General features: G+C 74.9%; 51 protein-coding genes (2 of these 51 only partly in view). 35 read left to right on the forward strand and 16 right to left on the reverse strand.

Going from position 1 to position 56,776, the window contains the following annotated elements; genetic code table 11:
- A protein-coding gene (locus ABD160_RS04425) for a hypothetical protein (RefSeq protein WP_344018503.1) crosses the window boundary here: on the forward strand, nt 1-57 show its 3' end. 81 nt of this gene lie to the left of the window's left edge; only the last 57 of its 138 coding nucleotides appear in the window; its start codon lies off the left edge, out of view; the stop codon is at nt 55-57.
- A 6-nt stretch (nt 58-63) separates the two neighbouring features.
- On the opposite strand, the gene ABD160_RS04430 is transcribed toward ABD160_RS04425, so the two are convergent.
- A complete protein-coding gene (locus ABD160_RS04430) occupies nt 64-369 on the reverse strand; it encodes a hypothetical protein (RefSeq protein ID WP_344018506.1) in 306 nt (101 codons plus the stop codon).
- 19 nt (nt 370-388) lie between these two features.
- On the reverse strand, nt 389-2,077 hold the full coding sequence (locus ABD160_RS04435) for a sodium:solute symporter family protein (protein ID WP_344018508.1): 1,689 nt from the start codon (nt 2,075-2,077) through the stop codon (nt 389-391).
- 203 nt (nt 2,078-2,280) lie between these two features.
- On the opposite strand from ABD160_RS04435, the gene ABD160_RS04440 reads away from it, so the two are divergent.
- Together ABD160_RS04440 and galT are read left to right on the forward strand one after the other, a co-directional pair.
- Nucleotides 2,281-3,075, forward strand: coding sequence for a DeoR/GlpR family DNA-binding transcription regulator (locus ABD160_RS04440; RefSeq protein WP_344018510.1), 795 nt, complete (start codon nt 2,281-2,283; stop codon nt 3,073-3,075).
- 8 nt (nt 3,076-3,083) lie between these two features.
- Nucleotides 3,084-4,166, forward strand: coding sequence for a galactose-1-phosphate uridylyltransferase (gene galT / locus ABD160_RS04445; protein ID WP_344019322.1), 1,083 nt, complete (start codon nt 3,084-3,086; stop codon nt 4,164-4,166).
- Between the two features lie 607 nt (nt 4,167-4,773).
- Here the strand turns inward: galT and ABD160_RS04450 are convergent.
- Nucleotides 4,774-5,922, reverse strand: coding sequence for a C40 family peptidase (locus ABD160_RS04450; protein ID WP_344018512.1), 1,149 nt, complete (start codon nt 5,920-5,922; stop codon nt 4,774-4,776).
- Nucleotides 5,923-6,546: 624 nt separating this feature from the next.
- On the opposite strand from ABD160_RS04450, the gene ABD160_RS04455 reads away from it, so the two are divergent.
- The gene (locus ABD160_RS04455) at nt 6,547-7,953 is read left to right on the forward strand and encodes a glycosyltransferase family 2 protein (RefSeq protein WP_344018514.1); all 1,407 of its coding nucleotides are present in this window, start codon (nt 6,547-6,549) and stop codon (nt 7,951-7,953) included.
- Nucleotides 7,954-7,992: 39 nt separating this feature from the next.
- Here ABD160_RS04455 and ABD160_RS04460 read toward each other — a convergent pair whose 3' ends face one another.
- Nucleotides 7,993-9,159 (reverse strand): CaiB/BaiF CoA transferase family protein, encoded by a 1,167-nt coding sequence (locus ABD160_RS04460; RefSeq protein ID WP_344018516.1) that lies wholly within the window; start codon nt 9,157-9,159, stop codon nt 7,993-7,995.
- An 83-nt stretch (nt 9,160-9,242) separates the two neighbouring features.
- Here ABD160_RS04460 and ABD160_RS04465 point away from each other — a divergent pair, with 83 nt between their 5' ends.
- Entirely contained in the window at nt 9,243-9,980 is a 738-nt protein-coding gene (locus ABD160_RS04465; RefSeq protein ID WP_344018518.1) for a GntR family transcriptional regulator, read from the forward strand.
- A gap of 11 nt (nt 9,981-9,991) precedes the next feature.
- Here ABD160_RS04465 and ABD160_RS04470 read toward each other — a convergent pair whose 3' ends face one another.
- Together ABD160_RS04470 and ABD160_RS04475 are read right to left on the reverse strand one after the other, a co-directional pair.
- On the reverse strand, nt 9,992-10,729 hold the full coding sequence (locus tag ABD160_RS04470; protein WP_344018520.1) for an IclR family transcriptional regulator: 738 nt from the start codon (nt 10,727-10,729) through the stop codon (nt 9,992-9,994).
- Complete coding sequence (locus ABD160_RS04475; protein ID WP_344018523.1) at nt 10,729-12,282, reverse strand: SLC13 family permease; 1,554 nt, start codon at nt 12,280-12,282, stop codon at nt 10,729-10,731. Before ABD160_RS04475 ends, ABD160_RS04470 begins: the two co-directional genes overlap by 1 nt.
- A gap of 153 nt (nt 12,283-12,435) precedes the next feature.
- On the opposite strand from ABD160_RS04475, the gene ABD160_RS04480 reads away from it, so the two are divergent.
- The 3 genes from ABD160_RS04480 to ABD160_RS04490 are packed head-to-tail and all read left to right on the forward strand — an operon-like array spanning nt 12,436 to nt 17,385.
- Nucleotides 12,436-13,602 carry a pyridoxal-phosphate-dependent aminotransferase family protein gene (locus ABD160_RS04480; RefSeq protein WP_344018525.1) on the forward strand — a complete coding sequence of 389 codons (1,167 nt, stop codon included), beginning with the start codon at nt 12,436-12,438 and terminating at the stop codon, nt 13,600-13,602.
- Between the two features lie 50 nt (nt 13,603-13,652).
- Nucleotides 13,653-16,607, forward strand: a complete 2,955-nt coding sequence (locus ABD160_RS04485) for an FAD-binding and (Fe-S)-binding domain-containing protein (RefSeq protein ID WP_344018528.1) — start codon at nt 13,653-13,655, stop codon at nt 16,605-16,607.
- A 4-nt stretch (nt 16,608-16,611) separates the two neighbouring features.
- Nucleotides 16,612-17,385, forward strand: a complete 774-nt coding sequence (locus ABD160_RS04490) for a fumarylacetoacetate hydrolase family protein (RefSeq protein WP_344018531.1) — start codon at nt 16,612-16,614, stop codon at nt 17,383-17,385.
- A gap of 15 nt (nt 17,386-17,400) precedes the next feature.
- Here the strand turns inward: ABD160_RS04490 and ABD160_RS04495 are convergent, their stop codons facing one another.
- Nucleotides 17,401-18,570: a glycosyltransferase family 4 protein gene (locus ABD160_RS04495; protein WP_344018533.1), complete on the reverse strand. Its 1,170-nt coding sequence runs from the start codon at nt 18,568-18,570 to the stop codon at nt 17,401-17,403.
- A gap of 147 nt (nt 18,571-18,717) precedes the next feature.
- Here ABD160_RS04495 and cobF point away from each other — a divergent pair, with 147 nt between their 5' ends.
- The 4 genes from cobF (at nt 18,718) to ABD160_RS04515 (ending at nt 23,734) form a co-directional block, all read left to right on the forward strand.
- A complete protein-coding gene (gene cobF / locus ABD160_RS04500) occupies nt 18,718-19,515 on the forward strand; it encodes a precorrin-6A synthase (deacetylating) (RefSeq protein ID WP_344018536.1) in 798 nt (265 codons plus the stop codon).
- 11 nt (nt 19,516-19,526) lie between these two features.
- The gene (mptB, locus tag ABD160_RS04505; RefSeq protein ID WP_344018539.1) at nt 19,527-20,969 is read left to right on the forward strand and encodes a polyprenol phosphomannose-dependent alpha 1,6 mannosyltransferase MptB; all 1,443 of its coding nucleotides are present in this window, start codon (nt 19,527-19,529) and stop codon (nt 20,967-20,969) included.
- Nucleotides 20,970-21,164: 195 nt separating this feature from the next.
- The gene (lnt, locus tag ABD160_RS04510; RefSeq protein WP_344018541.1) at nt 21,165-22,700 is read left to right on the forward strand and encodes an apolipoprotein N-acyltransferase; all 1,536 of its coding nucleotides are present in this window, start codon (nt 21,165-21,167) and stop codon (nt 22,698-22,700) included.
- A 53-nt stretch (nt 22,701-22,753) separates the two neighbouring features.
- A complete protein-coding gene (locus tag ABD160_RS04515; RefSeq protein ID WP_344018543.1) occupies nt 22,754-23,734 on the forward strand; it encodes an SDR family NAD(P)-dependent oxidoreductase in 981 nt (326 codons plus the stop codon).
- Here ABD160_RS04515 and ABD160_RS04520 read toward each other — a convergent pair.
- A complete protein-coding gene (locus ABD160_RS04520) occupies nt 23,724-24,314 on the reverse strand; it encodes a TetR/AcrR family transcriptional regulator (RefSeq protein ID WP_344018545.1) in 591 nt (196 codons plus the stop codon). The genes ABD160_RS04515 and ABD160_RS04520 overlap by 11 nt on opposite strands.
- A 151-nt stretch (nt 24,315-24,465) precedes the next feature.
- Between ABD160_RS04520 and ABD160_RS04525 the strand changes: the two genes are divergently transcribed.
- Nucleotides 24,466-24,996 (forward strand): DUF5709 domain-containing protein, encoded by a 531-nt coding sequence (locus ABD160_RS04525; RefSeq protein WP_344018547.1) that lies wholly within the window; start codon nt 24,466-24,468, stop codon nt 24,994-24,996.
- 49 nt (nt 24,997-25,045) lie between these two features.
- Here ABD160_RS04525 and ABD160_RS04530 read toward each other — a convergent pair whose 3' ends face one another.
- Nucleotides 25,046-25,456: an SsgA family sporulation/cell division regulator gene (locus ABD160_RS04530; protein WP_344018549.1), complete on the reverse strand. Its 411-nt coding sequence runs from the start codon at nt 25,454-25,456 to the stop codon at nt 25,046-25,048.
- Between the two features lie 259 nt (nt 25,457-25,715).
- Nucleotides 25,716-26,426 (reverse strand): hypothetical protein, encoded by a 711-nt coding sequence (locus tag ABD160_RS04535; RefSeq protein ID WP_344018551.1) that lies wholly within the window; start codon nt 26,424-26,426, stop codon nt 25,716-25,718.
- Between the two features lie 179 nt (nt 26,427-26,605).
- On the opposite strand from ABD160_RS04535, the gene ABD160_RS04540 reads away from it, so the two are divergent.
- Nucleotides 26,606-28,303, forward strand: a complete 1,698-nt coding sequence (locus tag ABD160_RS04540; protein ID WP_344018553.1) for an AMP-binding protein — start codon at nt 26,606-26,608, stop codon at nt 28,301-28,303.
- 26 nt (nt 28,304-28,329) lie between these two features.
- Here ABD160_RS04540 and ABD160_RS04545 read toward each other — a convergent pair whose 3' ends face one another.
- Nucleotides 28,330-28,971 carry a flavin reductase family protein gene (locus ABD160_RS04545; protein WP_344018555.1) on the reverse strand — a complete coding sequence of 214 codons (642 nt, stop codon included), beginning with the start codon at nt 28,969-28,971 and terminating at the stop codon, nt 28,330-28,332.
- 51 nt (nt 28,972-29,022) lie between these two features.
- Between ABD160_RS04545 and ABD160_RS04550 the strand changes: the two genes are divergently transcribed.
- Nucleotides 29,023-29,970: a cobalamin biosynthesis protein gene (locus ABD160_RS04550; RefSeq protein WP_344018558.1), complete on the forward strand. Its 948-nt coding sequence runs from the start codon at nt 29,023-29,025 to the stop codon at nt 29,968-29,970.
- A gap of 144 nt (nt 29,971-30,114) precedes the next feature.
- Here ABD160_RS04550 and ABD160_RS04555 read toward each other — a convergent pair whose 3' ends face one another.
- Both ABD160_RS04555 and ABD160_RS04560 read right to left on the reverse strand, forming a co-directional pair.
- On the reverse strand, nt 30,115-30,513 hold the full coding sequence (locus tag ABD160_RS04555) for a hypothetical protein (RefSeq protein ID WP_344018560.1): 399 nt from the start codon (nt 30,511-30,513) through the stop codon (nt 30,115-30,117).
- A 53-nt stretch (nt 30,514-30,566) separates the two neighbouring features.
- The gene (locus ABD160_RS04560; RefSeq protein WP_344018563.1) at nt 30,567-31,475 is read right to left on the reverse strand and encodes an SURF1 family cytochrome oxidase biogenesis protein; all 909 of its coding nucleotides are present in this window, start codon (nt 31,473-31,475) and stop codon (nt 30,567-30,569) included.
- 41 nt (nt 31,476-31,516) lie between these two features.
- Between ABD160_RS04560 and ABD160_RS04565 the strand changes: the two genes are divergently transcribed.
- From ABD160_RS04565 to ABD160_RS04620, 12 genes are all read left to right on the forward strand, one after another.
- Complete coding sequence (locus ABD160_RS04565) at nt 31,517-33,055, forward strand: cobyric acid synthase (protein WP_344018565.1); 1,539 nt, start codon at nt 31,517-31,519, stop codon at nt 33,053-33,055.
- On the forward strand, nt 33,052-35,310 hold the full coding sequence (locus tag ABD160_RS04570) for a magnesium chelatase subunit D family protein (RefSeq protein ID WP_344018567.1): 2,259 nt from the start codon (nt 33,052-33,054) through the stop codon (nt 35,308-35,310). The genes ABD160_RS04565 and ABD160_RS04570 overlap by 4 nt, the downstream gene beginning before the upstream one ends.
- Before the next feature lie 14 nt (nt 35,311-35,324).
- A complete protein-coding gene (cobO, locus tag ABD160_RS04575; RefSeq protein ID WP_344018569.1) occupies nt 35,325-35,939 on the forward strand; it encodes a cob(I)yrinic acid a,c-diamide adenosyltransferase in 615 nt (204 codons plus the stop codon).
- A complete protein-coding gene (locus ABD160_RS04580) occupies nt 35,933-37,426 on the forward strand; it encodes a cobyrinic acid a,c-diamide synthase CobB (protein WP_425563578.1) in 1,494 nt (497 codons plus the stop codon). Before cobO ends, ABD160_RS04580 begins: the two co-directional genes overlap by 7 nt.
- Nucleotides 37,423-37,848 carry a cobalamin biosynthesis protein gene (locus tag ABD160_RS04585; protein WP_344018573.1) on the forward strand — a complete coding sequence of 142 codons (426 nt, stop codon included), beginning with the start codon at nt 37,423-37,425 and terminating at the stop codon, nt 37,846-37,848. Before ABD160_RS04580 ends, ABD160_RS04585 begins: the two co-directional genes overlap by 4 nt.
- A 238-nt stretch (nt 37,849-38,086) precedes the next feature.
- Entirely contained in the window at nt 38,087-39,307 is a 1,221-nt protein-coding gene (cobA, locus tag ABD160_RS04590; protein ID WP_344018575.1) for a uroporphyrinogen-III C-methyltransferase, read from the forward strand.
- A gap of 57 nt (nt 39,308-39,364) precedes the next feature.
- On the forward strand, nt 39,365-39,967 hold the full coding sequence (locus tag ABD160_RS04595; RefSeq protein ID WP_344018578.1) for a TetR family transcriptional regulator: 603 nt from the start codon (nt 39,365-39,367) through the stop codon (nt 39,965-39,967).
- Nucleotides 39,968-39,981: 14 nt separating this feature from the next.
- Nucleotides 39,982-41,526, forward strand: a complete 1,545-nt coding sequence (locus tag ABD160_RS04600) for an MDR family MFS transporter (protein ID WP_344018580.1) — start codon at nt 39,982-39,984, stop codon at nt 41,524-41,526.
- Between the two features lie 22 nt (nt 41,527-41,548).
- Entirely contained in the window at nt 41,549-42,814 is a 1,266-nt protein-coding gene (locus tag ABD160_RS04605) for a macrolide family glycosyltransferase (RefSeq protein WP_344018582.1), read from the forward strand.
- A 163-nt stretch (nt 42,815-42,977) separates the two neighbouring features.
- Entirely contained in the window at nt 42,978-43,898 is a 921-nt protein-coding gene (locus ABD160_RS04610; protein ID WP_344018585.1) for a fumarylacetoacetate hydrolase family protein, read from the forward strand.
- Nucleotides 43,898-44,797, forward strand: a complete 900-nt coding sequence (locus tag ABD160_RS04615) for a VOC family protein (protein ID WP_344018587.1) — start codon at nt 43,898-43,900, stop codon at nt 44,795-44,797. Before ABD160_RS04610 ends, ABD160_RS04615 begins: the two co-directional genes overlap by 1 nt.
- Nucleotides 44,794-45,702 carry an NAD-dependent epimerase/dehydratase family protein gene (locus ABD160_RS04620; protein ID WP_344018589.1) on the forward strand — a complete coding sequence of 303 codons (909 nt, stop codon included), beginning with the start codon at nt 44,794-44,796 and terminating at the stop codon, nt 45,700-45,702. The genes ABD160_RS04615 and ABD160_RS04620 overlap by 4 nt, the downstream gene beginning before the upstream one ends.
- Nucleotides 45,703-45,748: 46 nt before the next feature.
- On the opposite strand, the gene ABD160_RS04625 is transcribed toward ABD160_RS04620, so the two are convergent.
- Entirely contained in the window at nt 45,749-46,432 is a 684-nt protein-coding gene (locus ABD160_RS04625) for an NAD(P)-dependent oxidoreductase (RefSeq protein ID WP_344018591.1), read from the reverse strand.
- 375 nt (nt 46,433-46,807) lie between these two features.
- Between ABD160_RS04625 and ABD160_RS04630 the strand changes: the two genes are divergently transcribed.
- Nucleotides 46,808-47,683, forward strand: a complete 876-nt coding sequence (locus ABD160_RS04630) for an alpha/beta fold hydrolase (protein ID WP_344018593.1) — start codon at nt 46,808-46,810, stop codon at nt 47,681-47,683.
- Nucleotides 47,684-47,764: 81 nt separating this feature from the next.
- On the opposite strand, the gene ABD160_RS04635 is transcribed toward ABD160_RS04630, so the two are convergent.
- A complete protein-coding gene (locus tag ABD160_RS04635) occupies nt 47,765-49,216 on the reverse strand; it encodes an MFS transporter (protein WP_344018596.1) in 1,452 nt (483 codons plus the stop codon).
- Entirely contained in the window at nt 49,213-49,806 is a 594-nt protein-coding gene (locus tag ABD160_RS04640) for a TetR/AcrR family transcriptional regulator (protein WP_344018599.1), read from the reverse strand. Before ABD160_RS04640 ends, ABD160_RS04635 begins: the two co-directional genes overlap by 4 nt.
- Nucleotides 49,807-49,943: 137 nt before the next feature.
- On the opposite strand from ABD160_RS04640, the gene ABD160_RS04645 reads away from it, so the two are divergent.
- The 7 genes in view from ABD160_RS04645 to ABD160_RS04675 are tightly spaced (at most 45 nt apart) and all read left to right on the forward strand, a layout consistent with a single transcriptional unit that may run on beyond the window.
- Nucleotides 49,944-51,134, forward strand: coding sequence for an FAD-dependent monooxygenase (locus ABD160_RS04645; protein WP_344018601.1), 1,191 nt, complete (start codon nt 49,944-49,946; stop codon nt 51,132-51,134).
- A gap of 24 nt (nt 51,135-51,158) precedes the next feature.
- Nucleotides 51,159-52,136 carry a dihydrodipicolinate synthase family protein gene (locus ABD160_RS04650; RefSeq protein ID WP_344018603.1) on the forward strand — a complete coding sequence of 326 codons (978 nt, stop codon included), beginning with the start codon at nt 51,159-51,161 and terminating at the stop codon, nt 52,134-52,136.
- On the forward strand, nt 52,133-53,590 hold the full coding sequence (locus ABD160_RS04655) for an aldehyde dehydrogenase family protein (RefSeq protein WP_344018605.1): 1,458 nt from the start codon (nt 52,133-52,135) through the stop codon (nt 53,588-53,590). The genes ABD160_RS04650 and ABD160_RS04655 overlap by 4 nt, the downstream gene beginning before the upstream one ends.
- A 15-nt stretch (nt 53,591-53,605) precedes the next feature.
- Nucleotides 53,606-54,115, forward strand: a complete 510-nt coding sequence (locus ABD160_RS04660; RefSeq protein ID WP_344018607.1) for a cupin domain-containing protein — start codon at nt 53,606-53,608, stop codon at nt 54,113-54,115.
- Between the two features lie 45 nt (nt 54,116-54,160).
- Entirely contained in the window at nt 54,161-55,069 is a 909-nt protein-coding gene (locus ABD160_RS04665; protein WP_344019324.1) for a DODA-type extradiol aromatic ring-opening family dioxygenase, read from the forward strand.
- Nucleotides 55,066-55,596, forward strand: a complete 531-nt coding sequence (locus ABD160_RS04670) for a 3-phenylpropionate/cinnamic acid dioxygenase subunit beta (protein ID WP_344018610.1) — start codon at nt 55,066-55,068, stop codon at nt 55,594-55,596. The genes ABD160_RS04665 and ABD160_RS04670 overlap by 4 nt, the downstream gene beginning before the upstream one ends.
- 19 nt (nt 55,597-55,615) lie before the next feature.
- Nucleotides 55,616-56,776: the 5' portion of an aromatic ring-hydroxylating oxygenase subunit alpha gene (locus ABD160_RS04675; protein WP_344018612.1), read on the forward strand. 240 nt of this gene lie beyond the right edge of the window; the window shows 1,161 of its 1,401 coding nt (coding positions 1-1,161); its start codon is at nt 55,616-55,618; its stop codon lies beyond the right edge, outside the window.

The following is a 56,776-nucleotide window of genomic DNA, read 5'->3' on the forward strand; positions in this document are numbered from 1 at the left end:
TACACGCTGCAGGCGTTCAACCCGGTCTACCCGACGCCCGACGCGCGCCGCCGCTGACCCCCGTCACGGCGGCGGCGGGTCGCCGTCCGCGGGTGCGGCCGGGATGCGCAGCGGGCGCAGCCACACCCACAGCACGAACAGCGCACCGATGACCAGCATGGCGATCCCGGTGTCCAGGTTCAGGTTCGTCCCACCGGTCTTGGCCAGGTTCTCCGGGTCGTCGCCGGAGACCAGGCCCATGATCACGAGCACCACGCCGTAGACGCCGAACAGCAGCGCGATCACCGAGCGCAGGTCGAACAGGTTGGTGGCGGTCGTCGAGACGGGTGCGTCGGCGCCCGCCCGGGCGCCTGCCGGATCGTCGGTCATCTCTGGGCTCCTGTTCCGGTCAGCCGGTCACGACGTAGAGGACCACGGTCAGGGCGAGCACCGCGGAGGCGAGCACGGCGGGCGAGCGGTACCAGCCCGCGTCGTCACCGTCGGTGGAGTGCACCCTGGCCTCCTTCGGGGTCAGGTTCCAGACCAGGCCGACCAGCTCGGCGTCCGGCCGGGGAGCGGTCACCAGCGACACCCCGGCCGCCACCCCGACCCCGACGACGAACGCGGCGATCGCGCCGAGGAAGCTGCCCGCCTGGTTGGAGATCTCGAGCACCCCGGTGCGGACCAGGACGTCCACGGTGACCGCGGCGGTGGTGCCCGACAGCAGCCCGATCCAGGCGGACGGGCCGGTCATCCGCTTCCAGAACAGGCCCAGGATGAAGATCGCGAACAGCGGGGCGTTGAAGAAGCTGAACAGCGACTGGATGTAGTCCATCAGGTTGGCCGAGCCGGACGCGATGAACGCGGTGCCGATCGCCAGCACGCAGCCGATGATCGTGACCAGCCGGCCGATCTGCAGGTAGTAGCGGTCGTCCCGGTCCGGGCGGACCCAGTCCTGCCAGATGTCGTAGGTGAAGACGGTGTTGAACGAGCTGATGTTCGCCGCCATGCCGGCCATGAACGCGGCGAGCAGCCCGGCGATCGCGACGCCGAGGATGCCGTTGGGCAGCAGCTCCTTCATCAGCAGCGACAGCGCGTTGTTGTAGGTGATGCCGTCGACGGCCCCGCCGCCGCCGCCCTCCTTCACCGCGCTGATCTGCGGGACCAGGATCGCGGCGATCATGCCCGGGGTCACGATGACCAGCACGACCAGCGCCTTCGGGAAGGCGCCGATGATCGGGGTGCGGCGGGCGGCGGACATGCTCTTGGCCGACAGCGCCCGCTGCACCTCGGCGAAGTTCGTCGTCCAGTACCCGAAGGAGAGCACGAAGCCGAGCCCGAACACGATGCCGAGCACGGACAGGAACGGGTTCTCGATCTCGGTCAGCGGGGTGCCGGGCCAGGCGTTGAGGTCGGCGCCGCCGCTGGGACCCTCGGTGACGGCGCGGGTGAGGCCGTCCCAGCCGCCGACCCGGTTCAGCCCGGCGACGGTCAGCGGGATGAGCAGCGCCAGGATCACGAAGAACTGCAGGACCTCGGTGTAGATCGCGGCGGACAGCCCGCCGAGCGAGATGTAGCCGAGCACGACGACCGCGGCGACCGGGATGGCCAGGTACAGCGACCAGCCGAGCAGCGCCTCCAGGACGAGGCCGAGCGAGAACAGGTTGACGCCGGCGATCAGGATCGAGGCGACGGCGAAGATCACCGCCTGCACCCGCTGGGTGGTCCGGTTGAACCGCTTGAGCAGGAACTCCGGCACGCTGCGGGCCTGCGAGCCGTAGTAGAACGGCATCATCACGATGCCGAGGAACACCATCGCCGGGATCGCGCCGAGCCAGTAGTAGTGCACGGTCGGGACGCCGTACTGGGCCCCGTTGGCGACCATGCCGATCAGCTCGATCGCGCCCAGGTTCGCCGAGATGAACGCCAGGCCGGTGATCCAGGCCGGCATCGACCGGCCGGACAGCAGGAAGTCCAGGCTGGACGAGACCGAGCGGCGGGCGGCGAAGCCGATGCCCAGCACCAGCACGAAGTAGAAGGCGACGAGCAGGTAGTCGACGAGGTTCGGATCGAGCCGGAGGATCTCTTCGGTCGTCATGCCACGCCCTTCCGCAGGGCGGTCTCGCACTGGTCCATCCGGACGCTCCTCGTCGTCGAGTGGGGTGCGCGCAGGGTTGCGTTGCGCAAATCAACGCACAAGATAGACCGCAGCCGGACAGAAGTGAACACGGGATGTGTGGTTGTACTGCGTTCGGTTTTGTTGCAACCTGTGCGGGTGATGCCCGTCCCGGATCCGCCGCCGTGAGCCTCCTCGCCGAGCAGCGCCGCGAGATGATCGTGGAGCGGGTGCGCGCCCGCGGCGCGGTCCGGGTGTCCGAGCTGGCCGGGGACCTGGGCGTGTCCGAGATGACGGTGCGCCGCGATCTCGACGTGCTGGCCCGCCGCCGGCTGGTCGACAAGGTGCACGGCGGCGCGACGGCGGTCGGCGACCAGACCACCACCGAGCCCGGCTTCTCGGCGAAGGCGGTCCGCGAGCCCGCCGAGAAGGAGGCGATCGCGGCCGCCGCGGCGGCGCTCGTCGAGCCCGGTGCCGCGGTCGGCCTGTCCGCCGGCACGACGACGTGGCGGCTCGCGCACCGGCTGGCCCGGATCCCGCGGCTCACCGTCGTCACCAACTCGCTCGCCGTCGCCGAGGTGCTGCACACCGGTGGCGCGGAGGCCCGCGGCAGCACGGTGATCCTCACCGGCGGGGTGCGCACGCCGTCCGAGGCGCTGGTCGGGCCGGTCGCGATCGCCGCGCTCCGCTCGCTGAACCTGGAGATCGTGTTCCTCGGTGTGCACGGGATGAGCGCGGCGGCCGGGTTCTCCACGCCGAACCTCACCGAGCGCGACACCAACCGGGCACTCGTCGACGCCGGCCGGCAGCTCGTCGTCGTCGCCGACCACACGAAGTGGGGCACCGTCGGGATCTCGACGATCGCCGAGCTGGGCGAGGCGGACGTGCTGGTCACCGACTCCGGTCTGGCCGGGGCCGACCTGGCGGTGCTCGAGGGCGAGATCGACCGCGTGATCGTCGCCCGGACGGAGGAGCAGTGATGGGCAACGTGCGCCGCTCGGCGACCCGGTTGGCCGACGGCCGGGAGATCCTCTGGTTCGACGAGCCCGGCTCGCCGCCGCGCGATCCGGCCGCCCTGGTGGACCGGCGCGACCTGCCCCGGGTGACACCGGCCTCGCAGCTGCGCCTCGATCCGCTCGCCGGGGAGTGGATCGCGATCGCCGCGCACCGCCAGGACCGCACCTACCAGCCGCCGGACGACGAGTGCCCGCTGTGCCCCAGCCGGGACGGCAGGCTCACCGAGGTGCCGTCACCGGAGTACCAGGTGGTCGCGTTCGAGAACCGGTTCCCGGCGTTCGGGTCGGCGCCGGGTGCGCCGGTCGCCGAGCCGGCAGGGGACACACCGGTCGCGGAGTCCGGGCGCTGCGAGGTCGTCTGCTTCACCGACGACCACGACACCCCGTTCGCCCGGCTCTCCGTCCGCCGGGTCCGGCTGGTGCTGGAGGCGTGGGCCGACCGCACCGCCGAGCTGGGCGCCCGCCCGGGGGTGCGGTACGTGTTCCCGTTCGAGAACCGGGGCGCCGAGATCGGCGTGACGCTCTCGCATCCGCACGGCCAGATCTACGCCTACCCGTACCTGCCGCCGTTCCCGCAGCGGATGCTCGCGCAGGTGGCCGCGCACCGGGAGGCGACCGGGGAGAACCTGTTCGACGTCCGGCTGGCCGCCGAGCGGGCCGGGGAGCGGGTCGTCGTCGCGGGGGAGCACTGGACGGCCTTCGTGCCCGAGGCGGCCCGCTGGCCGGTCGAGGTGCACCTCTACCCGCACCGCCCGACGCCGGACCTCCCGGCGCTCGACGAGTCGCAGCGCGCCGAGTTCGGGCACGTCTACCTGGACGTGCTGCGCCGGCTCGACGCCCTCCACGACGACGAGCTGCCCTACGTCGCCGCCTGGAACCAGGCCCCCGTCCGGGCGGCCGACGGGCGCGGTGACGCCCGGCTGCACCTGCGGCTGCACTCGATCCGGCGGGCGCCCGGGAAGATCAAGTACCTGGCCGGGTCGGAGTCCGGGGCCGGGGCGTTCATCTCCGACGTGCTCCCCGAGGCCGTCGCGGAGCGGTTGCGGGGGCTGTAGCCGGCGCCCGGAACGGGTGGCCGGGCGCGACGCCGCACCCCGGCCGCGGCGCCGTACCCCGGCCGCGGCGCCGTACCCCGGCCGCGGCGCCGTACCCCGGCCGCGGCGCCGTACCCCGGCCGCGATGCCGCACCCCGGCCGCGACGCCGCACCTGCTCGAGCCGGTGCGACGACGTGCGGGAGGTGCGACGTAGGAGCCGGGGTGCGGGGTCCGCGGGCCGGTGTGGGGGTCCGCCGGCTGGGGTGCGAGGTCTGCCGTGGGATCCGCCGTGGACTCGTGGACTCGTGGACTCGTGCAGGCGGGTGTGGGGTGTCTGGGGTCGTGTCGCACCCCGGGGTCGTTCGCGCACCGTCTCCACCCGGTGCGGGCCCGGAGTCGGGGTGCGGGGTGCGCGTGTAGGGGTGCGGGACCGGAGCCGGGGTGCGGGGTGCGCGAGGAAGGGTGCGGGGTGCGCGTGTAGGGGTGCGGGGTGCGCGTGGAGGGGTGCGAGGTCAGCGGGCCGCGGCACCGGACCCAGGGCACCGACCCGCTGACCCGACCCGGACATGCGTCGAGGCCGGGCCCCTCCCCAGGGACCCGGCCTCGGCCGTCGTGCGGTGTTCCGGGTCAGACCCGGATCGCGTTGTGGAACGGCATCGCGTCGATGTCGGAGTACTTGACCGGTTCCCCGCTGGTCGACGCGTGCAGGATCTGGCCGTTGCCGGCGTAGATGCCGACGTGGCTGACCGGCGAGTAGAAGAACACCATGTCGCCGGGCTTCAGCTCGCTCTTGGAGACCGACTGGCCGCCCATCTGCGACTGCGCGCTCGACGTCCGCGGCAGGTCGATGCCGGCCTGCTCGAAGGCCCAGACCATCAGCCCGGAGCAGTCGAAGGCGCTCGGCCCGGTGGCGCCCCACTTGTAGGGCGACCCGAGGGCGGTCTTCGCGGTGGCGAGCGCCTGGATGCCGGCCGAGGACCCGGTCAGGTCACCGACGATGTCGCCGGCACCCGATCCGGCGCCGCGGCCCGCGTTGTTCGCGGCGCGCTCACCGGCGCGGGCGCGCTCCTGCTCGGCGCGCTCCTGCGCCTCCTGCTGGGCGACCGCGGCGATCCGCGCCGCGTCGGCCTGCTCGAAGGCCTGCGGTACCGCGGCGGTGGCCTGCTCCAGCCCGCTGCCGAGCGTGGTCGCGGCCTCGCTGGTGCCCGCGCCACCCTGCTCGGAGCCTGCGGCGGGCAGCGACAGCGTCATCGTCGCCTCGTTGTTGACACCCGCCAGGTCGACCCCGGCCGCCTGCTCCTCGGCGGCCTGCTCGCCGGGGGTGCTGATGGCCGTCACGACGCCCATCACCGCGGTGGCGCCGACCAGCGTCGCGGACATCGTCGCGGCGACCGCTCGCGGGTTGCGGCCGAACGGCCCGGTGTCGGAGGTGCCGCGCACCAGGCCGATCGCGGACCGGGAGGTGACGCCGGCCGGGAGGTCCCGGGAGACGATCGAGTCGTCGGTGCCGGGGAGGCCGGTGCCGGGGAGGCCGGGGAACCCGGTGGCCGGGGTGTCGATCTGCTCGATCGCCGGGCCGAACGCTCCGGTACCGGCGGCCCGGGCGGCGCGACGGCCGCCGGACGCGGGGGTGTCGAAGCCTGCCTCGGCGTAGCGGGAGAGCAGTTCGGCGGCCGAGATGCCGGCGCCGGAGTCGCGATCACGGCGGCGCCGGGGGGCGCCGATGTCGGGGAGCTCGGTCGCGGGGGAGTCGACCGGATTCAGTGCAGTGGTCATACGTGGTTCCTCGCCGCCACGGGGCCCACCCCGGCCCTCGGCCGGTCGCGAACCCGTCCCCGCCGCGTGCTGGTGGGCGCCAGGGGGAGTGTCGGCAGGCGGGGCTCGGACGGCCGACCAGGCGCACCAGCCGACGTTTCGTCGGCCAGCACGAAGGACCGTAACCGCTCCGTGACTCACATGCTTGTCAGCCCCGCCGCGTGTGCGACGAGCGGCGCTTTCCGCGCGATTCACGCACAGAACGGCCGCCGAACGGTGGATGCACTGCGCCGTTCGAGGTTGCCGAAGCGAATTCTGCGACGAACGGTCGGTACGAGTGGGTGACGGTCCGGGTGCCGGATCGGCCGGTGGGCCGGACGGCGCAGGGATGCCGTTCGCACGGCCGCTCCGGCCGCCGGTGCCGGTGCGACGGTGTCGGAAACCGGGTGCTCTGCCACGATCGTGTGGCCGCACCGACCCGTGCGGTGCCGAAACGCGCACCACGGCGGCCGCGACCTGAACCACGACCGACGCGCCGTCCCGCACCCGCCCGTCCGGGCGGGCCGCCGGGACCGAACCGGACCGGGCATCCGGTACGAATCCACCACCACCACATGTCGACGACACACACCGGAGGTCCCCGCAGTGCCGGACCGACCACCCGGCCCGATCTGGGTCGGGGAGACCGCCCACCGGCGCGGCCCGGGCGGGCCGCCCGGGGCGGGCCTGCACGTCCCCCCGCGGTTCACCACCGCCCGTCTCCTGGTCACCGACGCGGGCCTGCCCGTCGGCCAGGTCGACGTCCCGCTGATCGGCGGCCGCGCCTCCGCCGGGGAGATCGGCCGGGCGACCGCCGCGGTGGTCGCGGCCACCCCGCCGGAGCCGCCCCCGACCTCGGACGAGCCGATGACCGTCGTCGTCGCGACCCGCGGCCGCCCGGAGAGCGTGCGCCGCTGCCTCGCGGCGATCCTGGCCGGCGACCACGCGGCGGTGACCGTGCTGGTCGTCGACAACGACCCGCCGGACGGCAGCACCCGCGACGTGGTCGCCGCGTTCGGCGACGAGCGGGTGCGCTACGTCCACGAGCTGCGGCGCGGCGTGTCGGTCGGCCGCAACCGGGGGCTGGCCGAGGCGCGGACCGAGGTCGTCGCCTTCACCGACGACGACACCGAGCCGGACCGGCGCTGGGCGTCCCGGATCGCGGGCGCGTTCGCCGCCGATCCCGGGCTCACCGGGCTCAGCGGGCCGGTGCTGGCCGCCCGGCTGGACACCCCGCAGGAGCGGGCCGCCGACGTCGCCCTGGCCTGGAACAAGGGGTTCGCCCCGCGCCGGTTCCGGCTGGACGACCCGCCGTCGGACTCGCCGGTGTTCCCGTTCTCCCCGGGCCTGTTCGGGATCGGCGCGAACCTCGCGGTGCGCGCCCGGCGGGTCCGGGAGCTGGGCGGCTTCGACGAGGCGCTCGGCCCGGGCCGGCCGACCCGCGGCGGCGAGGACATCGAGCTGCTGGTCCGGATCGTGCTCGACGGCGGCACCCTCGGCTACCTGCCCGCCGCCTACGTCTGGCACCACCACCGGCCCTCGGACGGCGAGCTGCGCGACCAGCTCGGCGGCTACGCGCTCGGGCTGGGAGCGTTCCTGGGCAAGGTCGCGCTGGACGGGCGGGCCCGCCGGCTCGCGCTGCGCCGGTTCCCGGCCGGGATCGCCCGGCTGCGCGAGATCGTGCGCCGCGAGTCCGCGGGCGCCGGGGATGCTCCCGAGCCGGAACCCGCCGCCGGTGCGGTCGTCCCGGGGCCGGCCCCGGCGGGTGGCGACGCCGGGGCGGCCGACGCCGCCCCGGGCGCCGGGCCCTCGGCGGTCGCGGTGGCCGAGGTGGCCGAGGTGCCGGCGGACCCGGAGGAGCGGCGGCACGAGACGGTCGCGCTGCCCGACGGCGCGGCGGCCCGGAAGCTGCGCGGCCTGGCCGGTGGCCCGGTGCTGTACCTGCGCACCCGGCGGCAGGTGCTGGCCGAGGGCGGTAGCTGCCCGCCGCTGACCGCGCCGGACCGGAACTGATCCGGTGACCCGGCGGCCGCACCCGGCCGCCGGGTCGGCTCAGTCCCCCGGCCGCTGCGACGGGCCGGCCGGCTCGCCGAGCACGGCCGCGGTGTCCGAGCCGAGCGGCGGACCGGCGTCGCCGCGCCGGGCCGGGGTCCGGGAGAAGCGCATCGGCGAGCCGAGCTGGCGCACCGGCCCGAGGCGGGGGTGCGGCGCCTCCCAGAAGAACCCGCGCTCGCGCAGCACCGGATCGTCGAACACCTCGTCGTAGCCGGCGATCGGCGCGCACGGGACACCGGCGGCGTCCAGCCGGGCCGCCACGTCGGCCGTCGTCATCGTCGTGGTGGTCTCCTCGATCAGCCCGACCAGCTCCGCGCGGGCGGCCATCCGGGCGGTGTTGCCGGCGAACCGCGGGTCGTCGCGCAGCGCCGGCGCGAGCGCCCCGCACAGCGACACCCACAACCGCTCGGTGTTCGCGCCGACCGTCACGTACCCGTCGGCGGTGCGGACGGCCTGGTAGGGCGCGTAGCGCTGGTGCGCCGACCCGTGCCGGACGGGCACCTCGCCGTCGCCGAGGTACATCCCGGCCTCCCACACGGCCAGTGACACCCCGGACTCCAGCAGCGACACGTCGATCTGCTGGCCGGTCCCGGACCGGTCCCGCTCGCGCAGCGCCGCGGTCACCGCGAGCGCCAGGTACAGCCCGGTGACCAGGTCGCACACCGGGACGCCGACCTTGACCGGATCGCCGCCGGGCTCCCCGGTGACGCTCATCAGCCCGCTCGCCGCCTGCGCCATGATGTCCAGCCCGGCGCGCCCGGCGGCCGGACCGTCCTGCCCCCAGCCCGACGCCGAGGCGTAGACCAGCTCCGGCCGTCGCCCGCGCAGCGTCCCGGCGCCCAGCCCGAGCCGGTCCATCGCGCCCGGCCGCAGGTTCTCCACGACGACGTCGGCCCGGTCGGCGAGGTCGAGGAACGCGTCCCGGCCGCGCTCGTCCTTCAGGTCCAGGACGACCGACTCCTTGTTCCGGTTCAGCCGCAGGAACGGCGAGCTCTCGCCGTCCAGGAACGGCCCGGCGGACCGGGTCGGGTCGCCGGTGCCGGGCGGCTCGATCTTGACCACCCGGGCACCGAGATCCGCCAGCTGCATGGTGGCGAACGGCGCCGCCATGAAGGCGCCGACCTCGAGCACGAGTACCCCGGTCAGGGGAGGGTCCGTCGTCATGCTGGGTACTCCTGGATCCTGCGGGCCGCCGCGACGACCTGCTATACGGTATACGGATAACTGTCCGATTCGAGGTGGTGACCATGACCGCGGTGCAGTCCGGGCTGTCGGGGCGGATCGTCGCGCCGCCGAGCATGGCCGACCTGGCGACCGACGCGATCCGGGCGATGATCTTCTCCGGCGAGCTCGCCCTCGGTGAGCGGCTGGTCGAGGCCCGGCTCACCGAGCGGCTCGGCGTCTCCCGGCCGCCGCTGCGCGAGGCACTGCAGCGGCTCGGCCACGAGGGGCTCGTCGTGTCGCACCCGCGGCGCGGCGCCTCCGTCCGCACGCTGAGCAGGCACGACGTCTACGAGATCGTGACGCTGCGCGAGGAGCTGGAGTCGATCGCCGTCCGGCTCGGGATCCCGGTGCGCTCGCCGGCCCGGCTGGCCCGCTGCCACGACGCGCTGCGCGCCTTCGACGGGACCGCCCGCGAGGCCGACGAGAGCCGGTTCCTGCAGCGCAAGTTCGACTTCCATCTCGCCGTCGTCGATCTCGCCGGGCACTCCCGGCTGACCGACGCCTACCGCGCGCTGTCCTCGCAGCTGCAGCTCTGCATGGCACTGAACCGGACCGCCCGCCGGGACCGGGAGAGCCTGCTGGAGAACGTCGAGCGGCACCGCGAGCTGCTGGCCGTGATCGAGGACGGCGACCCGCAGGCCGTGCAGCGGGCGCTCACCGAGCACGGTCACGGGTCGTTCCTGCTCGACGTCGTCGACCAGCTCGACGGCGGCAGCCCGGAGTCCGAGGAGTGGCTCGCCCGGCGCCGCGGCACCGGCTGACCCGGCCGGGCTCACCGGAACCGCCCGGCCAGCCGGGCCGCCGCCGCGCGCAGCAGCACGGCGGCCTCGTCGGTGCGGTCGGCGGAGAACCGGCTGGTCGGCCCGGACACCGAGAGCGCGGACGGGCTCGGCGCGCCCGGCACCGGCACCGCGACGCAGAACACACCGTCCTCCTGCTCCTCGGCGTCCACCGCGTGCCCGATCAGCCGGACCACGTCCAGTTCGTCGAGCAGCGTCCCGACGTCGACCACGGTGTGCCCGGTCTGCCCCGGCATCCCGGCCGTCTCCAGCAGCCGCCGGGCCTGCACGACGGGCAGCTGCGCGAGCAGCGCCTTGCCCACCCCGGTGCTGTGCAGGAACACCCGCCGCCCCACCTCGGTGAACGTCCGCATCGAGTGCGGGGACGGCACCTGCGCGGTGTAGACGGCCCGCTCGCCGTCGAGCACCGCCATGTTCGCCGTCTCGCCGATCCGCTCGGCGAGCGACCGCAGATCGGTCCCCACCCGCGCGCCCAGCACCTCCGACGCCCGGTCGCCGAGCCCGATCAGCCGCGGGCCGAGGGTGTAGCGGCGGTCGGACAGCTGATGGACGTGGCCGAGATCGACCAGCGTCCGGACGAGCCGGTGGATGGTCGGCAGCGGCAGCCCGGACGTCTGGGCCAGCTCGCTGACCGAGAGCCCGCCGCCCGCCCCGGCCAGCAGCTCCAGGATGCCGAACGCGCGGGCGACGGACTGGACCCCGCCCGCCATCAGCCCCAGCCGGGCACGACGAAGATCAGCCAGCTGAGCAGCGGCGCGACGGCGCACATGCTGAAGCCCCAGATCATCAGGCCGCGGAACACCCGGTCGGTCTGCTCGGCCGGCGCGTTCGCGACGACCAGCGCGCCGCTGGTGGAGAACGGCGACGAGTCCACCACCGAGGACGAGATCGACAGCGCGATGATCAGCCCGATCGGGCCGATCTCGCCGGCCAGCAGGAACGGCACGGCCAGCGGGATGAGCGCACCCAGGATGCCGGTGGTCGAGGCGAACGCGGAGACCACCGCGCCGATCAGGCAGATCAGGATCGCCGCGAACAGCGGCGCCCCGATCTGGGTCACCAGGTTGCCGAGCCAGTCGATCGTGCCGACCCGTTCCATCAGGGCCACGAACGTGACGATCCCGCAGATCAGCAGCACCGTCGGCCACGCGACCTGGCCGACCGCCGCCTTCGCCGAGGCCGGCGAGATCAGGGACAGCACCACCGCGACGGTCAGCGCGGTGAACCCGACGTCCAGGCCGAAGGCCAGCGCGCCGACGGCCAGGAACACCAGGCCGAGCACGGTCAGCACGTGGTCGCGCTCCAGCGGGAGGTGCTCCGGCTCGGCAGTGCCGACAGTGCCGGCAGTGCCGACAGTGCCGACGGAGCCGACGGAGCCGGCAGTGTCGACCGAGCCGGCAGTGCCCCCAGAGCCGGCAGTGCCCCCAGAGCCGACCGAGCCGACCGAGCCGGCAGTGCCGCCGGAGCCCGCGGTGCCGCCGCTGCCCGCCGTCCCGCCGGTGCCGCTGCTGCCGCTCGTGCGGCTGCTGCCGCCGGTGGCGGTGGTGGACGTCCGCGGGTGCCCGACGGCCCCGCCGCCGAGCGCCACCGAGGTCCCGGGCTCCGCCGCGACCGCGATCCGGCCGGAGCCGCCGAGCGCGGCGTTCTCCGCCGAGCGGCGCAGCAGTTCGCGCCCGCCGAACAGGAAGAACACCACGATGCTCAGCGCCAGGTTGAACACGAACGACGACACGAACAGCAGGCCCGGGTTGCTCGGCAGCCCGTTCCGGCTGACCACCCCGTTGACGATGCTGCCGAAGATGCTGATCGGCGAGAACCCGCCCGCGCTCGCCCCGTTGATGATCAGCAGGCCCATCAGCATCGGGTTGATCCGGTAGCGCAGGGCGAAGCCCATCCCGATCGGCGCGATGATCGCGACGGCCGCCGGGACCACCGCACCCGCCGCCGTCAGCACCGCGGTGACGCCGAACATCACCCACGGGATCAGCGCGATCCGGCCGCCGACGGCGCGCACCGCGAGCTGGACGAGCCGGTCGACGGTGCCGTTCCCCTTCGCGATCGCGAACAGGAACGTCACCCCGACCAGGATGACGAACAGGTCCCCGGGGAAGCCGCCGACGATGTCGTCGGTGTCCTCGCCGACGAACGCCGTGCCGACCACGAAGGCCGCGACGAAGGCCAGCGCCCCCATGTGCACCGGCAGGACCGTCGCTATCAGGAACACCAGGCCGAGGGCCACGACGGTGATGAGTTCGATGGACATCTTGATCCTCTGTGGTCGGCGTTGACGCAGTCAGGGTTCAGGGATGTTCGGGACGATCCGTATCGACGGCAGACTGTAGACGGTATACCGTCGATTGCGCGAGACCCGGTTTCCGTGATGCGGAACCGCGGGCACCGAGCGTGGAGGGGAACCATGACGTACGCAGCCGGCAGGCACTTCCTGCAGATCCCGGGGCCGACGAACGTGCCGGACTCGGTGCTCCGCGCGATGTCGGCGGCCACGATCGACCACCGCGGCCCGGAGTTCGGCGAGCTCGGGGCCCAGCTGCTGCGCGACGTCCGGCCGGTCTTCGGCACCACCGGCCCGGTCGTGATCTACCCGGCCACCGGCACCGGCGCCTGGGAGGCCGCGCTGGTCAACACGCTCAGCCCCGGCGACGCCGTGCTCACCTTCGAGACCGGGCACTTCGCCACGCTCTGGCAGGACATGGCCCGCGGCCTCGGGCTGGAGGTCGACTTCGTCCCCGGCGACTGGCGGCACGGCGCCGATCCGGCGGTCGTCGCCGAGCGGCTCGCCGCCGACACCGCGCACCGGATCCGGGCGGTCTGCGTGGTGCACAACGAGACCTCCACCGGCGTGACCAGCCGGATCCCGGAGATCCGGGCCGCCATCGACGCCGCCGGCCATCCGGCGCTGCTGCTCGTCGACACCATCTCCTCGCTCGGCTCGATCGACTACCGGCACGACGAGTGGGGCGTCGACGTCACCGTCGCGGGCTCGCAGAAGGGCCTGATGCTGCCGCCCGGGATGAGCTTCAACGCGATCAGCGCCAAGGCGCTCGACGCCTCGCGCACCGCCCGGCTGCCCCGGACGTTCTGGGACTGGGGCCCGATGCTCGCCGCGAACGAGCGCGGCTACTTCCCCTACACGCCGAACACCAACCTGCTCTACGGCCTGCGCGAGGCGCTGCGGCTGCTCGACGACGAGGGCCTGGAGAACGTCTTCGCCCGGCACCTGCGGCACGCCGAGGCCACCCGCGCCGCCGTGCGCGGCTGGGGACTGGAGGTGCTCGCCCTCGACGAGCGCGAGTACTCCGCCGCGCTCACCGCGGTGCTGGTCCCGGACGGCGTCGACGCCGACAAGGTGCGCGCGGTGATCCTGGACCGGTTCGACATGTCGCTGGGCGCCGGGCTGGGCCGGCTCGCCGGGCGGGTCTTCCGGATCGGGCATCTCGGCGCGTTCAACGACCTGACGCTCGCCGGGACCCTCGCCGGCGTCCAGATGGGGCTCGGCCTGGCCGGCGTCGAGGTGGACGGGCGCGGGCTGGACGCCGCGCTGGAGGTCCTGCAGCAGTCCTGAACCCGGGCCGGCCCGCCCGCACACGCACCGTCGCGAGAGGAACGCCCCGCATGACCGCCGAGCTGACCGGCACCACCACCCGGCCCGCCACCGCCGTCCCCGGCCTGGAACAGACGCTGCGCTCCCGGCTCGCCGGGGAGGTCGCGTTCGACGACTACAGCCGCCACCTGTTCTCCCGGGACGCCAGCATGTACGCGATCACGCCGCTCGGCGTGGTCTTCCCGCGCACCCACGACGATGTCGCCGAGGCCGTCCGGATCGCCGGCGAGTTCGGCGTGCCGGTCGTCCCGCGCGGCGCCGGGACCAGCCTGGCCGGGCAGACCGTCGGCCCCGGCATCGTGCTGGACACCTCCCGGCACCTGAACCGGATCGTCGAGATCGACCCGGCGGCCCGCACCGCCGTCGTCGAGGTCGGGGTGGTGCAGGACCAGCTCAACCGGGCCGCCGCCGAGCACGGGCTGATGTTCGGGCCGGACACCTCCACCAGCAACCGGGCCACCATCGGCGGGATGGTCGGCAACAACTCCGCCGGCAGCGGCTCGCTGACCTTCGGGATGACGATCGACCACGTCCGGGCGCTCGACGTGGTGCTCGCCGACGGGTCCACCGCCCGCCTCGAACCGGTCGACGAGGCCGAGCGGCTGCGCCGGGCCGCGGCCGACACCCTGGAGGGCCGGATCCACCGCGAGCTGCCCGCCCTGGTCGCGGCGAACGAGCAGGCGATCGCCGACGGCATGCCGCTGTTCTGGCGGCGGGCCTGCGGCTACCGGCTGGACCGGCTGGCCGGCCACGGCGGGGCGAACCCGTTCGACCTGGCGAAGTTCGTCGTGGGCGCGGAGGGGACGCTGGTGGTGGCCACCCGCGCCGTGGTCGATCTGGTGCCGAAGCCGAGGCGGACGGTGTACGCGGTCGGGCACTTCGCGACCGTGCACGGCGCGATCTCGGCGACCCTGGACGCGCTGAGCTGCGCGCCGCACCAGGTCGAGATGATGGACAGGACGATCCTCGACCTGTCCCGGCAGAAGATCGAGTACGCCGACCTGGGCAACCACCTGGTCGGGGACCCGGCGGCGCTGCTGTTCGTGTCGTTCTCCGGCGACGACGAGCCGGAGCTGGTCGCGAAGCTGGACGCGCTGACCGCGCTGTGGGAACGGCACGGGCACGGCTACCACACGCTGCGGCTGGTCACCCCGGCCGAGCAGGCCGCGCTGCTGAAGGTCCGCAAGTCCTCGCTCGGCCTGCTGATGGCGGCCGGCGAGGGCACCCGGCGCCCGCTGGCGTTCGTCGAGGACACCGCCGTCGCGCCCGAGCACCTGGCCGGGTACACGGAGCGGTTCGCCGCGATCCTGGACGAGCACGGCCTGGAGGCCGGGTTCTACGGCCACTGCTCGGTCGGCTGCCTGCACATCCGCCCGTTCGTCGATCTCACCGATCCCGAGCAGGTCGCGACGATGCGGGTGGTCGCCGAGAAGATCAAGGACCTGGTCGCCGAGTACGGCGGCGTGAACTCCTCCGAGCACGGCGACGGCCTGGCCCGCTCCGAGTTCAACCGGGAGATCTTCGGCGACCGGCTCTACGAGGCGATGCGGCAGGTCAAGGCGCTGTTCGACCCGGCGGGCGTGCTGAACCCCGGCAAGATCGTGGACGCCCCGCCGATGACCGACAACCTGCGCGACCGGGACGCGCTGCCGCCCGCCCCGCCGCTGACCACGGCGCTGTCGTTCGAGGTGATCGGCTCCGGCTCCGCGTCGGGGATGCGCGACGCCGCCGACCGCTGCATGAACATCGGGCTCTGCCGCAAGACCGCGGCCGGGGTGATGTGCCCGTCGTACCAGGTCACGCTGCAGGAGGAGCACTCCACCCGGGGCCGGGCGAACGCGCTGGTCAAGGCGCTGTCCGAGCCGGACCCGGCGGCCGCGCTGGGCGATGAGCGGCTGCACGAGATCCTCGATCTCTGCCTGATGTGCAAGGCGTGCAAGAGCGAGTGCCCGATGGGCGTCGACATGGCGTCGCTGAAGTCCGAGGCGCTGCACCAGCAGCACGCCCGGCACGGCACCCCGCTGCGGTCGCGGTTGTTCGGGGCGATCCGGACGCTGAACCGGCTGGGCGCGGCGACCGCCCCGCTGTCCAACCTGCCCGGCCGGATCGGGTTCCTGCGCCGGATCATGGAGCGCACCGTCGGGATCGCCGCGGCCCGGCCGCTGCCCCGGTTCGTCCGCGACGACCTGGTCCGCTGGCAGCGCGGGCGGCGCCCGGCGCCGGGCAGCGCCGGCACCGTCACCTGGCTCGCCGACTCCTTCACCACCTACACCGAACCGCACATCGGCAAGGCCGCGATCGAGCTCCTGGAGGCGGCGGGCTGGGCCGTGCAGCTCGCCTCCGGTGGCTGCTGCGGCCGGTCCAGCCTGTCCAAGGGCCTGCTCGACGACGCCCGCCGCAAGGCGTCCGGGCTGGTCACCGCGCTCGCCCGGGACACCCCGCCGGGCTCGCCGATCGTCGGCTGCGAGCCGTCCTGCGTGTTCACCCTGCGGGACGAGACGATCGCGCTGCTCGGCGACTCGGCCGAGGCCGCGCAGGTCGGGAAGCGGGTCCGGCAGGTCGAGGAGCTGCTGGTCGAGGCGATCGACGACGGCCGGCTGGTGCTGCCGGAACGGTCCGGGCTGAGCGGGCGGCGGGTCGTCTACCACGGCCACTGCCACCAGAAGGCCGAGGTCGGCACCGCCGCGACGCTGGCGCTGCTGCGCCGGATCCCCGGGCTGGACGTCGCCGAGATCGACTCGGGCTGCTGCGGGATGGCCGGCTCGTTCGGCTTCGAGGCCGAGCACTACGCGACGTCGATGGAGGTCGGCCGGGACCGGCTGTTCCCGGCGATCGAGGCCGAGTCCGCCGACACCCTGGTCGCCGCCACCGGGGTGTCCTGCCGGCAGCAGATCTTCCACGGCGTCGGGCGGACCGCGTGGCATCCGCTGGAGCTGGTGCGCGACGCGCTGCGCGGGCAGGGCTGACGGGGTGCGGATCGTCCGGTTCGACGGCGACGGCGGGCCGGTGCGCACCGGCTGCGTCGAACCCGGTCCGGCGGGCCCGGCTGGTCCGGCGGGCGGGATCGTGCGGGAGCTCGGCCGGTCCGGCCCGGGAGCGGTCGCCGGGCGGCTCGACGAGCTGCGGCTGACCGCGCCCTGCGAGCCGCGCACCATCGTCTGCGTCGGCAGCAACTACCCGTGCCAGGTCGAGGAGAAGCGGCGGCCCTGGCCGGACCGGCCGGCGCTGTTCCTGAAGGCGCCGAACGCGGTCGTCGGGCCGGGGGAGCCGGTGCGGCACCCGCGCGAGGTGACCCGGCTGGAGTACGAGGGCGAGCTGGCGGTGGTGATCGGCACCCTCGCCCGGGACGTCCACGAGTCCGACGCGATGCGCCACGTCCTCGGCCTGACCTGCGCCAACGACGTCACCGCCGACGACTGGCGGGCCGACGGGCAGTGGACCAGGGCGAAGAGCGCCGACACCTTCTGCCCGCTCGGGCCGTGGATCGAGACCGACCCGGGCCCCGGGCCGCTGACCCTGACCACCCGGCTCGGCGAGCGGACCGTGCAGCGCTCCGACACCGGCGCGATGATCTTCGACGTGCCCCGGATCCTGGCCTGGGTGACCCGCTGGATCACGCTGTCGCCCGGCGACGTCGTGCTCACCGGCAGCCCGGCCGGGGTCGGGCCGATGGCGCCCGGGGACCGGGTCACCGTGGAGATCGAGGGGATCGGCGCCCTCACCAACCCGGTCGTCCGGCGCTGATCCCGCCGCGACGGCTCAGCCGCCGCCCAGCGGCAGCACCGGCTCCGGCGCGTCCAGCTCGGCGGGCGCCGGGGCGTCGGCGTGCCCGAGCGCGCTGCGGTAGACCTCGCCGAGCGCGCGGGCCCACACCGACGCCTCGAACCGGTCCAGGAACCGGGCCCGGGCGGCGGCGCCGCGGCGGGCCCGCAGCTGCGGGTCGCGGGCCATCCGGACCAGCTCCTCGGCGATCCGGGACGCCGACACCGGGGTCAGCGCGCCGGTCTCCCGGGTGACGATCTCCGGGATCCCGCCGACCCGGGTCGCCACCGCGGGCGTCCCGGTGCCGTGCCCGAGCACCAGCCGGCGCGGCATCGTGTCGTGCCGGGTGGTGTGCAGCTGCACGTCGGCGACCTGCAGCAGCTCCACCGGGTCGGTGTCCTTGCGGAACGCGACCCGCCCGGACAGCAGCTCGTCGCCGGCCACCCGGGACTCCAGCCACGGTCGCAACGGGCCGTCCCCGCCGAGCACCACGGTGACCGGCTCGTCCGGCGGCAGCTCGGCGACGGCGTCGAGCAGCATGTCCTGGCCCTGCCCGCGGCGCATCGGAGCCACCGAGACGGCGACCACCTCGTTCTCGCCGACACCCAGCCCGCGCCGGAACCGCAGCGCCGCCTCGGGCGTCCCGACGCCGGGATCGGCGGCACCGTCCGGGATCACCGACAGCCCGGCCGTCGATCCGGCGGCGGCCCGGTACCAGTCCCGCTGCAGCATCGACGTCGCGATGGTGCGGGTCATGAACCGCTTGCGGGCGAACGTCTTCGCGGTCCGCCGCAGGTGGTCGGCGCGGTCCGCGGGCTGGGCGTGGATGTGGTGCAGCGTCGAGATCGCCGGCACCCGCAGCCGGGCCGCGGCGGCCGAGCCGACGACGTCCGGCCGGAGCCCGTGCGTGTGCACCAGGTCCACCCCGTGCTCGCGGAACGCGCGGAGCACCTTCGGCACCGCCCGCGGGTCCCACGGGGCGACGTTCAGCTCCACGACAGGGGTGGCCGTCCGGTCGAGCCGGGCGGCGATGCCGGGCTGGTCGGTCGGGGTCAGCGCGACCACGACCAGGCCGTACCCGGCCGCGGGGCCCGCGGCCGCCAGGTCGGCGAGCGCGGCCGCCACGCCGCGCGGGTCGAGCGACTCGACCAGGTGTCCGATCTTCATCGTGCTTCGGCCTCCCGGGATGGATCTGGGATGTCGGTCGGCGGGGCACCGACACTACCGAGTGACAGCGGTCCGTGACGGCCGGGACGCTGCGCGTATCGGGGGAGGGGAGCCGGGCGGGGCCGGTCCGTCGATTACCGTCGCAGCGTGCGCACGGTGCTGGTGATCGGGATCGGGGCGGGCGACCCGGAGCACCTGACGCTCCAGGCGGTCGACGCCCTGCGACGGACCGACGTCGTGTTCGTGATCGACAAGGGCGACGTCAAGGACGACCTGCTCGCGCTGCGCACCGGGATCCTGCAGCAGCACCGCCCGGACGGCGGGCACCGGGTCGTCGTCGCACCCGAGGTGGACCGCAACCGCGGCGCCGACGTGGTGCACGACGACGCGCGCTACCGCGACGTCGTCGTCGACTGGCAGGACCGGCGGGCCGAGCTGTACCGCACGATGCTGGAGACCGAGCTCGCCGACGGCGCGACCGGCGCGTTCCTGGTCTGGGGCGATCCGTCGCTCTACGACGGCACGCTGCGGCTGCTGGACCGGGTGCTGGCCGACGCGCCGGACGGCGACTGGCAGGTCCGGTCGATCCCCGGGATCTCCAGCGTCGCCGCGCTGGCCGCCGCGCACCGGCTGATCCTCAACCGGGTCGGCCGGCCGGTGCTGATCACCACCGGCCGCCGGATCGCCGACGGGCTGCCGGCCGACGTCGACGACGTCGTGGTGATGCTCGACGGCCGCACCGCGTTCGCGACGCTCCCGCCGGAGCAGCGCGCCGACCTGCACGTCTACTGGGGCGCCTATCTGGGCACCCCGGACGAGCTGCTGGTCGCCGGCCCGCTCGACGAGGTCTGCGACGAGATCCTGCGGGTGCGCGCCGCGGCCCGCGAGCGCAAGGGCTGGATCATGGACACCTACCTGCTCCGGCGGGGCGCCGAGGAGCGCTGAGACCGGCGGGCATGGGCGGCGACGCGACGGGGGCCGGTCCGCTGCGGTGGACCGGGTTCGCCGGTGCCGTGCTGCTGACCGGCGGGGCCTGGGCGCTGCTCGGCCCCGCGCCGCCGGGCCCCGCGCTCGCCGCCGGCGTCACCGGCACCGGCCTGCTGGTGGCGGCCTGGGCGGTGCTCGGCCGCCGGGTGCTGCGCGGCAGCCCGCCGCCCGCCGGCTGGTCGCTCCGGACGCTGCTGCTCTGGGCGGCGCCGCTGCTCGTCGCGCCGCCGCTGTTCAGCCGGGACGTCTACAGCTACCTCGCGCAGGGCGAGATCGCGCACCGCGGGCTCGATCCGCATCTCGTCGGGCCGCGCGCGGCGCTCGGCACCGGCTCCGGCATCGGGGCGCTGGTCGACGGGCACTGGGTGGACACGCCGTCGCCGTACGGGCCGCTGTTCACCACGTTCGCCCGGGCGGTCGCGGCGGTCGCCGGGGAGGACCCGGTCGCCGGGGTCGCGCTGCACCGGCTCGCCGCGGTGGCCGGCCTGGTGCTGGTGGTCGTCGCGGTGCCCCGGCTGTGCGCGCTGTCCGGTACGCCGCCCGCGGTCGCGATGTGGCTCGGCCCGGGGAACCCGCTGGTGCTGCTGCACCTGGTCGGCGGGGTGCACAACGACGCGCTGATGCTCGGTCTCGGGCTCGCCGGGACCGCGCTCGCGCTGCAGGCACTCGACGCGGACCGGGAGCGGATCGGCCTGGCCCGGCTCGGTGCGGGCGTGCTGCTGGTGTCGCTGGGCGCGCTGGTGAAGCTGCCCGTGCTGGCGGCGCTCGCGGTGGTCGGGACGGCGCTGGCCCGCCGCCGCGGCGGGACGCCGTGGGCGTTCCTGGCGGCCGGGCTCGCTGCCACCGTCGCGTTCGCCGTGGTCGCGGCGGTGACGTCGGTGCTCACCGGCGCCGGGACCGGCTGGATCCGGTCGGTCGGCACCCCCGGCACGCTGTGGAGCTGGATGGCGCCGACCAACTGGGCCGGCTTCGCGGCGGGCGGGATCGGTGCGCTCGCCGGCGCCGACCTCACCGGCCCGGTGATCGCCGCCGGCCGGGCGGTCGGCACGGTGCTCACCGTCGCCGGGATCGCGTTCGTGCTGCACCGGCAGCTGCGCGGCCGGATCGGGCCGGTCCCGGCCTGCGGCGCCGTGTTCGGCCTGATCGTGCTGTTCGGGCCGGTGCTGCACCCGTGGTACCTGCTGTGGGCGGTGCTGCCGCTGGCCGCGTCCCCGCTGACGACCCGGGCCCGGGCCGGGGTCGCCGTGCTGTCCGGGGTGTTCGCGGTGCTGCTCCCGCCGCTCGCCGGGGACCACGGCGACCGGCCCGGGACGCTGGTCGCGGCCTACGCGACGGCCGCACTGGTCACCGGGGTGGCCCTGGCCGTGCTGCTGCGCCGGGAGCGGACGCCGGCCGGGCCGGCCGCGGTGTGATGCGCCGGCCGGACCGGCGGCGGTGTGATGCGCCGGCCGGGCCGGCGGTGTGATGCGCCGGCCGGGCCGGCGGTGGTCCGATGCGCCGGCCGGGCCGGCGGTGTGATGCGCACCCCGGTGCGCCCGTCCGGCCCGGACGTCCCGGATCATGGGGGGCGTCGATCCCGGGGGACCCCCGGAGGAACGGATGAGCCGATGAGCGGTGTCGTGACCGGGCGTGCGGACGGCCCGTGGCGGGAGCGCCTGCGCGCGCTGCGGCACGTCCCGCTGCGGCACGCCGCCGCGCTCCCGGCCGGGGTGCTGCTGCACCTGTCCTTCCCGCCCCGGCTGCTCTGGTGGACGGCGCCGATCGCGTTCGCCCTGCTGTGGTGGGCGCTGCAGCGGACGACCGTGCGCCGCGCCGCGCTGGTCGGCTTCGTGTTCGGGCTGGCGTTCTTCCTGCCGCACCTGGTGTGGATCCAGGACTTCCTCGGCCGCGAGTTCGGGCCCGCCCCGTGGATCGGGCTGTCCGCGCTGATGGCGGTGTTCACCGCGGCGTTCGGCGCGGTCGTCCCGCTGCTGTGCCGCCTGCCCGGGGCGCCGCTGTGGGCGGCCGCGGCGTTCGTGCTGCAGGAGTCGCTGCGCGGCCGGATCCCGCTCAACGGGTTCCCCTGGGGCCGGGTCGCATTCGGCCAGGTCGAGGGCCCGTACCTGCCGCTGGCCGCGTTCGGCGGCGCCCCGCTGGTGACCTTCGCGGTGGTCGCGACCGGGTTCACGGTGGCCGCGCTGCTCACCCGGCCGAGCGTGCTGCGGGCGGTGCCGGTGCTGGTGCTGGTGCTGGCCGTGATCGGGGTGCCCGCGCCGCCGACCGACGCGCAGGACGGCACCCGCACCGTCGCGCTCGTCCAGGGCAACGCGCCGGATCTCGGCCTGGGCCTGCTCGGTGCGCGCGACCTGCTGCGCCGCAACCACCTCGCCGTCACCGCACAGCTCGCGGACGAGATCCGGGCCGGCACCGTGCCGCGCCCGGACCTGGTGCTGTGGCCGGAGGGCGCCACCGGCACCGACGGCACCGACCCGGCGATCGACCGCGCCGTCGCCGATCTCGGGGTGCCCACCCTGATCGGCGCGATGTACCGGGACGCGGGCGGCACCGAGAACGCCGTCGTCGCCTGGGACCCGCGGACCGGGCCGGGGGAGCGGTACGCCAAGCAGGAGCTCGTCCCGTTCGCCGAGCGGATCCCGCTGCGGCCGATCGCCAGCCTGGTCACCCCGTTCGTCGACGTCCCCGACCTGGTGGCCGGGGACCGGCCGGGCCGGATCGATCTCGCGGCCACCCGGCTGGGCGTCGGGATCTGCTACGAGGTCGCCTACGACCGGGTGCTCCGGGAGGCCGCCGCGCAGGGCGCCGAGCTGCTGGTCGTCCCCACCGACAACGCCTGGTACGGCCCCGGCGAGATGACCTACCAGCAGCTCGCGATGGCCCGGCTGCGCGCCGTCGAGCACGGCCGGGCGGCCGTCGTCCCGGCGCTGAGCGGGGTCAGCGCGGTCGTCCGGCCGGACGGCAGCGTCGCCCGCTCCACCGCGATGTACACCCCGGTGACCCTGGTCGAGCAGGTGCCGCTGCGCACCGACATCACCCCGGCCACCCGCTGGGGCGGCGTCGTGGAGGCCCTGTTCGTGGCCGCCGCGGCCGGGGGATGCCTGGCCGGGGCGGTGCGCCACCGCAGGCGCCGGGGAGGCGCGGGCTGAGCCGGGCGCGGGTCGGCGGGCGGGACCGGCCCGGCTGTGGTCGGATCGGACCCGTGCGCAGCGTGCTGGACACCGTCCTCGACCGTGCCGTGGTCCCCGGCTACTCGCGGATCGGGTACCTGCTGCGCCGGCGCGGCTGGACCGGCCCGCGGGCCGATCCGCCACGCGGCGCGCTGACCGGCCGGACCGCGCTGGTCACCGGTGCGGGCGGCGGGCTCGGCGAGGCCGTCGCGACCGGGCTGGTCCGGCTCGGCGCGACGGTGCACCTGCTGGTGCGCTCGGCGGACAAGGGCCGCGCCGCGCAGGACCGGATCCTGGCCGCCGTCCCCGGCCTGTCCCGGGACCGGTTGCCGGTGCAGATCTGCGACATCGGCGAGCTCGCCCGGGTGCGGTCGTTCGCGACCCGGTTCGCCACCGAGGTCGACGCGCTCGACCTGCTGGTGCACAACGCCGGGCTGCTGCCCGACCGGCGCGGCGAGACCACCGAGGGCAACGAGACCACGCTGGCCGTGCACGTCCTCGGCCCGCTACTGCTCACCCGGCTGCTGGCCGATCGGCTCGCCGACGGCGCGCAGCGGTCCGGCACCGACTCCCGGGTGATCGTCATGTCGTCCGGCGGGATGTACGCCCAGCCGCTGCGCGCCGACGACCTGCAGTTCGAGCAGGGCAGCTACGGCGGCACGGCCGCCTACGCGCGGACCAAGCGGATGCAGGTCGTGATGACCGGGCTGCTCGCCGAGGAGCTGGCGCCCCGGCGGATCACGGTGCACGCGCTGCACCCCGGATGGGCCGCGACGCCCGGCGTGACCGGGTCGCTGCCGCTGTTCGGGACGTTGCTCGGGCCGGTGCTGCGCACCCCGGCGCAGGGCGCGGACACCGCGGTGTGGCTGGCCGCGGCGCCGTCGTCGGAGATCGGGACCGGGCGGTTCTGGCACGACCGGGCGGCGCGCCCGGAGCACTACCTGTCGCGGACCCGGGAGAGCGCCGCGGACCGGGAGCGCTTCGCCCGGGAGGTGGACCGGCTCACCGGGTGAGCGGCCCGTCGAGCAGCGCCGCCGCGGTCCGCCGGACGTGCACCAGCACGTCGTCCGGGTCGGACCGGCCGATCGAGCCGTCCGGCAGCAGCGGATGCACCAGGCTCAGCCCGAGCAGCCAGGCCAGCAGCAGCTCGGCCCGCAGCTCGGCGTCGGCGTGGTCGGCGGCGCCGGTCGCGCGGGCCGCGAACGCCGCGGTGAACGCACCGGCCAGCTCCACCCGCACGGCCGCCGCCGCCTCCGAGGTGCCCGCCGAGCGGACCACCGAGCCGAACAGGTCGTGCTCCGGCCCGTTGCCGCCGTCGAAGATCGACCGGATGGTGCGCTCCAGCAGCTCCTCCGGCGGGCCGCCGTGCAGCACCGCGAGCGCGCGTTCCGCGGCGACCCGGGCGAACAGCGCGTCCTTGCTGCCGAAGTAGCGGAACAGCAGCGCCTGGTTGACCCCGGCACGTTCGGCGATCGCCCGGACCGGGGTGCGGTCGTAGCCGTGCTCGGCGAACAGGTCCGCGGCCGCGGCGAGCAGCGCGCGCCGGGTGGCGTCGCCGGAACGCACCGGCGGGGCACCGGAGTCGGCGCTCACGGGCGGGCTCCTCTCCTGCGGGTCACGGTGATCAGGTGAGTGGACGGTAGCGCCCGTCCGGCGGCGCATGGCACTCCCGGTGCCCGGGTACCTGCAGTGCGACACCGCGACCGGTGAGTGCGAGACCCGAACCGAGGAGGACGTGGGACCCATGGCCGCAGGCGAGGAGAACGAGTTGCAGCCGGAGGCGCCGGACCTGGCGTCGGCGTTGCAGCTGGACACCGACGAGGCGCTGACCGGCCCGTCGGACAGCGACCCGCTGGACGCCGGCTACGTGCCGCCGGACCGTCCGTACGGGGTCGAGGACAAGGCGGTGACACCGGCCGGTGAGCGGGCCGGCGAGACGCTCGACGAGCGGCTCGCGAAGGAGGTCCCGGACGAGCTGTCCACGGCGGGGACCGACCGCTCCGGGCGGCTGGTGAACGCGACCGACTCGCCGGCCGGGCAGCCTGCGGTGGACGGCGCGGCGCACGACGTCGGTATCGACGGCGGGGCGGCCGGTGCGGAGGAGGCCGCCGTGCACGAGGCGGACCGCCGGATCGTGCCGGTGGTCGACGAGTCCCCGGCCGGTGACCCGGAGGTCAGCGCCCAGCTGGCGGAGGACGCCGACCGGGCCGACGAGGCCGCCGCGCACGCCGAGTGGGACGCCGACAACCATCCGGGCTGGGCCGACCGCGGCTGACCGGCGCCGTGCCGGCCCTGCTCGGACGGCGCGGCTCAGGGTGCGCCGCTCAGGCCGCGCTGCCGGTGAGCCGGGCGATCGCACCGTCGAGATCGAGGTGGTCGTTCTCCTCGCCGAGGTCGACGATCTCCAGCGTCGCCTCCACGAACTGGGCGAGCAGGTCGCGGTCGACCTCGAGGACCGCGGACCCGCCGTCCGAGCGGATCTCGATCTCGACGACGTCGTAGCCGTCGACCCGGCGCGGCGCCATCCGGATGTCGCCGATCCCGGTCGGCGTGGTCAGCCCCTCGATCACCAGGTCGCGGGCGACCAGCCACTCGATCCAGCGGTCCGCGGAGCGGCGCACCGAGAAGGAGATCGCGAACGGGTCGGCCGCCCGGAACGCCCAGCGGCTCACGATCGGGGACGCCTGGCCGTGCAGCACGGTGAAGACGTCCTGCTGGATCGAGTCGCTGGTCATCCTGCTCGCCCTCCGAAAACCGTGCCCCGGACCGCCGTGTGTGCCGCGGTCTCACCAGGAACATCGCCGGGGAGCCCCTCGGCGCTGCACCTCGGGCGAGGATTCACCCGTTCGCGCCATCTGTCGTTCACGTCACGATACGGAAGTGGCACAGCAGGTCCAACGACCGGCTGGGCCGGAGGGGACGGCCCGGGTGGGTCGCCGGATCCGGTGACACCGGGTAGTTCCCGGCAGCGGCACGGCCGCTCCGGTGCGGCGCTCAGCGCCGGGTGACGGCGGTGACCACCCAGATCCCGCCGGGGCCCCGGCGGACGGTCTGCTCCAGGGTGACGGTCGCCCGGGCGGCGGACCGGCCGTCGGCGACGTCGTAGTTGCCCGGGGCCAGCTCGGTCAGCTCGGGACTGCGGTACTCCAGCTCGGCACCGACGTAGGAGATCGCGACCTCCTGCGGGTCGAGCAGCCACGGGTCGCCGCCCCGGTCGGCGTGCTGCTGCATCCGCTGCGCGGTGCCGGCGTCGCCGGCCGGCCACATCGGGACGTCCTGCTCGGCGCGCGGTGCCTGCATCGCCTGCGGCGGCCCGGGGTGCCCGCCGCCGGGCGGCGGCGCGGGCCGCGCGGTGTCCCCGGCCGGTCCGGGCGCGCCGCCGGTGGGCCCGGATCCTGGTCCGGAGCCGGTTGCGGTCCCGGTCCCCGGGGACGGTTCCGGCGGTCCGGACGACGACCCGGACGGCGACCCGGACGTCGGCCCCGACGACGGCACTGCGGACGGCTGCGGGCCGGGTTCCTGCGGCGCCCCGGGGAGCGCGGCGTTCCCGCACCCGACGAGCAGCACCACCAGCACCAGCAGGGCCAGCCCGACGAACGCGCCGCGCAGCATCACCCGCGGCCCGAACCGGCCCACCCGGATCCCGGCCGGGCGGCCCGGTGCGGCCCCGGCCGGCGTCACCTGCGGGAGGTCCGGTGCGGTCACGCGGGCACCCTACGACCGGGACGGCGCCGGACCGCGGAGGCGACGCCATCCCGTTCCGGTGATCGACGCCCGGCGGACGACCCGGCGGGACGAACGGTGCCGGTTGCCGCCGGAGTGATTAGGGTCGCCGGTGAACGACGGGGAGCGGCCCCGGCACGAGCCCGACGAGGTGCACGAGAATGGCGTCCGGTACCGCGGCGACGGAGAAGTTCATCGCAGCACGCGACTTCCTGCTCACCCATCGCGAGGACTACACCACCGCCTACCGGGACTTCCGCTGGCCGGAGCTCGAGGAGTTCAACTTCGCGCTGGACCACTTCGACGTCGTCGCCGCCGATCCGGAGCGCGGCGCGCGGCGCGCGCTCTGGATCGTCGAGCAGGACGGGTCGCAGGCGCACTGGACCTTCGCCGAGCTGTCCGAGCGGTCGAACCGGGTGGCGAACTGGCTGCGCGCCCAGGGCGTCGGCCGCGGCGACCGGATCATCCTGATGCTGGGCAACCAGCTGGAGCTGTGGGAGACGCTGCTCGCAGCGATGAAGCTCGGCGCCGTCGTCATCCCGGCGACGACCCTGCTCACCCCGGCCGACCTGCAGGACCGGGTGGACCGCGGCGCGGCCCGGCACGTCGTCGCGGCCGCGTCGGACACCGCGAAGTTCGACGACGTCACCGGCGACTTCACCCGGATCGCGGTGCGCGGCGCCGTCGACGGCTGGCGGGACTACACCGGCGAGGCGTACGCCGCGGACGCCGAGTTCACCCCGGACGGCCGCACCGCGGCGTCCGACACGCTGCTGCTCTACTTCACCTCCGGCACCACGGCGAAGCCGAAGCTGGTGGAGCACACGCACACGTCGTACCCGGTGGGGCACCTGTCGACGATGTTCTGGATCGGGCTGGAGCCCGGCGACGTGCACCTCAACATCTCCTCGCCGGGCTGGGCGAAGCACGCCTGGTCGAACGTGTTCGCGCCGTGGATCGCCGAGGCGACGGTGCTGGTGATGAACTACGCCCGGTTCGACGCCGAGTCGGTGCTGGGCGTGCTCGACTCCTGCGGCGTGACCAGCTTCTGCGCCCCGCCGACGGTGTGGCGGATGCTGATCCAGGCGGACCTGTCGGTGCTGGCGACGCCGCCGGCCAAGGTGGTCGGGGCCGGCGAGCCGCTCAACCCGGAGGTCATCGAGCAGGTCGAGAAGGCGTGGGGGCTGCGGATCCGGGACGGGTTCGGGCAGACCGAGTCGTCGGTGCAGATCGGGAACTCGCCGTCGCAGCCGGTGAAGCCGGGCTCGATGGGCCGGCCGATCCCCGGGTTCGTCGTGGCGCTGGTCGATCCGGCGACCGGCGAGGTCGGCGACGAGGGCGAGATCTGCCTGGACCTGGAGCACCGCCCGACCGGGCTGATGGTCGGCTACGCCGACGACCCGGAGCGCAACGCCGAGGCGATGGCCGGTGGCTTCTACCACACCGGCGACGTCGGGTCCCGGGACGCGGACGGCTACATCACCTACGTCGGCCGCGCCGACGACGTGTTCAAGGCCAGCGACTACCGGATCAGCCCGTTCGAGCTGGAGAGCGTGCTCATCGAGCACCCGGCGGTCGCCGAGGCCGCGGTGGTGCCGTCGCCGGACCCGGTGCGGCTCGCCGTGCCGAAGGCCTACGTCGTGCTCGCCGCCGGGCACGAGCCGACGGAGGCGACCGCCACCGACATCCTGCGGTTCGCCTACGACAACCTGGCGCCCTACAAGCGGATCCGCCGGCTCGAGTTCTTCGAGCTGCCGAAGACGATCTCCGGCAAGATCCGCCGGGTGGAGCTGCGCGGCCGGGAGAGCGAGATCCACTCCGACCCGCAGGCCACGGTCGGGACGGAGTACACGCTCTAGCGGGCCCGGCGGCCGGCCGTCAGGCGTCAGCCGTCGGTGTCGTTCGCGTAGTGGCCGGGCCAGTCGCGGTAGGGGATCCGGGTGATCTCCATGATCTCGCCGAGCCGGGACCACTCGTTGCGGCCGAGCCGGGCCAGCGGGGCGAGCCGGCGCACGTCGGGCAGCGTGTGGCCGTGCGCGTCGGTGGTGAACACGTCGTCGTCGATCGCCGCGTTCACCACCCGCCCGATCACGACGGTGGAGTTCCCGAGCTCGATCGCCGAGTGCAGCACGCACTCCAGCGCGACCGGGGACTCCGCCACCCGGCACGGGGTGACGGCGGTGCTCGGCTCCGCGGTCAGCCCGACCGAGGCGAACTCGCTGATCTCGGCCGGGAAGTCGGTGCCGGTGGCGTTGATCTTCTCGAACATCGGCTCGCCGGCCAGGCACACCACGAACTCCCGGGTCTCCGAGACGTTGCGCAGCGAGTCCTTCTTCCCGACCGAGGTGAACTGGACCATCGGCGGATCGACGCAGGAGACCGTGAAGAACGAGTGCGGTGCCAGGTTGTCGACGCCGTCGGCCGAGCGGGTGGACACCCACGCGATCGGGCGGGGGACGACGACGCTGGTCAGCAGCTTGTAGAACGGGCCGGCGCCCAGCTCGTCCGGCGTGTGGTCGGTGCGCATGGGGTGATCCTGCCTGCTCGGTGATCGGCGCGCCGACCTACCGTCACCCGCATGCGCGACGGTGCCCGGGCGGCCGGGCTGATGATCGGGATCCTGGCGGACGCGATGCTCGGCGATCCGCGGCGCGGGCACCCGGTCGCGGCGTTCGGCACGCTCGCGGCCGCGCTGGAGCGGCGGCTGTACCGCGACTCCCGGGCCGCCGGGGTGGTGTACACGACGGTGCTGGTCGGCGGGACGGTCGCCGCCGGCCTGCTGGCCGGCCGGATCGGCGGGCCGGTCACCCGGACCGCCGTCACCGCCGCGTCCACCTGGGCGGTGCTGGGCGGGACGTCCCTGGTCGGCGAGGGCAGCGCGCTCGCCGCGGCGCTCGACGCGGGCGACACGGCCGCGGCCCGGACCCGGGTGACCCACCTGTGCGCCCGCGACCCGGAACTGCTCGACGCCGACGGCATGGCCCGGGCCGGCGTCGAGTCGCTGGCCGAGAACACCTCGGACGCGGTGGTCGGCCCGCTCGTCTGGGGCGCCGTCGCGGGCGTGCCCGGGCTGCTCGGCTATCGCGCCGTGAACACCCTCGACGCCATGGTCGGCTACCGGTCGGCACGCTACGAACGGTTCGGCTGGGCGGCGGCCCGGCTCGACGACCTGGCGAACCTCGTCCCGTCCCGGATCACCGCCCTGCTCACCGTCGCGCTCGCCCCGGTCGTCGGAGGATCGCCGTGGGACGCGCTGCGCGCCTGGCGCCGCGACGCCGCCGGCCATCCCAGCCCGAACGCCGGCCCGGTCGAGGCGACCGCCGCCGGCGCGCTGGGCCTGCGGCTGGGCGGGCCGACGACCTACCCGTACGGCACCGAGAACCGGCCCACCCTCGGCGACGGCCACCCGCCGCGCCGGGCCGACCTGGCGCGGGCCGCACGGCTGTCGCGGCTGGTGGCCGCGGCCGCCGGGGTGCTGGCGGTCGGCGCGGCCCACGCGGCGGCGAGGTCCCGCGCCGGGAGGTGACGGCGCCGTCCGGCACGCGCGGGCCGACGGTGCTCGCGGTCGGGGCGGCCCACGCGGCGGCGAGGTCCCGCGCCGGGAGGGGCCGACCGGCGCGGGGCCGTCCGGCCCGGCGGGACCGCACGTCTCCGCCCGTCGGACGCCGACCTACCGGCGCGCGCCGCTCAGGATCACGCCTGCGAGCAGCGCCGGGACGGCCCACTCGGCGGCGCGGATCGCGGACGCCGGGGTGTCGTCGCGGCCGCCCAGCACGGCGGTGCCCGCGGTGACACCCGCGGCGGCGACGGTCAGCCCGATCCCGACCGCGTCACCGCTCCCGCGACGGGTCGCCAGCTGACCGAGACCCCCGGTCAGGGTCGCGGCGAGCGCGGCCCGCGCGATCGGCGTCCAGGTGGACCAGCCGGCCTGCGCGACCCGCTGCCGGTCGGCGGGCCCGCCGGCGGCGTCGGCCGCGGCGTTCAGGCCGGAGACCCCCATCAGCGAGCCGCCGAACCAGGCGGCGGCGCCGACGTCACGAAGGGCCCGGAATGCGGTCGCGCGGTCCATGTCTCTCCTCGGGGAGCGCCGATGTGTGCGCGCGAGACCCTAGCGCCGGGCCGTCACCGGTCCGCGCGACCCTCGGCGCCCTCGCCGGTCGCCATCGCGGGACCGCCCGAGCCGGGACCGCCTGAACCGGGACCGTCGGAACCGGGACCGCCCGAGCCGGGGCCGTCCGAGCCGTAGCCGTCCCGGCCGGACAGCTGCTCGCGCAGGCTGCCGCGGGTGTCCCGGCCGCCGCGTCGTTGCAGCATCTCCAGCCGGATGAAGATCACCAGCGCGACCAGCGCGACCACGCCGAACGTCAGCCACTGCAGCGCGTAGGAGAAGTTGCTGAACGGCGCCCCGCCGCCCGGCGGTGCGATCGGGATCGGGTTCAGCACCCCGGCCTGGTCCTCGTCGAGGGACACGACGCCCTCGACCGGATCCGTCCCGGTCGCCTCGGCGAGGGCCCGGGAGTCGGCCGCGTAGATCTGCCGGGTGCCGCCGTCGAGCAGCGGCGGCCTGCCCTGCGGGTCGTTCTCGTTGAGCCGCAGCCGCCCCTCGACGCTCACGGTGCCGGTCGGGGCCGGCGCGAACCCGGGCACGACGCCGCCCTCGCCGCCGGCGACCGTGCCCCGGTTGACGACGACCAGCCGCCCGTCGGTGAGCCGCAGCGGCGTCAGCACCTCGTAGGCGGGCGCGCCGTCGACGACCCGGAGCCGGACCAGCGCCTCGGCGTCCTGCTCGTAGGTGCCGGTCAGGTCGACCCGGCGCCAGATGTCGTCCGGCGAGACGGCCTCGCCCGGCGGGACCAGCTCGGCGAACGGAACCGCCGGGGTGCCGTCGGCGGCGGCGATGGCGGCGTTCTGCGCCTCCCGTTCGGCCTCGCGATCGAACTGCCACGGCGCGAGCAGCGTGTAGCAGGCCACCACGAACGCACAGACGACGCCGATGAAGGCGAGCCAGCCGGGCCGGAACAGGAAACGCACGCCGTCCAGGGTAGTCGTGCCGCACAGGGATACTGACCGGTGTGGCAGTCGACCTCTCGGGCGCGGTGCTGATCGCCGGGACGACCTCGGACGCGGGCAAGAGCGCCGTCGTCGCCGGCATCTGCCGCTGGCTGCACCGGCGCGGGGTGTCGGTGGCGCCGTTCAAGGCCCAGAACATGAGCAACAACTCGGTGGTCACGCCGGACGGCGGGGAGATCGGACGGGCCCAGGCGATGCAGGCCCACGCCTGCGGGATCGCCCCCGGCGTCGATCTCAATCCGGTGCTGCTGAAGCCGGGCAGCGACCGGACCTCCCAGGTCGTCGTCCGGGGGCGGGCCGACGGGCAGGTGTCGGCACTGTCCTACCGGCACCGCACCGCGGCACTCGCCGAGGTCGTGGCCGACTCGCTGGCCCGGCTGCGGGAGCGCTACGACGTCGTCGTCTGCGAGGGCGCCGGATCCCCCGCGGAGATCAACCTGCGCGCCACCGACCTGGCGAACATGGGCTTCGCCCGGCGCAACGACCTGCCGGTGCTCGTCGTGGGCGACATCGACCGCGGCGGGGTGCTCGCGCACCTGTTCGGCACCCTCGCCGTCCTCGAACCGGCCGACCAGGCGCTGGTCGCCGGATTCGTGATCAACAAGTTCCGCGGGGACGTCCGGCTGCTCGAACCCGGGCTGGAGCAGCTGCGGGCGCTCACCGGGCGTCCCACCCTGGGGGTGCTGCCGTTCGCCGACGGTCTGTGGCTGGACGCCGAGGACTCGCTGTCCGCCGTCGCCGACGGGATCCTCGGCCGGCCCGCACCGCCGCGCGGCGGCCAGTGGCTGCGGGTGTCGGTGGTCCGGCTGCCGCGGATCTCCAACGCCACCGACGCCGAGGCGCTGGCCTGCGAGCCGGGCGTCGCCGTCCGGTACGTGACCGAGCCGTCCCGGATCGCCGACACCGACGTCGTCGTGCTGCCCGGATCGAAGTCCACCGTGTCCGATCTCGGATGGCTGCGGTCGTCCGGGATGGCCGACGCGGTGCTCGCGCACGCCGCCGCCGGACGGCCGGTGCTCGGCATCTGCGGCGGCTACCAGATGCTGGGCGCCGCGATCACCGACCCGCACGGCGTCGAGGCGCCCGCCGGGACCGCCGTCGACGGGCTCGGCCTGCTGGACCTGGAGATCGCCTTCGACCGGGACAAGCACCTGGGCACGCCGTCGTCGACCGCCTGGGGGCATCCGGTGACCGGGTACGAGATCCACCACGGCCGGGTCGTGCGCTCCGGCGATCCCGGCCTGGTCGGCGACGAGGGCTCCGATCGCGGCCACGTGCTCGGCACGCACTGGCACGGGCTCGCCGAGAACGACGGCTTCCGGCGCGCGCTGCTGACCCGGCTGGCCGCCGAGGCGGGCCGGGACGGCTTCCGGGTGGCGGACGACACGTCGTTCGCCGCCGAGCGGACCCGGCAGGCCGATCTGCTGGCCGACCTGGTGGAACGACACCTGGACACGTCGTCACTTGAACATGTGATCCGACACGATGGACCCGCCGACCTCCCGGTGCTGACGTCCGGTCTGGCAGCCTCGGCCGGGTGAGCGCTGCGGTGACGTCCCTCCGGTTCCCGTTCTCCGCCGTCGTCGGGCATGACGACCTGCGGCTGGCGCTGCTGCTCAACGCCGTGCACCCGGGCGTCGGCGGCGTGCTGGTGCGCGGTGAGAAGGGCACCGCGAAATCGACGGCCGTGCGGGCGCTGGCCGCGCTGCTGCCGGATCTCGACGTCGTCGAGGGCTGCCGGTTCGGCTGCGATCCGGCCGCCCCGGACACCGGCTGCCCGGACGGCCCGCACCTGCTCGGCGAGCCCAGCGCCCGGCGCCCGGCCCGGCTGGTGGAGCTGCCGGTGGGTGCCACCGAGGACCGCCTCGTCGGGTCGCTCGACCTGGAGCGGGCGCTGTCCGAGGGCAGGCGCGCGTACCAGCCGGGGCTGCTCGCCGACGCGCACCGCGGGGTGCTCTACGTCGACGAGGTCAACCTGCTGCACGACCACCTGGTGGACCTGCTGCTCGACGCGGCCGCGATGGGCCGCGCACACGTCGAGCGGGACGGGGTCTCGGTCGCGCACGCGGCCCGGTTCCTGCTGGTCGGGACGATGAACCCGGAGGAGGGCGAGCTGCGCCCGCAGCTGCTCGACCGGTTCGGGCTGACCGTGGAGGTGCGGGCCTCGCGCGACGTCGACACCCGGGTCGAGGTGACCCGGCGGCGGCTGGCGTTCGAGGACGACCCGGCCGGGTTCGCCGCCCGGTTCGCCGACGCCGAGACCGACACCGCCACCCGGTTGCGCGCCGCCCGGGAGCGGGTCGCCGCGGTCCGGCTGCCGGACCGGGAGCTGCGCCGGATCGCGTTCGTCTGCGCCCGGTTCGACGTCGACGGGATGCGCGCCGACCTGGTGATCAGCCGGGCGGCCGCGGCGCACGCGGCCTGGGAGGGGCGCACCGCCGTGGTCGAGGACGACGTCCGGGTCGCCGCCCGGCTCGCGCTGCCGCACCGGCGCCGGCGCGACCCGTTCGACGAGCCCGGGATCGACGAGAAGGACCTCGAGGAGGCCCTGCGCGACGCCGAGGACCAGCTCGGCCCCGACGACGACCCGGACCCCGGCGGCCCGGACCCCGACGACCCGGACCCCGGCGGCCCGGACGGCGGGTCCGGTCCCGACGGATCCGATCCGCACGACGGATCCGGCTCCGACGGGGAAGGCCCGGACGGAACCGGCCCGGACGGAACCGGACCGGACGGGGCCGGATCGCCGGGCGGCTCCGGCCCGCACGACCGGCGCGGCCCGCAGGACGGGCCGGACCGGCCCGGCGCGGACGGCGGCCCGGCCGGGGACGAGCCGAGCCACGACGCAGGCCCCGGCGATCCCGCCGGCACGGACCCGCAGCAGGACCCCGGTCCGGACGGACCGGGGGACACCGACCGGCGGCCGGGCGGCGACGGCGGGCCGGGGAACGCCGTCGTCGTCGGTGCCGCCGCGCGGCTGCGCCGGGCGACGATCCGGAAGTTCGCCGTCCCCGGGCTCGGCGCGGGCGCACCCGGGCGCCGGTCGCGGGCCCGCACCGAGACCGGCCGGGTCGTCCGGCCGACCGACGGGGGCACCACCCGGGCCGCCGACCTGCACCTGCCGGCCACCGTGCTGGCGGCGGCGCCGCATCAGGCGCAGCGCGGCCGCAGCGGCCCCGGGCTGCTCGTGCAGCGGGGTGACCTGCGCCGCGCCGAGCGGGAGGGGCGCGAGGGGAACCTGGTGCTGTTCGTCGTCGACGCGTCCGGGTCGATGGCCGCGCGGAAGCGGATGACCGCCGTCTCCGGGGCCGTCCTCGGCCTCCTCCGGGACGCCTACCAGCGTCGCGACAAGGTCGGGCTGGTCACCTTCCGGGCCCGTGCGGCCGAGCTGACGCTGCCGCCGACGTCGTCGGTCCCGACCGCGCAGCAGCGGCTCGCGACGCTGCGCACCGGCGGCCGGACCCCGCTGGCCGAGGGCATCCTGCGGGCCCGCTCGGTGCTCGCCGCCGAACGCCGCCGCGACCCGCGCCGCCGCCCGCTCGTCGTGCTGCTGACCGACGGCCGCGCCACCGTGCCGGCCCGCCCCGGCGGCGATCCGGTGGCCGACGCCCGCCGCGCGGCCGGCCTGCTGGCCGACGACGGCGTGCACACCGTCGTCGTCGACTGCGAGTCCGGGCACGTCCGGCTCGGGCTGGCCGGGCCGCTCGCCGCGTCCGCCGGTGGCGAGCTGGTGACCCTGGACGAGCTGACCGCCGAGAGCGTGGGGGACCTCGTCCGGTCCGCCCGCGCCGCCTGAGAGGAGGGCCCGCCGTGCCGCAGGGACAGGTGAGCGTCACCCCCGCAGACGGGCTGACCACCCGGCAGCGCCGCAACCGGCCGCTGCTGGTGGTGCACACCGGCGTCATGAAGGGGAAGTCGACGGCCGCGTTCGGGATGGCCCTGCGCGGCTGGAACCAGGGCTGGTCGATCGGGGTCTTCCAGTTCGTGAAGTCGGCGAAGTGGAAGGTCGGCGAGGAGGAGGCGTTCCGCGCGCTCGGCCGGGTGCACGACGAGACCGGGGAGGGCGGCCCCGTCGAATGGCACAAGATGGGCTCGGGCTGGTCCTGGTCGCGCAAGCAGGGCTCGGAGACCGACCACGCCGAGGATGCCCGCGAGGGCTGGGCCGAGATCCGCCGCCGGCTGCGCGACGCCCGGCACGGCCTCTACGTGCTCGACGAGTTCACCTACCCGCTGAAGTGGGGCTGGATCGACGTCGACGAGGTGGTCGCCGAGCTGACCGACCGCCCCGGGCACCAGCACGTGATCATCACCGGCCGGGACGCGCCGCAGGCACTCGTCGACGCCGCCGACCTGGTGATGGAGACGACGAAGGTCAAGCACCCGATGGACGCCGGCCAGAAGGGGCAGCGGGGGATCGAGTGGTGACCGCGCGCGCCCTGGTGGTCGCGGCGCCGTCGTCGGGGAGCGGGAAGACGACCGTCTCCACCGGCCTGATGGCCGCGCTGCGCCGCCGGGGCACCCGGGTCGCGCCGTTCAAGGTCGGCCCGGACTACATCGATCCCGGCTACCACACGCTGGCGGCCGGACGGCCGGGCCGCAATCTCGACGTCGTGCTGCAGGGCGCGGACCGGCTCGCCCCGCTGGCCCGGCACGGCTCCCGGGACGCCGACGTCGCCGTCGTCGAGGGTGTGATGGGCCTGTTCGACGGCCGCATCCCGGACGGCTCCGGTTCGACGGCGCAGGTCGCCGCCGCGCTGGGCGCGCCGGTCGTGCTGGTGGTGGACGTCCGCGGGCAGTCCCGTTCGCTGGCCGCGCTGCTGCACGGCTTCCGGTCGTTCGACCCGTCGGTCACGGTCGCCGGGGTGATCCTGAACCGGGTCGGCTCGGCGCGGCACGAGGAGGTGCTGCGCGCCGCCGCCGACGAGATCGGGCTGCCGGTGCTCGGCGCGGTGCCGCGGCGGGCCGAGCTCGCCGTGCCCTCCCGGCATCTCGGGCTGGTCACCGCCGCGGAGCACGGTGCCGCCGCGACCGCCGCCGTGGACGCGATGGCCGGGCTGGTCGCGGCGCACGTCGATCTCGACGCGGTGCTCGCCCTCGCCCGGCCGCTGCCCGACGGCCCGCTCTGGGACCCGCACGCCGAGATCGCCGCCGCCCTCGCGGTCCGGGACGCCGCCCGGCCGGTGGGGGTGGCCTCGGGTGTCGCCCGGCCGGTGGGGGCGGTTCCCGGTGCTGTCCCGCCGGTGGGTGGGGTGCCAGGCGCCGCCCGGCCGGTGGCCGCCGACCCCGGGTGCGCGCGGCCGGCGACCGCGGTACCGGGGCCCCGCCGGCCGGTGGTCGCGGTGGCCGGCGGCCCGGCGTTCGGGTTCGGCTACGCCGAGCACGTCGAGCTGCTCGCCGCCGCCGGGGCGCAGGTCGTGGTCGTCGATCCGCTGCGCGATCCGGACCTGCCGGACGGGACGTCCGCGCTCGTGCTGCCCGGCGGCTTCCCCGAGGAGCACGTCGGCGCGCTGGGGGAGAACCGCTCGCTGCGGGCGGCGGTGGCCCGGCTGGCCGGGTCCGGGGCACCGGTGCACGCCGAGTGCGGCGGGCTGCTCTACCTGTGCCGGGAACTCGACGGCACTCCCATGTGCGGGGTGCTCGACGCCTCGGCCGCGATGACCGACCGGCTCACCCTCGGCTACCGGGACGCGGTGGCGGTGTCGGCATCGCCGCTGTTCGACGCCGGGGCGCGGGTGGGGGCGCACGAGTTCCACCGCTGCGCGGTCACCCCGCGGGCCGGCGCGGAGCCCGCCTGGGCGTGGCGCGGCGGGGAGCCGGAGGGCCACGTGGCCGGCGGCGTGCACGCCTCCTTCCTGCACACCCATCCGGCGGGCAACCCGGACGCCGTCGCCCGCCTGGTCGCCGGCGCATGATCACCGGTTCTGGAGCGGAACGCCCGCGAGGTGGGGCTCCGACTCCACAACCGGTGATCACCGTGGGGGTGGGGATGCGGCCGGGGGTGACGGCCGCTGCGGTGCAGGGGCTGCTGCGCCGGGTGGCGGCGGAGCACGGCCTGGAGCTCGGTCCCGCCGTCGTCGCGACGCTGGACCGGCGGATCGCCGAGCCGGGGCTGCTGCGGGCCGTCGCGCCGCGCATCCCGCGCGGTTTCACCGCCGAGCAGCTCGCCCGGGTGCCGGTGCCGACCCCCAGCGACCAGGTCGCCGCCGCCACCGGGACGCCCGCGGTCGCCGAGGCCGCGGCGCTGCTGGCGGCCGGCCCCGGCGCGGTGCTGCTGGTGCCCAAGACCGCGGGCCAGGGGGTGACCGTGGCGGTGGCACGGTCCCCGGCCCGCTGACCCCCTCCTGCCTCGAATCCCGCGCGGCTGCCGGGGCGGGGGGGGGGGGGGACATGGGTGGTCTGGTGTGGGTTTGGCCTCCGCGGGGCCTGTCGAGGGCGTCCGGCTCGTTATCCTCGACCGCCGCCGCACGGGAGCCGGGGGTTCACCGGACCGGGCACGCACCGCCGGGGCGGGCACGGGGCACCGGGGACGGGCCGCCGGGGATGGGCACGGAGCGCCCGGGAGAGGATCGTCGTTGAGCGCGCAGCACGAGCAGTACCTGGTCGGCCTGGACCTGTCCGGCCGGCGCGTCGTCGTGGTCGGCGGGGGGCAGGTCGCCCAGCGCCGGGTCGCCCGGCTGATCGCGGCCGGGGCGCTGGTCGAGGTGGTGTCGCCCGAGGTCACCCCGGCCGTCGAGGGCATGGTGTCGGCCGGTGAGATCACCTGGACCGCCCGCCGCTACGCCGAGGGTGACCTGGCTGGCGCCTGGTACGCGATAGCCGCGACCGACGACGCGGCGGTGAACGGGGCGGTCACCGCGGAGGCGGAGCGGGACCGGGTGTTCTGCGTCCGCGCCGACGACGGCGCCCGGGGCACCGCCGTCACCCCGGCCACCGGCGCGCACGACGGGCTGACCGTCGGCGTGCTGGCCCGGGGCGCGCACCGGCGCTCGGCGGCGGTCCGCACCGCGCTGGTCGAGGCGCTGCAGTCCGGCGTCGTCGACGAGAGCGCGGAGCCGCCGCAGCCGGGTGTCGCGCTGGTCGGCGGCGGCCCCGGCGATCCGGAGCTGATCACCGTCCGCGGGCGGCGGCTGCTGTCCCGGGCCCAGGTCGTGGTCACCGACCGGCTCGGCCCGCGCGACCTGATGGACGAGCTCCCGCCCGACGTCGAGGTCATCGACGCCTCGAAGATCCCGTACGGCCGGGCGATGACCCAGGAGAAGATCAACGAGCTGCTGGTCGAGCATGCCAGGGCCGGGAAGTTCGTGGTGCGGCTCAAGGGCGGCGACCCGTTCGTCTACGGCCGCGGGTTCGAGGAGGTGCAGGCGTGCGCCGCGGCCGGGGTGCCGGTCACCGTCGTCCCGGGCATCACCAGCGCGTTCGCCGCGCCCGCCGTCGCCGGGACACCGGTGACGCACCGCGGGGTGGCGCACGAGATCGTCGTCGTCTCCGGGCACGTCGCCCCGGAGGACCCGCGCAGCCTCACCGACTGGACGGCGCTCGGCCGGATGACCGGCACCATCGTGCTGATGATGGCGGTGGAGCGGCTCGGCCGGTTCGCCGAGGTCCTCGTCGAGCACGGCCGCGACCCGGCGACCCCGGTGCTGATCGTGCAGGACGGCACCACCCGGATCCAGCGGACCGTGCGGGCGACCCTGGCGACGGCCGCCGAGGTCGCCGCCGCGGAGGAGGTCAGCCCGCCCGCGATCGTGGTGATCGGCCCGGTCGCCGGGCTGGAGGCCCCGGTCGGACCGTGACGCCGGTTACCTGCACAGTGCGCAAACTCTGCGCGGTGTGCAAAGATCGTTGTCGTGGTGCAACGAGGAGAGGGCCTGCGCGACCGCAGGCGGCGTGAGACCCGGCGCGGCATCCATCTCGTGGTGCTGCGGCTGGCCCGGGAGCACGGCCTGGAGAAGGTCACCGTCGAGATGATCGGCGCCGAGGCCGGCATCTCGCCGCGGACGTTCTTCAACTACTTCCCGGGCAAGGAGGCCGCGGCCGTCGAGCTGTCCCCGGCCGAGCTGTCCCCGGAGCTGGTGGAGGACTTCGTGGCCGGCCCGTCCGGCCCGCCCCGCGAGGTGCTCGCCGACCTGAGCCGGCTGCTGCTCGACCAGCTCGGCGAGGACCCGCCGGACCGGGACGAGGCGAACGAGGTCTTCGCGCTCGCCCGCACCGTCCCCGGTGTCACCGGCGCCCTGATGGCGCGGATCGAGAACTCCACCCGCAGGCTCGCCGACGCCGCCGCGCTGCGGATGGGTCCCGACGTCGATCCGCAGCTCCCGGTGCTGGTCGCCTCGATGGCGATGGCCGCCGTCCGCACCGGCATGGAGAACTGGGCGCGCTCGACCGACGCCGGCGACTCCCCGGTGCCCCACGTGGAGCGCGCGGTCGCGCTGCTCCGGACCGTGCTCAGCTGAGCGGAGACCCCCACATGTCCCAGTCCACCCGCAGCCCGGCGGGGACCGCCGCGCTGCCGCCGCGCTTCGGCCTCGTCTTCGCCGCACTGATGACGACGATGCTGCTCGCCGCGCTCGACCAGACGATCGTCAGCACCGCGCTCCCGACGATCGTCGGCGAGCTGGACGGCGTCCGTTACCTGGCCTGGGTGACCACGGCCTACATCCTCGCGGCGACGATCGCGATGCCGGTCTACGGCAGGCTCGGCGACCTGCTCGGCCGCAAGCCGCTGTTCATCGGCGCCATCGCGATCTTCATCGCCGGCTCCGCGATCGCCGGGGCGGCGCCGGACATGGCGTGGCTGATCGCCGGGCGGGCCGTCCAGGGGCTCGGCGGCGGCGGCCTGATGATCACCTCGCAGGCGATCGTCGCGGACCTGGTGCCGCCCCGGCAGCGGGCGAAGTACATGGCCCCGATGGGCGCGGTGTTCGGGCTGGCCTCGGTCGTCGGGCCGCTGCTCGGCGGCTGGTTCACCGACCACGCGGCCTGGCGCTGGGCCTTCTGGATCAATCTCCCGCTCGGCGCGCTCGCGCTGCTGATCTGCGTCGTCGCGCTGCGGCTGCCGCGCCGCACCGGCCGGGCCGCGATGGACCCGCTCGGCATCGCGCTGATCGCCGCCGCGGTGACCTGCACCGTGCTCGTCGCGAGCTGGGGCGGCACCGAGTACGCCTGGACCGATCCGGTCGTGCTGTGGCTGGCCGCGGGCGGTGTCGCCGCCTGGATCGCGCTGGTCGTGGTGGAGAGCCGGGTCGCCGAGCCGGTGCTGCCGCTGCGCATCTTCCGCAACCCGATCTTCGTGATCGCCACCCTGATCGGCATGGTCGCGGTCGGCGTCGGGATGTTCGCCGTCGTCGGGTACATGCCGACCTACCTGCAGATGGTCTACGGCGTCGGGGCGACCGAGTCGGGGCTGCTGCTCATCCCGATGGTCGTCGGCATCACCGCCACCGCGTTGCTGTCCGGCCAGCTCATCAGCCGCAGCGGGCGGTACAAGGTGTGGCCGATCGCCGGAACCGCGATCCTCGGGGTGACGGCGTACCTGATGTCGACGCTGACCGCGGACACCTCGCTGGTCGTGGTGTGCAGCTACCTGTTCCTGGTCGGTGCCGGGATCGGGACGATGATGCAGACCCTGGTGCTCGCGGTGCAGAACGCGTTCCCGCTCGCCGACGTCGGCACGGCCACCTCGGCCAACAACTTCTTCCGCGAGATCGGCGCGACGCTCGGCATCGCGGTCGTCGGGACGGTGTTCGCGCACCGGCTCACCGACGAGCTCGCCACCCGGCTGCCGGTCGCGGCCGGTCTCGGCGACGGGGGCTCGCTCACCCCGGCCGCGGTGGCCGCGCTGCCGGACGCGGTCCGCGAGCTGGTCGTCGCCGCCTACCAGCAGGCGCTCGCCCCGATCTTCGGCTACCTGGTCCCGGTCTTCGCCGTGGGTCTGCTGCTCGCGCTGGTCCTGCCGGAGAAGGTCCTCTCCGGCACGAACGAACCGGAACCCGAACCCGAACCCGCTTCCTGATCCCCGTCGAGAGGTGTCACCCGTGCGACTGCTGTTCGCCGGTCCCGGAGCCCCCGGGCACGTCAACCCGACCCTGCCGCTGGTCCGCGAGCTGGCCGACCGCGGCCACGACATCACCTACCTCACCGACGGGTCGTTCCGGCGGACCGTCGAGACGGCGGGTGCGCGGTTCGCGGCTCTGCCGCCGCTCGACATACCGTCCGCCGGGTCGGGCGATCCCGCCGCGGTGATGGGCACCATGATGCGGGCGCTGGTCGGCTACCAGGCCGGACTGCTGCGGGACGGGGTGGTGGACCGGCAGCTGCGGGAGTGCGGTGCGGACGCGGTCTGCTACGACGGCATGCTCGCCGCACCGGTCACCCGGGCCGCCGCCGGCGCGCGGATCCCGGCGATCGCGCTGCACCCGACCTACGCACCACCGGGCGGACCGGCGGATCCGGCCCGGCCGGGCGGCCCGACCGGTCCCGCCGGCCCGACCGGCCCCGGTGCCGGCCCCGGCACCGGTGACGGTGTCGGCCCGCGTCTCGATGCCGATGCCGATGATCCCGGAATCGCCGCGCTGTTCCGCTCGATGGTCGAGCACGGCCGGGCGGCGGCGGGCGAGCTGGGGGAGACCGGGCTGGACCCGTTCGGCGGCCCGGTCGCCGAGCTGAACATCGTGTTCGTCCCGCGCGAGTTCCAGCCCGGCGGCGACGCGTTCGACGAGCGTTACCGGTTCGTCGGGCCGAGCGTCGGTCACCGGGCCGGCGACGACGGCTGGACCGCCCCGTCGGAGCGGCCCGCGGTGCTGGTGTCGCTGGGCACCTCGCCGTTCAACGAGGACGTGGCGTTCCTGCGCGCGGCGATCGAGGCGTTCGCCGACGGCCGCTGGCAGGTGCTACTCGCGGTCGGCGACCGGGTCGCGCTCGACGATCTCGGCGCGATCCCGCCGAACGTGCACGTCGAGCGCTACCTGCCGCAGCTGCTCGCGCTGCGCCGGGTCGACGTGTTCGTGTCGCACACCGGGATGAACTCGACGATGGAGTCGCTGTACGAGGGCGTCCCGCTGGTCGCGGTGCCGCTGCAGGCGGAGCAGGAGGCCAACGCGGACCGGGTCGAGCAGCTCGGGCTGGGGCGCAGGCTCCGGGGCGACCGCACGCCGGAGGCGATCCGGGCGGCCGTCGAGCAGGTGCACGCCGACGCCGCGATCCGGGCCGCGGTGGGCGCGATGGGCGAGGCGCTGCGCCGGGCCGGTGGGGCGCGGGCGGCGGCGGACGCGATCGAGGCGCACGTCGCGGCACCGGGGTGAGCGCGCCGCCCGGCGATGTTGACGACGTCGTCCGCACTCGGTAGGTTTCGGGCGAAAGTATTTCGATTAACGAACTGCGGCTCGCATCGATGGTGTCGCAACAGGTCCGCGGCCACGCCCGGTCCCGTGGCCGCCGCGTGGCGGGCGCGGGAGAGGGGTTCTCGTGCGCGAGGCACCATGGATGCTCGTCACCCACCATCAGGGCGATCCCGCGAAGACCGAGCTCGGCGTGCTCGCCGGCGGCTCGGTGCGGCGGGCACCGGCCGAGCTGTCCGGGCTGACGATGCTCGAGCTCCTGGAGCGCTGGGACGCACTCGGTCCCCGGCTGCACGGCCTCGACCCGGCGGAGCTGGACGAGGTCCCCGGCGCGGTGCTGGTGACCCCGCTGCGCTACCCGGCGGCGGTGCTCTGCGCCGGTGCGAACTACCACGGCCATCTCGCCGAGATGGGCTCACCGCGGCCGGAGGGCCCGGTCCGGCCGTACTTCTTCTTCAAGCCCCCGACCACCTCGGTGATCGGCCCCGACGAGCCGATCGTGCTGCCCGCCAGGGACTCCCGCCGGATCGACTGGGAGATCGAGCTGGCCGCCGTGATCGGCACCCGGTGCGCGGACGTCGCACCGGAGCGGGCGCTCGACGTCGTCGCCGGCTGGACCGTCGTCAACGACGTCTCCGCCCGCGACCAGCTCGTCGTGCAGGACTCGGTGTCCCCGGCCTTCCGGCACGACTGGGTCGCCGCGAAGGCCGCCGACACCTTCTGCCCGCTCGGGCCGGGCGTCGTCCCGTCCTGGCTGGTGGAGGATCCGCAGGACCTGCGGCTGCGGCTCTCGGTGAACGGGGAGGTGCAGCAGGACTCCAGCACCGCCGACATGATCACGCCGATCACCGAGCTGATCGCGCAGGCCAGCCGGGTGGTGACGCTGCAGCCCGGGGACGTGGTCGCGACCGGCACGCCGGCCGGGGTCGGCGTCGCGCGCGGGAAGTTCCTGGCGCCCGGCGACGTCGTCGAGGCCTGGATCGAGGGCATCGGGACGCTGCGCAACCCGGTCGCCGGACCGGCCGTGACCGCCGGCGGAGGTGCCTGATGGGGGAGCAGCCCGCGGTGCGCGTGTCGAAGCTGGGCTACGTCGGCTTCCGGACGCCGGACGTCGCCCGCCTGGTCGAGTACTACACCCGGGTGCTGGACTTCGTCCTGGTCGACGGTGACGACGACGGCGCCCATCTCACCACCGGCGCCGACCACCACTGCGTGGTGATCGAGCGCGGCGAGGCGGCGGCCCGGCAGGTGGTCAGCTACGAGATCCGGGAGGACCTGGACCTGGCCGCGAAGCGGCTGGCCGACGCGGGCCACCGCAGCGAGCGCCGCTCCGACATCGGCCCGGGCACGCCGGACGTGCTCGTCGTCGAGGAGCCGGGCACCGACGTCCCGCTGCACCTGATCACCGCGCAGGACCCGAGCGGGGTGGGCACCCCGACCCCGCTGCGCCCGACCAAGCTCGGCCACGTCGCCGGCTTCGCCCCCGAGCTCGCCCCGATGCAGGCGTTCTACCAGGAGCTGCTCGGCTTCCGCTGGTCGGACACCATCGGCGACTTCTTCGTGTTCCTGCGCTGCAACGCCGAGCACCACGCGGCGAACTTCATGGCGAGCACCAGCCTGCGCGGCATGCACCACATCGCCTACGAGATGCGCGACCCGAACCACCTCATCGCGATGGTCGACCATCTCGCCAAGAACGGGCACCGGCTGCACTGGGGCCCCGGCCGGCACGGCCCCGGGCACAACCTGTTCACCTACCACCGCGATCCGGACGGGAACACGATCGAGCTGTTCACCCAGATCGACGTGATGCACGACGAGGGCCGTGGTTGCTGGGAGCCGCGCCCGTGGCACGAGGAGTACCCGATGGGCCCGCGCACCTGGCAGCCCGGCCCGGAGACGGTCAACATCTGGGGCCCGCTCGACCAGTCGGCGTTGCGGCGGTGAGCCCGGTGCGGGTGATGGTGTTCGGCGGCAGCGGGTTCATCGGGCGGCGCCTCACGCACGCCCTGCAGCAGCACGGCGCCGACGTGGTCGTCGCCGACATCGCGGCGCCGCCGGGTGCGCCGAGCGGCGAGTTCGTCCGGTGCGACCTGCGCCGGTTCGACGACGTGGTGTCCGCCCTGGTGTCTGCCCGACCGGCCCGGGTGGTCAATCTCGCCTACATGCTCGGGTTCGACCATCCGCCGCACGTCGCGCTGGCGCTCAACGTGCTCGGGATGGACAACCTGTTCGAGGCGGCCCGGCTGCTGGAGCTGGAACGGGTCGTGTTCGGCAGCTCGTTCGTCGTGTCCGGGCGGCAGGAGCGGTTCGGCGAGCGCGCCGTCACCGAGGACGACGAGACCCCCGGCCTGGCCCACCAGTACGCCGTGCACAAGGTGTTCAACGAGAACCAGGCCCGCGACTACCGGGAGAAGCACGGCACCCCGATCATCGCGGTCCGGCCGGCCAACGTCACCGGGCACGACAAGTCGTTCGGCACGATCGACCACGTGCGGTGCGTGACCGGGCCGGCCCGCGGCGAGGCCGTCCGGTTCCCCTACGCCGACGCGATGCGCTGCCTGGTGCACGTCGACGACGTCGCGGAGGCGTTCGCCAGGGTGACCCTGGCCGACGCCCCGGAGCACCCGGTCTACAACATCGGCGGCGACGCGATCGGCATGGGCGGGCTGGCCGGCATCGTCCGCGAGCTGGTGCCCGGCGCCGACATCTCCTTCGAGCACGAGACCGGCGCCGCCGCGGGCAGCACCACCTACCTGGTCGACAACAGCCGGTTCGTCAAGGAGTTCGGGTTCGCCCCGCGATCGGCCCGGGACAGCGTCGTCAGCATCCTCGACGCGCTGCGCCGCTGATCCGGACCGGCCCCGCACGCCACGTGCGGGGCCGGCCCGGTCCGGATCAGTAGGCGACGCCGATGTGCTCCCGGCGGTGCTTGCCCTGCTCGATCTCGTCGACCACCGCGAGGGCGAAGTCCGCACCGCCGATCGCGCTGGACCCCTCGGCGTCGAACAGTGCGACGTCGTCGTCCCCGATCCGGTAGCGGCCGGTCGGCTCGCCCGGGACGTGCGCGCCGAAGCCCATCCCCGGCGAGACGAACGTCCAGTCCGGCCCGTCGGAGCGGCCGAGCAGGTCGAGCAGCGTCGCGTTCATCTGGCGGGCCTCGTTCAGCAGGCCCTCCAGCGCCTCCGGCGGGACCGGCGGCGCGTCGGCCGCGCCCGGGAACCGCCCGGAGTCGATGATCCGGTCCTCGCCGGGCGCCGGGCGCAGCGAGCTGAACCCGCCGACCACCACGAGCCGCGCACCGGCGGCGGCCACCGCGTCGGCGACGGAGCGGTAGACCGCGCCCAGCTCGCCGTCGAGCGGGCCGCGCGGGGAGAGCGCGCCGACGACCACGTCCGCCCCCTCGACGGCCGCCTGCCGGGCGGCCGGGTCCAGCAGGTCGGCGGACCGGTGGGTGACCGGGCCGCCGGCCGGGGCGGCCGAGCGGCTGACCGAGACGACGTCGTGGCCGCGCCGGGCGGCCTCGTCGACGATGTACCGGCCGGCGTAGCCGGTCCCACCCAGTACGACGATGTGTGTCATGGCGTTCTCCTGTGCAGACGGCCCGCCGCTCGCGGGGCCGGCGGGATCGGGTGAGCGACGTCTCCGGTGTACACCTAGTTGAGGGTTCAACGTCAAGGTGATTGAGGTAGATGTCGCCTGCGCCACGTCCGCCGCGCCCGCCGGTCCGGGCTCGTGTCGCTCACCGGACCACGTTCCTTGAACTCTCCGGCCGCTCGACCATGCTGGATGCCAGATCCCCGCGGCGGGCACCGGACGGAACCCGGGTGCCCCACGGTGACGGCCCGCACCGCCCGGTGGCCGGGGCCGTGCCGCCGTCGACCGGGACACCGGCGACCGGGGTCGAGATCGATGCGAGGTCCGGTACTCGGAACCTCGGACGAAAGGGGTACAGCCATGAGTTCGGTGTGGGTCGACCTGCTCGGTGCCGAAGTGAAGTACTACGACGCCGGGGGCGTGCGTACCCGTTGCATCGAGGCGGGCGAGGGCCCCCCGGTGATCTTCCTGCACGGCATCGGCGGGCACGCCGAGGCGTACGCGCGCAACGTCGTCCCGCTGTCCGACCGGTTCCGGGTGCTGGCGATCGACTCGCTCGGCAGCGGTCTGACCGGCTCCGGCGACAAGCCGGCCGACCTGGACGGCTACCTGGAGCACCTCGGTGCGTTCATGGACGCGGCCGGCCTGGAGAAGGCGCACCTCGCCGGCGAGTCGCTCGGCGGCTGGATCGCGATGTGGATGGCGATCCGGCACCCGGAGCGGGTCGACAAGATCGTGTCGATCTGCGGCGCCCGGCTGACCGTCGAGACCGACCCGGAGTCGCGGGTGTGGACCGACCGCGGTCGCGACGAGCTCAAGCGGCTCACCCAGCAGTTCGTCGAGGACCCGACCCGGGACAACGTCCGCAAGCGGATGGAGTGGCTGTTCCACAAGCCCGAGCGGGACCTCACCGAGGAGCTCGTGGACATCCGCTGGGCGATGTACCAGCGCGGTGAGCTGCGCAACTCGCTCGCCGGTTCGGCCAAGATGCTGGGCAGCAGGCCCGCGCACGACGACGGCCTCGACTTCACCCCGGAGCGGCTGGCCGAGATCAAGCACGAGACGCTGATGCTCTGGAGCTCGCACAACCCGTCCAACACCGCCGCCACCGCGAAGCGCGCCTCGGCCTACCTGCCGAACTGCAGCTTCCAGGTGATGGACGACTGCGGGCACTGGCCGCAGTGGGAGGACGCGGACACCTTCAACGAGATCATCGCCGGCTTCCTGAAGGACTGACGGCACCGGTCACGACGACCCGGGCGCCCGGCCGCGAGTGCGGCCGGGCGCTCCGTCGTCCCCTGCTCGGGCCGGTGCTGCTCAGCCGGGCAGGTGCGCGTCGGCCCGGCTGCGCTCGGCGTGCGCCGCGCGCCCGCGGACGAGCACCCCGCAGACCAGCGCCCCGCCCAGGAACACCGCGCCGGCGGTGGTGAACGCGATCCCGTAGCCGTGCACCTCGGCGGCGTTCCGGGCGTCCGCACCGGTGCCGGGCGCGGCCGCGAGGTGCGCGGCGGTGGCGAGCCCGGCGATCGTGGTGAGCAGAGCGGTGCCGACCGAGCCGCCGATCTGCTGCATCACGGTGACGGTGGCCGAGCCGACGCCGACGTCGCCGGGATCGAGCCGGGCGGTGGCCAGGTTGAGCGCCACCGTCGTCGTCATGCCCTGGCCGAGGCCGAACACCAGCAGCGGCGGCAGCACGCCGGTCCAGTAGTCGGTGGCCGGCTCCAGCAGGCCGAGCCAGAGCAGCGCGCCGCCGGACACGGCGAGACCGATCACGCTGGTCGACCGCGGGCCGAGTGCGGACAGCAGCGGGCCGGACAGGTTCGAGGTGCCGACGACGCCCAGCACCATCGGGATCATCGCCACCCCGGTGAGCGAGGGGGACAGGCCGAGATTGCGCTGCAGGAAGAAGGTCAGGAAGAAGACGACGGCGAAGTTGCCGGTCGAGGCGATGAACCGGTTGACGAAGCCGCCGGCCCGGTCCCGGTCGGCGAACACCCGCAGCGGCAGCAGCGGCACCGTGGCGAGGACCTGCCGGACGACGAAGGCGGCCAGCAGCAGGACCCCCGCGACGAGCGGGCCGAGCACCTCGGGCGCGAGCCAGTCGCCGTGCTCGGCGTTCGCGAGCCCGAGCACGACGCCGAACAGGCCGCCCGCCCCGGTGAGGGCGCCGGAGCGGTCCCACCGGCGCGGCGGCCCGCGCCGGCCCGGCGGCAGCACCAGCAGCACCCCGGTGAGCAGCACGGCGGCGAACACGACGTTGACGTACATCGTCGCCCGCCAGCTCAGCAGCTCGGTGAGCACGCCTCCGAGGACCAGCCCGCCCGCGGCGCCGGAGCCGACGATCGCGCCGAGCATCCCGAAGGCCCGCCCGCGGGCCCGGCCACCGGGATAGGTCTCGGTGAGCAGGGCCAGCGTGGTCGGCGCGAGCAGCGCGCCGAAGACGCCCTGGGCGGCCCGGGCGGCGAGCAGCGTCTCCACGTTCGGTGCGGCGCCGCCGACCGCGGAGGCCACGGCGAACCCGACCAGCCCGGTGACGAACGCCGCGCGGCGGCCGAGCCGGTCCGAGACGGTGCCGCCGACCAGCAGCAGGGCGCCGAAGGAGAGTGCGTAGGAGATCACCACCCACTGCCGCTGCGGGTCGTCGAAGCCGAGCGCGACCTGGGCCGATGGCAGCGCCACGTTGATGATCGTGTGGTCGACCACGATCATCAGCTGGGCCAGCGCGATGAGCAGCAGCACCGGCCACCGGCGGGTCGGGCCGGGAGTCACCGGCCGCCCCGGGTGACGGCCCGGACGACGATCGCGGCGACGTCGTCGAACTCGGCGGCGATGGTGGGCCGGGTCCGCCAGGCGTGCGCGTGTGCCGGATGGTGGAACCGCGCCGTCGCGTGCACGATCGCGCGGGCGGTGACGGCCGGATCGGCGACGGCGATGGAGCCGTCGCCGACGCCGGCCGCCAGGATCCCGCGGATCTGCCGGGTCAGGTCGGCGACGTGCTCGTCGCGCACGTCGCTCTGCTCGGTCACCAGCGCCCAGTAGGTCGCGTGCAGCTGCGGATCGCGGGTGGCCTGCTCCCGGGACGTGCTGAACAGGCAGGTCAGCCAGCTGCGCAGTCGCTCGGGTGGCGGGACCGCCGGATCCGCGGCGATGACGGCGAGCTCCTGGTGGGTGCTCTCCAGCCAGCGCCGGGTGACGGCCTCGCGCAGCGCGGTCTTGCTCGGGAAGTGCCGGTAGACGCTGCCGTGGCTGACCCCGAGGCTGCGCGCGACGTCGACGACGGTCGTCTTGTCGGGTCCGTGCCGGCGCAGGGCCGTCTCGGTCGCCGCCAGGATCGCCTGCCTGTCCAGGGCCCCGCCCATGGGTCACCTCCGGTCCGGATCCGATCGGATGCTAACAAGTGACAGAAGCGCGATTCTGTTAGTACGGTCTCGTTGACGCGCCCGGCGAGCGACCACTATCGTCGGCGAAGTTCTTTCGCATAACGAAGGGGAGCTCCATGGCAGACGGCCTGCGCGTCGCGGTTGTCGGCGGCGGTATCGGCGGACTCGCCTGCGCGAACGCCCTGCTGGGCCGCGGCGTGGACGTCCACGTGTACGAACAGGCCCCCGAGCTCGGCGAGGTCGGGGCGGGCGTGTTCATGAGCCCGAACAGCCGCCGGCTGCTCGAGCGGATGGGCCTGGGCCCGGCACTGGCCTCGGTGGGTGCCCGGGTCGGCGAGGGGTCCTGCTACTACCGGGCCGACGGCACCCGGGTCGCGCCGATCATGACGACCGACTCCAGCGGCTGGAACGGCGTCTACGGGATGCACCGGGCGGACCTGCTCGAGGTGCTGGCCACCGCGCTGCCCGCCGAGCGGGTGCACACCGGCCACCGCTGCGTCGGGTTCGAGCAGGACGCCGACGTCGCGCGGCTGTTCTTCGCCGACGGGCAGCGGGTGGAGGCCGAGGTCGTGGTGGCGGCCGACGGGATCAAGTCGGTGCTGCAGCAGTACGTCGTCCCGCCGTCGACGCCGGTCGACTCCGGCTCGGTCGCCTACCGCGGGCTGATCCCGGCCGCCGAGCTGCCCTGGTGGAAGCCGGAGGTCTCGCAGCTGTGGATGGGCGAGGGCAAGCACTTCATGGCCTACCCGGTGCGCCGCGGGGAGCTGATCAACTACGTCGGCTTCCTGCCGTACGAGAAGGCCGTCGAGGAGTCCTGGTCGGCCCCCGGTGACCCGGACGAGCTGCGCGCCGGATTCACCGGCTGGGCCCCCGAGGTCACCCGGCTGCTGGAGAAGGTCGAGACCACGCACTGGTGGGGTCTCTACGACCGGGAGCCGCTGAGCCGCTGGACCGAGGGCAGGCTGACCCTGCTCGGCGACGCCGCGCACCCGATGCTCCCGCACCTGGGCCAGGGCGCGAACCAGTCGATCGAGGACGGCGTCGCGCTCGCGGTGCACCTGGGCCGGGCCGCCCCCGCGGACGCGCCGCAGGCCCTGCTCGCCTACGAGGAGCAGCGCCGCCCGCGCACCTCCGAGGTGCAGCTCGGCGCCCGGGCCAACGGCCGCCGCTACGACTCGCAGCTCGACGACCTGGGCGAGCGCGACTCGCAGATCGCGAGCTCGGTGTCCTTCCGGCAGTGGCTCTACGACCACGACGCCGAGGCCGCCGCGGAGGCCGGCGAGCCGGCCGCCGCGTTCCGGGCCTGAACCCCCTTCGAGAGGAGCACGACGATGACGACCGTCACCCCCGATGACGTGCGCGGCGTCCTGGCGATCATGCCGACCCCCGCGACCGCCGACGCGGGCGATCCGGCCGCCGTCGACACCGTCGACCACGCCGAGTCCGCCCGGGCCGCCGACGCGCTGGTCACCGACGGCGTGGACGCCGTCCTGACCACCGGCACCTTCGGTGAGGGCGCCACCCTGACCTGGGACGAGCACCGGGCGTTCGCCCGCACCGTGGTCGACGCGGTGGCCGGGCGGGTCCCGGTGTACGTCGGCGCGACCACCCTGAACACCCGGGACACCATCGCCAGGGCCCGCGAGCTCGCCGGGCTGGGGGTCACCGGGCTGCTGCTCGGGCGCCCGATGTGGTCGCCGTGCGACGACGAGGCGACCGTCCGGTTCTACCGCGACGTCACCGACGCGGTGCCCGAGCTGGCCGTCATCGTCTACGACAACCCGGTCTCGTTCCGCGGCAAGATCCCGCCCGCCGTCTACCGCAGGCTGGCCGAGATCCCGCAGGTGGTCGCCGCGAAGTACCCGGTGCTCGGGCCGTCGTTCCTGGCCGACCTGGACGCGGTCGGCGACCGGATCAAGATCCTGCCGGTCGAGCGCGACTGGTACTACACCTGGCGCTGGGCCCCCGAGGCGATGACGGCGTGCTGGAGCGGCAGCGCGTCCTGCGGCCCGGCCGCCGCGGTGGAGCTGCGGGACCGGCTCGCCGCCGGGGACGCGGCCGGCGCCGAGGCGATCGCCCAGGAGTACCGGTACGCCTCGCGCACCTTCTTCCCGAAGGGCAGCTTCGAGCTGTTCTCCACCTACAACGTGCAGCTGGAGAAGATCCGGATCGACGAGGCGGGCTACATCGCCGCCGGGCCCTGCCGCCCGCCCTACGTCGACTGCCCCGACGAGTACGCCGAGGGCGCCCGCGAGTCCGGCCGCCGGCTCGCCGACCTGCACCGCAAGTTCGCCGGGGACCGGGCGTGACCGCGGTCGGCGTCCGGCACGTCCGGCACCTGGTGGGCGGCGCCGAGCTCGACGGGGAGACCAGCTTCGAGGTCCGCGACCCGGGCCGGACCGCCGATCTCGTCGCGACCGTCGCCGACGGCGGCGCCGAGCTGGTGGACCGGGCCGTGCGCGCCGCCGAGGAGGGCTTCCGGGCCTGGTCGGCGGTCGGGCTGGACGAGCGGCTGGCCGTGCTGGGCCGGGCCGCCGACCTGCTCGACACGCTGGTCGACGATCTCGCGCCGGTGCTGACCCGGGAGAACGGCGGGCTGCTCGTCGAGACCCGCACCGACCTGGTCCGCGGCATCGCGGTGCTGCGGTCCACGCTGGCCGTCGCCGACGGCCACCTCCGGCCCTCGGTCACCGAGTCGCCGACCGAGCGGTTGCTGATCGAGAAGGCGCCGATCGGGGTGGCCGGCCTGGTGGTGCCGTGGAACTCGCCGATCGTGCTCGCGATGAGCAAGGTCGCGCCGGCGCTGGCGGCCGGGAACGCGATCGTCCTGAAGCCGTCGCCGGAGGCGCCGGTGGTGCTGACCGCGGTGCTCGCCGCGCTGGCCGGGACGCTGCCCGCCGGGACCGTGAACGTGGTGAACTCCAGCGGCCCGGCCGGGCCGGCGCTGACCGCGCACCCGGCGGTCCGCAAGGTCTCGTTCACCGGCAGCACCGCGGTCGGCCGCGAGGTGCTGCGCTCGGCCGCCGACACCGTCAAGCGGGTCAGCCTGGAGCTGGGCGGCAACGACCCGGCGATCGTGCTCGACGACGCCGACTTCGCCGACGTCGTCCCGGACCTGTGCCGGGGCGCGTTCACCCGGGCCGGGCAGATCTGCTTCGCGGTCAAGCGGGTGTACGTCCCGCGGGCCCGGTACGCCGAGTTCCTGGACGCGGTGCGCGCCGAGCTCGCCGGCTACGTCGTCGGGCACGGGCTCGACGAGGGCGTGTCGTTCGGCCCGCTGATCAGCGCCCGGCAGCGGGACGCGGTGCGCGGGCTGGTCGAGCGCACCCGGGCGGCCGGCGCGGTGGTCGAGGAGCTGGGCTCGTTCACCCACGACGGCCTCGCCGACGAGGGGTACTTCCTGCGCCCGGCGCTGGTGCACGGCGGCCGCCCGGACGACGAGGTGGTCACCTGCGAGCAGTTCGGCCCGGTGCTGCCGGTGCTGCCCTACGACACCGTCGACGAGGCGGTCGCGCTGGCCAACGACAGCGAGTACGGCCTCGCCGGATCGGTGTGGAGCGCCGACCCGGCCGCCGCCACCGAGGTGGCCCGCAGGCTGGAGGCCGGCTGCGTGTTCGTGAACAGCCACAACGTGTGGTCGCTCTCGTTCGACATGCCGTTCGGCGGGGTCAAGCAGAGCGGCATCGGACGCGAGCGCACCGCGCTCGGACTGCAGGAGTACGTCGAGGACCGGGCGATCCGCTGGATCGCCCGGACCAGGTGAGGGACGGGGACAGGCATGGGGAGTGACGAGCTCGCAGCGTTCCGGCGGGACATCGCCGAGCAGCGCAGGCCGCTTCCGCGGGGCAACGAGGACGCCACGCTGGTGGTCCGCGGAGCGGACCTCGAGTGGTACACGCCGCCCGGGACCAACCCGTCGCACCTGGCGCCGGTGCTGGGGACGCCGATCCGCACCTTCGAGCTGTTCATGCAGGAGATCCCGCCCGGGGTCGCCTCGGACATGCAGCAGCACAACCACGAGGCCGTGCACTGCGTGCTCGCCGGCTCCGGGTACAGCGAGATCGGGGACCGGACGGTCGAGTGGGGGGCCGGCGACTTCGTCTGCGTCCCGCCGCTGGAGTGGCACCGCCACTACAACGGCTCGGACACCGAGCCGGTCCGGATGCTGCTGGTGGAGAACACCCGGCTGCTGGCCGCGCTGGGGCTGAACTACCGCGCCTCCGCCGGCCACGTGAGCTGGTCCGATCACCGGAACAGCCTCGTTGACCGGGACGGCGACCGTGCCTAGCGTCGCCATCCTTCGCAATGCGAACAGAAAGGTCCGTGGGTGACGATGACCACCGACACCACGGCGTCGGAGCAGGGTTCGCGGCGCGCGTTCCTCTGCCTGTCGCACAGCCCGTTCATGACCCTGCCCGGCCGGGAGAACGACGGCGCCGAGTACCGCGCGGCCGTCGACCGGGCCCGCGAGTTCATCGCCGGCTTCGCACCGGACATCGTCGTGATGTTCGCGCCCGACCACATGCACCTGCTCAACGACATCCGGCCGCCGTTCACCGGGGTGCTCTCCGGCCGCACGGTGCAGGAGTTCGACATCACCGAGTGGGAGCTGTCGGTGCACCCGGCGGCCGCCGACCTGTTCCGTGACCTGGTGCAGCACGACGTCGATCTCGCCGTCGGCGAGGACATCGGGGTCGACCACGGGCTGAGCCTCACCGTCCGCCAGCTGTTCGACGACCCGGCGTCCGCCCCGCTGATCCCGATCATCGTCAACGCGATCGGCTTCCCGCTGTTCCCGGTCCGGCGCGCCGCCACCGTCGGCGAGCGGATCGGCGCCGCGCTCGCCGAGCGCCCCGAGCGGATCCTGTTCGTCGGCACCGGCGGGCTGAGCCACAACCCGCCGTTCCCGGAGCCCGCTCCCGGCGCGAAGCGGCTGAGCCCCGAGCAGCGCGAGGAGTCGCTGGCGAACGCGCTGAGCTTCGTCGACCCGGACTGGGACCGCAGGCTGATCGACCTGCTGGCGGCGGGCGACCTGGACACCTTCGCCGCCATCACCCAGCCCGACATCGACCCGCGCGGCGGCGGCGCCAACGAGATCCGCACCTGGGCCGCGGCCTGGGCGGCGGCCGGCGGCGGACCGGCCACCTTCACCGCCTACGAGACGGTGCGGCCGTGGATCACCGGGATGGGCGTGGCGTTCGGCCCCGGCCGCGTCCCGGCGACGGCGGGGGCGGCGGCATGAGCGCCCCGCCCACCACCGACCTGCGCGCGCTGCAGTGGGAGATCGAGCAGTTCCTCTACCGGGAGGCCGACCTGCTCGACGAGCGCAGGCTCGACGAGTGGCTGGACACCCTGCACGAGGACCTGGAGTACCAGGTCCCGCTGCGCCGCAACGTGCACTCCGACGACCGGGCGCTCGACCACACCCGCGCCGGGCTGGACGCGATGTGGTTCGACGAGGGCAAGGAGACCCTCGCCAAGCGGGTCGCCCAGCTCGCCACCGGTGAGCACTGGGCCGAGGAGCCGATGTCGCGGGTGTCGCACGTGGTCACCAACGTGCGCCCGGTCCGGGTCGGCGCCGACGACGTCGACCTCACCAGCCGGCTGCTCGTCCACCGCAACCGCGTCGACACCGAGACCAACATCCTGGTCGGCCGGCGCAAGGACACCCTGGTCCGGGACGGCGACGGCGGCTGGCTGCTGCGCAAGCGCGTCGTGCTGCTCGACCAGAGCGTCCTGATGACCAAGAACCTGACGTTCTTCCTCTGATCCGAACTGGTGGTCCACCGTGGTACCTGACAAGGAGACTCGCGATCTGACGTCCCTGGTCGACGTCGAGAACGGCGTGGTCAGCCGGGAGATCTTCCTGGACGAAGCGATCTTCAAGATGGAGCTGGAGAACCTGTTCTCCCGCGCCTGGCTGTTCGTCGGGCACGAGTCGCAGGTGCCCGAGGAGGGCGACTACTTCGCGTCCCGGATGGGCACCGACCCGGTGCTGATGACCCGCGGCACCGACGGCGAGGTGCACGTCCTGCTCAACTCGTGCCGGCACCGCGGGATGCGGGTCTGCCGCTACGACGTCGGCAACACGCTGCAGTTCACCTGCCCGTACCACGGCTGGTCCTACTCGGTGGACGGCGAGCTGGTGGACACCCCCGGCGAGCTGTTCGGGGTGCCGCACTTCGCCGGCGCCTACGCCGGCAAGCTCCGCCGCGAGGACTGGGGGCTGGTGCGCCCGGGGCGGACCGTCAACTACCGCGGCCTGATCTTCGCCACCTGGGACGAGTCGGCGCCGTCGTTCGAGGACTACCTCGGCTCGTTCAAGTACTGGGTGAACAACCTGGCCGACTCGATCAGCGGCGTCGAGGGCGGCTCCGAGGTCATCGCCGGCGTCCAGAAGTGGCGGGTGAAGGGCAACTGGAAGTTCGTCGCGGAGAACTTCCTGGGCGACTCCTACCACGCCGACACCACGCACTCCAGCGTCGAGAACGTCGGGATCGGCCCGGCCGGCTCGTCCGGCACCCGGCACGGCACCGGCCCGCAGGCGCTCGCCGCCCGCCGCGCCACCTGGCACCGGTGCCTGTCCTGGCCCGCGCTCGGCCACGGCTCCAACGACTCGCCGGACGAGGAGCGCGCCGCGCCGCAGTTCGCCGACCATCCCGAGCTCACCGAGTACTTCGCCGAGCTCTACGAGCGGAAGCGGGCGATCCGCAAGGCGGCCGACGAGCCGGTCGGCGCGAACGGCCCGGCGACCCTGTTCCCGTCGATGTCGCTGCACGCGCTGGGCTTCCCGAAGACGATCCTGGTGGCGCACCCGGTCTCGCCGACCGAGACCGAGATGTGGCGCTGGTACATCGTCGACTCCGACGTCCGCGACGACGCCCGGGACTGGCTGCGGCGCTACTACCTGCGCTACTCCGGGCCCGGCGGGATGACCGAGCAGGACGAC

Source organism: Pseudonocardia kongjuensis, assembly GCF_039526905.1.
GTDB classification, from domain to species: domain Bacteria; phylum Actinomycetota; class Actinomycetes; order Mycobacteriales; family Pseudonocardiaceae; genus Pseudonocardia; species Pseudonocardia kongjuensis.

What these genes read in the sequence shown, in the direction of transcription:
- ABD160_RS04540 (WP_344018553.1), top strand. Translation starts at nt 26,606, where the DNA reads ATGGCGTCCGGTACCGCGGCGACGGAGAAGTTCATCGCAGCACGCGAC.
- ABD160_RS04665 (WP_344019324.1), top strand. Translation starts at nt 54,161, where the DNA reads ATGACCACCGACACCACGGCGTCGGAGCAGGGTTCGCGGCGCGCGTTC.
- ABD160_RS04460 (WP_344018516.1), bottom strand. Translation starts at nt 9,159, where the DNA reads ATGACGACGGACCCTCCCCTGACCGGGGTACTCGTGCTCGAGGTCGGC.
- ABD160_RS04435 (WP_344018508.1), bottom strand. Translation starts at nt 2,077, where the DNA reads ATGACGACCGAAGAGATCCTCCGGCTCGATCCGAACCTCGTCGACTAC.
- ABD160_RS04670 (WP_344018610.1), top strand. Translation starts at nt 55,066, where the DNA reads ATGAGCGCCCCGCCCACCACCGACCTGCGCGCGCTGCAGTGGGAGATC.
- ABD160_RS04600 (WP_344018580.1), top strand. Translation starts at nt 39,982, where the DNA reads ATGTCCCAGTCCACCCGCAGCCCGGCGGGGACCGCCGCGCTGCCGCCG.
- ABD160_RS04470 (WP_344018520.1), bottom strand. Translation starts at nt 10,729, where the DNA reads ATGGCGGGCGGGGTCCAGTCCGTCGCCCGCGCGTTCGGCATCCTGGAG.
- ABD160_RS04555 (WP_344018560.1), bottom strand. Translation starts at nt 30,513, where the DNA reads ATGGACCGCGCGACCGCATTCCGGGCCCTTCGTGACGTCGGCGCCGCC.
- ABD160_RS04495 (WP_344018533.1), bottom strand. Translation starts at nt 18,570, where the DNA reads ATGAAGATCGGACACCTGGTCGAGTCGCTCGACCCGCGCGGCGTGGCG.
- ABD160_RS04660 (WP_344018607.1), top strand. Translation starts at nt 53,606, where the DNA reads ATGGGGAGTGACGAGCTCGCAGCGTTCCGGCGGGACATCGCCGAGCAG.
- mptB (WP_344018539.1), top strand. Translation starts at nt 19,527, where the DNA reads ATGGGCGGCGACGCGACGGGGGCCGGTCCGCTGCGGTGGACCGGGTTC.
- ABD160_RS04585 (WP_344018573.1), top strand. Translation starts at nt 37,423, where the DNA reads ATGATCACCGGTTCTGGAGCGGAACGCCCGCGAGGTGGGGCTCCGACT.
- ABD160_RS04625 (WP_344018591.1), bottom strand. Translation starts at nt 46,432, where the DNA reads ATGACACACATCGTCGTACTGGGTGGGACCGGCTACGCCGGCCGGTAC.
- lnt (WP_344018541.1), top strand. Translation starts at nt 21,165, where the DNA reads ATGAGCGGTGTCGTGACCGGGCGTGCGGACGGCCCGTGGCGGGAGCGC.
- ABD160_RS04430 (WP_344018506.1), bottom strand. Translation starts at nt 369, where the DNA reads ATGACCGACGATCCGGCAGGCGCCCGGGCGGGCGCCGACGCACCCGTC.
- ABD160_RS04475 (WP_344018523.1), bottom strand. Translation starts at nt 12,282, where the DNA reads ATGTCCATCGAACTCATCACCGTCGTGGCCCTCGGCCTGGTGTTCCTG.
- ABD160_RS04525 (WP_344018547.1), top strand. Translation starts at nt 24,466, where the DNA reads ATGGCCGCAGGCGAGGAGAACGAGTTGCAGCCGGAGGCGCCGGACCTG.
- ABD160_RS04630 (WP_344018593.1), top strand. Translation starts at nt 46,808, where the DNA reads ATGAGTTCGGTGTGGGTCGACCTGCTCGGTGCCGAAGTGAAGTACTAC.
- ABD160_RS04480 (WP_344018525.1), top strand. Translation starts at nt 12,436, where the DNA reads ATGACGTACGCAGCCGGCAGGCACTTCCTGCAGATCCCGGGGCCGACG.
- ABD160_RS04550 (WP_344018558.1), top strand. Translation starts at nt 29,023, where the DNA reads ATGCGCGACGGTGCCCGGGCGGCCGGGCTGATGATCGGGATCCTGGCG.
- ABD160_RS04450 (WP_344018512.1), bottom strand. Translation starts at nt 5,922, where the DNA reads ATGACCACTGCACTGAATCCGGTCGACTCCCCCGCGACCGAGCTCCCC.
- ABD160_RS04640 (WP_344018599.1), bottom strand. Translation starts at nt 49,806, where the DNA reads ATGGGCGGGGCCCTGGACAGGCAGGCGATCCTGGCGGCGACCGAGACG.
- ABD160_RS04545 (WP_344018555.1), bottom strand. Translation starts at nt 28,971, where the DNA reads ATGCGCACCGACCACACGCCGGACGAGCTGGGCGCCGGCCCGTTCTAC.
- ABD160_RS04485 (WP_344018528.1), top strand. Translation starts at nt 13,653, where the DNA reads ATGACCGCCGAGCTGACCGGCACCACCACCCGGCCCGCCACCGCCGTC.
- ABD160_RS04465 (WP_344018518.1), top strand. Translation starts at nt 9,243, where the DNA reads ATGACCGCGGTGCAGTCCGGGCTGTCGGGGCGGATCGTCGCGCCGCCG.
- ABD160_RS04615 (WP_344018587.1), top strand. Translation starts at nt 43,898, where the DNA reads ATGGGGGAGCAGCCCGCGGTGCGCGTGTCGAAGCTGGGCTACGTCGGC.
- ABD160_RS04650 (WP_344018603.1), top strand. Translation starts at nt 51,159, where the DNA reads ATGACGACCGTCACCCCCGATGACGTGCGCGGCGTCCTGGCGATCATG.
- ABD160_RS04530 (WP_344018549.1), bottom strand. Translation starts at nt 25,456, where the DNA reads ATGACCAGCGACTCGATCCAGCAGGACGTCTTCACCGTGCTGCACGGC.
- ABD160_RS04645 (WP_344018601.1), top strand. Translation starts at nt 49,944, where the DNA reads ATGGCAGACGGCCTGCGCGTCGCGGTTGTCGGCGGCGGTATCGGCGGA.